The 56,810-nt window shown below is 73.6% G+C and carries 50 protein-coding genes and 1 pseudogene (1 of these 51 running past the window's edge); 21 read left to right on the top strand and 30 right to left on the bottom strand.

What is annotated here, in order from left to right:
• From ACZ5NJ_RS36290 to ACZ5NJ_RS36280, 3 genes are all read right to left on the bottom strand, one after another.
• A protein-coding gene (locus ACZ5NJ_RS36290) for a TetR/AcrR family transcriptional regulator (RefSeq protein WP_468770836.1) crosses the window boundary here: on the bottom strand, positions 1-220 show its start. 404 nt of this gene lie to the left of the window's left edge; only the first 220 of its 624 coding nucleotides appear in the window; it begins with the start codon at positions 218-220; its stop codon lies off the left edge, out of view.
• On the bottom strand, positions 217-1,026 hold the full coding sequence (locus tag ACZ5NJ_RS36285; RefSeq protein ID WP_468770834.1) for a sugar phosphate isomerase/epimerase family protein: 810 nt from the start codon (positions 1,024-1,026) through the stop codon (positions 217-219). Before ACZ5NJ_RS36285 ends, ACZ5NJ_RS36290 begins: the two co-directional genes overlap by 4 nt.
• A gap of 1,129 nt (positions 1,027-2,155) precedes the next feature.
• Positions 2,156-3,082, bottom strand: coding sequence for a Ppx/GppA family phosphatase (locus ACZ5NJ_RS36280; RefSeq protein ID WP_468770832.1), 927 nt, complete (start codon positions 3,080-3,082; stop codon positions 2,156-2,158).
• Positions 3,083-3,144: 62 nt separating this feature from the next.
• Between ACZ5NJ_RS36280 and ACZ5NJ_RS36275 the strand changes: the two genes are divergently transcribed.
• The gene (locus ACZ5NJ_RS36275; protein ID WP_468770830.1) at positions 3,145-3,945 is read left to right on the top strand and encodes a DUF3109 family protein; all 801 of its coding nucleotides are present in this window, start codon (positions 3,145-3,147) and stop codon (positions 3,943-3,945) included.
• A gap of 28 nt (positions 3,946-3,973) precedes the next feature.
• On the opposite strand, the gene ACZ5NJ_RS36270 is transcribed toward ACZ5NJ_RS36275, so the two are convergent.
• Positions 3,974-5,845 (bottom strand): BACON domain-containing protein, encoded by a 1,872-nt coding sequence (locus ACZ5NJ_RS36270; RefSeq protein WP_468770829.1) that lies wholly within the window; start codon positions 5,843-5,845, stop codon positions 3,974-3,976.
• Positions 5,846-6,013: 168 nt separating this feature from the next.
• Between ACZ5NJ_RS36270 and radA the strand changes: the two genes are divergently transcribed.
• Positions 6,014-7,438, top strand: a complete 1,425-nt coding sequence (gene radA / locus ACZ5NJ_RS36265; RefSeq protein ID WP_468770827.1) for a DNA repair protein RadA — start codon at positions 6,014-6,016, stop codon at positions 7,436-7,438.
• A 210-nt stretch (positions 7,439-7,648) separates the two neighbouring features.
• Positions 7,649-8,773, top strand: coding sequence for a DNA integrity scanning diadenylate cyclase DisA (gene disA, locus ACZ5NJ_RS36260; protein WP_351890220.1), 1,125 nt, complete (start codon positions 7,649-7,651; stop codon positions 8,771-8,773).
• Between the two features lie 30 nt (positions 8,774-8,803).
• On the opposite strand, the gene ACZ5NJ_RS36255 is transcribed toward disA, so the two are convergent.
• A complete protein-coding gene (locus ACZ5NJ_RS36255) occupies positions 8,804-9,592 on the bottom strand; it encodes a hypothetical protein (RefSeq protein ID WP_468770825.1) in 789 nt (262 codons plus the stop codon).
• Positions 9,593-9,751: 159 nt separating this feature from the next.
• On the opposite strand from ACZ5NJ_RS36255, the gene ACZ5NJ_RS36250 reads away from it, so the two are divergent.
• From ACZ5NJ_RS36250 to ACZ5NJ_RS36220, 7 genes are all read left to right on the top strand, one after another.
• On the top strand, positions 9,752-10,366 hold the full coding sequence (locus ACZ5NJ_RS36250; protein ID WP_468770823.1) for a phosphatase PAP2 family protein: 615 nt from the start codon (positions 9,752-9,754) through the stop codon (positions 10,364-10,366).
• Between the two features lie 22 nt (positions 10,367-10,388).
• Positions 10,389-11,357, top strand: coding sequence for an HhH-GPD family protein (locus ACZ5NJ_RS36245; protein WP_468770822.1), 969 nt, complete (start codon positions 10,389-10,391; stop codon positions 11,355-11,357).
• 230 nt (positions 11,358-11,587) lie between these two features.
• Complete coding sequence (locus ACZ5NJ_RS36240; protein ID WP_468770821.1) at positions 11,588-12,148, top strand: SigE family RNA polymerase sigma factor; 561 nt, start codon at positions 11,588-11,590, stop codon at positions 12,146-12,148.
• Positions 12,149-12,183: 35 nt separating this feature from the next.
• The gene (locus ACZ5NJ_RS36235) at positions 12,184-12,849 is read left to right on the top strand and encodes a hypothetical protein (RefSeq protein WP_468770852.1); all 666 of its coding nucleotides are present in this window, start codon (positions 12,184-12,186) and stop codon (positions 12,847-12,849) included.
• A gap of 39 nt (positions 12,850-12,888) precedes the next feature.
• The gene (cseB, locus tag ACZ5NJ_RS36230) at positions 12,889-13,602 is read left to right on the top strand and encodes a two-component system response regulator CseB (protein WP_468770819.1); all 714 of its coding nucleotides are present in this window, start codon (positions 12,889-12,891) and stop codon (positions 13,600-13,602) included.
• 10 nt (positions 13,603-13,612) lie between these two features.
• Complete coding sequence (gene cseC / locus ACZ5NJ_RS36225; RefSeq protein ID WP_468770818.1) at positions 13,613-14,926, top strand: two-component system sensor histidine kinase CseC; 1,314 nt, start codon at positions 13,613-13,615, stop codon at positions 14,924-14,926.
• 61 nt (positions 14,927-14,987) lie between these two features.
• Positions 14,988-16,082, top strand: coding sequence for a LamG-like jellyroll fold domain-containing protein (locus ACZ5NJ_RS36220; protein ID WP_468770816.1), 1,095 nt, complete (start codon positions 14,988-14,990; stop codon positions 16,080-16,082).
• Positions 16,083-16,092: 10 nt separating this feature from the next.
• Here ACZ5NJ_RS36220 and ACZ5NJ_RS36215 read toward each other — a convergent pair whose 3' ends face one another.
• Both ACZ5NJ_RS36215 and ACZ5NJ_RS36210 read right to left on the bottom strand, forming a co-directional pair.
• A complete protein-coding gene (locus ACZ5NJ_RS36215) occupies positions 16,093-16,719 on the bottom strand; it encodes a M23 family metallopeptidase (protein WP_468770815.1) in 627 nt (208 codons plus the stop codon).
• A 345-nt stretch (positions 16,720-17,064) separates the two neighbouring features.
• On the bottom strand, positions 17,065-19,590 hold the full coding sequence (locus ACZ5NJ_RS36210; protein ID WP_468770813.1) for an ATP-dependent Clp protease ATP-binding subunit: 2,526 nt from the start codon (positions 19,588-19,590) through the stop codon (positions 17,065-17,067).
• Positions 19,591-20,041: 451 nt separating this feature from the next.
• Here ACZ5NJ_RS36210 and ACZ5NJ_RS36205 point away from each other — a divergent pair, with 451 nt between their 5' ends.
• On the top strand, positions 20,042-20,620 hold the full coding sequence (locus ACZ5NJ_RS36205) for an SCO3374 family protein (RefSeq protein WP_468770811.1): 579 nt from the start codon (positions 20,042-20,044) through the stop codon (positions 20,618-20,620).
• On the opposite strand, the gene ACZ5NJ_RS36200 is transcribed toward ACZ5NJ_RS36205, so the two are convergent.
• The 12 genes from ACZ5NJ_RS36200 to ACZ5NJ_RS36145 all read right to left on the bottom strand — a co-directional run bounded on the left by ACZ5NJ_RS36200 (position 20,599) and on the right by ACZ5NJ_RS36145 (position 29,929).
• Entirely contained in the window at positions 20,599-20,937 is a 339-nt protein-coding gene (locus ACZ5NJ_RS36200) for a histone-like nucleoid-structuring protein Lsr2 (protein WP_468770809.1), read from the bottom strand. The genes ACZ5NJ_RS36205 and ACZ5NJ_RS36200 overlap by 22 nt on opposite strands.
• A gap of 164 nt (positions 20,938-21,101) precedes the next feature.
• Positions 21,102-21,629 (bottom strand): amino-acid N-acetyltransferase, encoded by a 528-nt coding sequence (locus ACZ5NJ_RS36195; RefSeq protein WP_468770807.1) that lies wholly within the window; start codon positions 21,627-21,629, stop codon positions 21,102-21,104.
• A 10-nt stretch (positions 21,630-21,639) separates the two neighbouring features.
• Positions 21,640-22,113, bottom strand: a complete 474-nt coding sequence (locus ACZ5NJ_RS36190) for a BlaI/MecI/CopY family transcriptional regulator (RefSeq protein WP_468770806.1) — start codon at positions 22,111-22,113, stop codon at positions 21,640-21,642.
• Positions 22,114-22,228: 115 nt separating this feature from the next.
• The gene (locus ACZ5NJ_RS36185) at positions 22,229-22,393 is read right to left on the bottom strand and encodes a hypothetical protein (RefSeq protein ID WP_167747589.1); all 165 of its coding nucleotides are present in this window, start codon (positions 22,391-22,393) and stop codon (positions 22,229-22,231) included.
• 14 nt (positions 22,394-22,407) lie between these two features.
• Positions 22,408-23,052 (bottom strand): hypothetical protein, encoded by a 645-nt coding sequence (locus tag ACZ5NJ_RS36180; RefSeq protein ID WP_468770804.1) that lies wholly within the window; start codon positions 23,050-23,052, stop codon positions 22,408-22,410.
• Positions 23,053-23,139: 87 nt separating this feature from the next.
• Positions 23,140-23,328: a DUF397 domain-containing protein gene (locus ACZ5NJ_RS36175; protein ID WP_388943344.1), complete on the bottom strand. Its 189-nt coding sequence runs from the start codon at positions 23,326-23,328 to the stop codon at positions 23,140-23,142.
• A gap of 140 nt (positions 23,329-23,468) precedes the next feature.
• Positions 23,469-24,221 (bottom strand): GntR family transcriptional regulator, encoded by a 753-nt coding sequence (locus tag ACZ5NJ_RS36170; protein WP_468770802.1) that lies wholly within the window; start codon positions 24,219-24,221, stop codon positions 23,469-23,471.
• Positions 24,222-24,435: 214 nt separating this feature from the next.
• A complete protein-coding gene (locus ACZ5NJ_RS36165) occupies positions 24,436-25,245 on the bottom strand; it encodes a type III pantothenate kinase (protein WP_468770800.1) in 810 nt (269 codons plus the stop codon).
• A gap of 3 nt (positions 25,246-25,248) precedes the next feature.
• Positions 25,249-26,217, bottom strand: coding sequence for a carboxylating nicotinate-nucleotide diphosphorylase (gene nadC, locus ACZ5NJ_RS36160; RefSeq protein WP_468770798.1), 969 nt, complete (start codon positions 26,215-26,217; stop codon positions 25,249-25,251).
• A 36-nt stretch (positions 26,218-26,253) separates the two neighbouring features.
• Positions 26,254-28,008, bottom strand: coding sequence for an L-aspartate oxidase (locus tag ACZ5NJ_RS36155; protein WP_468770796.1), 1,755 nt, complete (start codon positions 28,006-28,008; stop codon positions 26,254-26,256).
• Positions 28,005-29,012, bottom strand: coding sequence for a pantoate--beta-alanine ligase (panC, locus tag ACZ5NJ_RS36150; protein WP_468770794.1), 1,008 nt, complete (start codon positions 29,010-29,012; stop codon positions 28,005-28,007). Before panC ends, ACZ5NJ_RS36155 begins: the two co-directional genes overlap by 4 nt.
• Positions 29,009-29,929 carry a Rossmann-like and DUF2520 domain-containing protein gene (locus ACZ5NJ_RS36145; RefSeq protein WP_468770792.1) on the bottom strand — a complete coding sequence of 307 codons (921 nt, stop codon included), beginning with the start codon at positions 29,927-29,929 and terminating at the stop codon, positions 29,009-29,011. Before ACZ5NJ_RS36145 ends, panC begins: the two co-directional genes overlap by 4 nt.
• A gap of 189 nt (positions 29,930-30,118) precedes the next feature.
• On the opposite strand from ACZ5NJ_RS36145, the gene ACZ5NJ_RS36140 reads away from it, so the two are divergent.
• Complete coding sequence (locus ACZ5NJ_RS36140) at positions 30,119-31,378, top strand: threonine aldolase family protein (RefSeq protein ID WP_468770790.1); 1,260 nt, start codon at positions 30,119-30,121, stop codon at positions 31,376-31,378.
• Between the two features lie 45 nt (positions 31,379-31,423).
• Here ACZ5NJ_RS36140 and ACZ5NJ_RS36135 read toward each other — a convergent pair whose 3' ends face one another.
• Positions 31,424-31,633 (bottom strand): hypothetical protein, encoded by a 210-nt coding sequence (locus tag ACZ5NJ_RS36135; protein ID WP_468770786.1) that lies wholly within the window; start codon positions 31,631-31,633, stop codon positions 31,424-31,426.
• A gap of 177 nt (positions 31,634-31,810) precedes the next feature.
• On the opposite strand from ACZ5NJ_RS36135, the gene ACZ5NJ_RS36130 reads away from it, so the two are divergent.
• Positions 31,811-32,935, top strand: a complete 1,125-nt coding sequence (locus tag ACZ5NJ_RS36130; protein WP_468770785.1) for a DUF5937 family protein — start codon at positions 31,811-31,813, stop codon at positions 32,933-32,935.
• A gap of 204 nt (positions 32,936-33,139) precedes the next feature.
• Positions 33,140-34,690, top strand: coding sequence for a M28 family metallopeptidase (locus ACZ5NJ_RS36125; RefSeq protein WP_468770783.1), 1,551 nt, complete (start codon positions 33,140-33,142; stop codon positions 34,688-34,690).
• Positions 34,691-34,769: 79 nt separating this feature from the next.
• Here ACZ5NJ_RS36125 and ACZ5NJ_RS36120 read toward each other — a convergent pair whose 3' ends face one another.
• Complete coding sequence (locus ACZ5NJ_RS36120; protein ID WP_468770782.1) at positions 34,770-35,675, bottom strand: hypothetical protein; 906 nt, start codon at positions 35,673-35,675, stop codon at positions 34,770-34,772.
• A gap of 182 nt (positions 35,676-35,857) precedes the next feature.
• Here ACZ5NJ_RS36120 and ACZ5NJ_RS36115 point away from each other — a divergent pair, with 182 nt between their 5' ends.
• From ACZ5NJ_RS36115 to ACZ5NJ_RS36095, 5 genes are all read left to right on the top strand, one after another.
• Positions 35,858-37,114, top strand: a complete 1,257-nt coding sequence (locus ACZ5NJ_RS36115; RefSeq protein WP_468770780.1) for a CapA family protein — start codon at positions 35,858-35,860, stop codon at positions 37,112-37,114.
• 157 nt (positions 37,115-37,271) lie between these two features.
• Positions 37,272-39,560, top strand: coding sequence for a HAMP domain-containing protein (locus ACZ5NJ_RS36110; protein WP_468770851.1), 2,289 nt, complete (start codon positions 37,272-37,274; stop codon positions 39,558-39,560).
• Positions 39,561-39,566: 6 nt separating this feature from the next.
• Complete coding sequence (pgsB, locus tag ACZ5NJ_RS36105; protein ID WP_468770778.1) at positions 39,567-41,156, top strand: poly-gamma-glutamate synthase PgsB; 1,590 nt, start codon at positions 39,567-39,569, stop codon at positions 41,154-41,156.
• Entirely contained in the window at positions 41,153-41,635 is a 483-nt protein-coding gene (locus ACZ5NJ_RS36100; protein ID WP_468770777.1) for a poly-gamma-glutamate biosynthesis protein PgsC/CapC, read from the top strand. The genes pgsB and ACZ5NJ_RS36100 overlap by 4 nt, the downstream gene beginning before the upstream one ends.
• A 32-nt stretch (positions 41,636-41,667) precedes the next feature.
• Positions 41,668-42,765 carry an NlpC/P60 family protein gene (locus tag ACZ5NJ_RS36095; RefSeq protein ID WP_468770775.1) on the top strand — a complete coding sequence of 366 codons (1,098 nt, stop codon included), beginning with the start codon at positions 41,668-41,670 and terminating at the stop codon, positions 42,763-42,765.
• Here the strand turns inward: ACZ5NJ_RS36095 and ACZ5NJ_RS36090 are convergent.
• Positions 42,762-43,754, bottom strand: a complete 993-nt coding sequence (locus ACZ5NJ_RS36090) for an SAM-dependent methyltransferase (protein WP_468770774.1) — start codon at positions 43,752-43,754, stop codon at positions 42,762-42,764. The genes ACZ5NJ_RS36095 and ACZ5NJ_RS36090 overlap by 4 nt on opposite strands.
• Before the next feature lie 107 nt (positions 43,755-43,861).
• On the opposite strand from ACZ5NJ_RS36090, the gene ACZ5NJ_RS36085 reads away from it, so the two are divergent.
• Positions 43,862-45,070, top strand: coding sequence for a sensor histidine kinase (locus ACZ5NJ_RS36085; RefSeq protein WP_468770772.1), 1,209 nt, complete (start codon positions 43,862-43,864; stop codon positions 45,068-45,070).
• Positions 45,070-45,747 carry a response regulator transcription factor gene (locus ACZ5NJ_RS36080; protein ID WP_395510419.1) on the top strand — a complete coding sequence of 226 codons (678 nt, stop codon included), beginning with the start codon at positions 45,070-45,072 and terminating at the stop codon, positions 45,745-45,747. The genes ACZ5NJ_RS36085 and ACZ5NJ_RS36080 overlap by 1 nt, the downstream gene beginning before the upstream one ends.
• A gap of 20 nt (positions 45,748-45,767) precedes the next feature.
• On the opposite strand, the gene ACZ5NJ_RS36075 is transcribed toward ACZ5NJ_RS36080, so the two are convergent.
• From ACZ5NJ_RS36075 to ACZ5NJ_RS36040, 8 genes and pseudogenes are all read right to left on the bottom strand, one after another.
• Positions 45,768-46,382: a hypothetical protein gene (locus ACZ5NJ_RS36075; RefSeq protein WP_468770769.1), complete on the bottom strand. Its 615-nt coding sequence runs from the start codon at positions 46,380-46,382 to the stop codon at positions 45,768-45,770.
• 112 nt (positions 46,383-46,494) lie between these two features.
• A complete protein-coding gene (locus ACZ5NJ_RS36070) occupies positions 46,495-47,910 on the bottom strand; it encodes a DUF6177 family protein (RefSeq protein ID WP_468770768.1) in 1,416 nt (471 codons plus the stop codon).
• A gap of 4 nt (positions 47,911-47,914) precedes the next feature.
• A complete protein-coding gene (eccCb, locus tag ACZ5NJ_RS36065; RefSeq protein WP_468770767.1) occupies positions 47,915-51,976 on the bottom strand; it encodes a type VII secretion protein EccCb in 4,062 nt (1,353 codons plus the stop codon).
• Positions 51,973-53,160 carry a MinD/ParA family ATP-binding protein gene (locus ACZ5NJ_RS36060; RefSeq protein WP_468770765.1) on the bottom strand — a complete coding sequence of 396 codons (1,188 nt, stop codon included), beginning with the start codon at positions 53,158-53,160 and terminating at the stop codon, positions 51,973-51,975. The genes eccCb and ACZ5NJ_RS36060 overlap by 4 nt, the downstream gene beginning before the upstream one ends.
• A 16-nt stretch (positions 53,161-53,176) precedes the next feature.
• Positions 53,177-54,517, bottom strand: coding sequence for a type VII secretion integral membrane protein EccD (gene eccD / locus ACZ5NJ_RS36055; RefSeq protein WP_468770850.1), 1,341 nt, complete (start codon positions 54,515-54,517; stop codon positions 53,177-53,179).
• Between the two features lie 22 nt (positions 54,518-54,539).
• Positions 54,540-54,782, bottom strand: coding sequence for a hypothetical protein (locus ACZ5NJ_RS36050; RefSeq protein WP_468770763.1), 243 nt, complete (start codon positions 54,780-54,782; stop codon positions 54,540-54,542).
• Positions 54,782-55,642 (bottom strand): immunity 49 family protein, encoded by an 861-nt coding sequence (locus ACZ5NJ_RS36045; RefSeq protein ID WP_468770761.1) that lies wholly within the window; start codon positions 55,640-55,642, stop codon positions 54,782-54,784. Before ACZ5NJ_RS36045 ends, ACZ5NJ_RS36050 begins: the two co-directional genes overlap by 1 nt.
• A gap of 11 nt (positions 55,643-55,653) precedes the next feature.
• Positions 55,654-56,810, bottom strand: a pseudogene (locus ACZ5NJ_RS36040) (hypothetical protein); the annotation flags it as partial.

Genomic DNA, 56,810 nt, shown 5'->3' with positions numbered 1-56,810 from the left:
ACAGGTCGTCCTTGCTGCCGAAGTAGTGGTGCACCAGCGCCGGGTCCACCCCGGCCACCTTCGCGACGCCGCGCACGGACGTCTTGTCGTACCCGCGCTCCGCGAACACCTCGCGGGCGGCGAGGCGGATCCGCTCCTGCGTGCCCGGGCCCTCCTCGGCCTCGTCCTGCCGGGGCCGCCCGGGGCCGCGCCGCCGCCGGACCGGCTCGGCGCCGCTCACCGGGACCCGACCGCCAGGTGCCGGCGGGTGAAGGCCAGCGCCTCGGCGAGATCGGCCTCACGCTCGGCGGAGGACATGGCGCGCCGCGTGTTGACCTCGATGACGACGTGCCCGTCGAAGCCGCCGCGGGCCAGGCCGTGCAGCAGCTCGGCGCAGGGCTGCGTACCGCGCCCGGGGACGAGGTGCTCGTCCTTGGCGGAGCCGTTGCCGTCGGCGAGGTGGACGTGGGCGAGGCGGTCGCCCATCCGGTCGATCATGGCGGAGGCGTCGGTGCGGGCGGTGGCGGTGTGCGACAGGTCGACGGTGAAGTGCCGGTAGTCGTCCTTGGTCACGTCCCACTCGGGCGCGTACGCGAGCATCTCGCGGTCGCGGTAGCGCCAGGGGTACATGTTCTCCACGGCGAACCGCACGTCGGTCTCGTCCGCCATCCGCCAGATCCCGCTGACGAAGTCCCGCGCGTACTGGCGCTGCCAGCGGAACGGCGGGTGCACGACGACGGTGGACGCCCCCAGCTTCTCGGCCGCGGTCTGGGCCCGCTGGAGCTTGGTCCAGGGGTCGGTGGACCACACGCGCTGGGTGATCAGCAGGCAGGGCGCGTGCACGGCGAGGATCGGCACCTGGTGGTGGTCCGCGAGCCGGCGCAGGGCCTCGATGTCCTGACTGACCGGGTCCGTCCAGACCATGACCTCGACCCCGTCGTACCCGAGGCGGGCGGCGATCTCGAAGGCCGTCGCCGTGGACTCCGGGTAGACGGAGGCGGTGGACAGGGCGACTTTCGGGGCACTGCTGCTCGGATTACGGACCACGGAGCCAGGTTACGGTCCCCCCGCCCGCACCCCGGCACACGAACCGACTCTCGTCATACTTTTCACATCGCCGCCGAGTCGGCCCGGTCCACGGGGCACCACGCACAGCGGTACGAGCGGGATCGGAGTCTCGGCGGGGCGGTCTCAGGGAGGGGTTGGGGCTTTCCCGTCAGTCTCACCGTCCTTCCGTGTCGGGCCGGCCTGTCAAGGGCGCTCCTTCGTCGCGTCGCTGCGCGATGGCCTTCGGCCACCCTTGACAGACCGTCCCGCCACGGAAAAACGAAGACTGCCGGGAAACCCCCAAAGAAACGGGACGGATGTTCATGGCAGATGCGGCCGGATCAGGGACCCGTCGGGGTGGTCGGGGGCCGGCAGACATCCATTCGGCCCCGACAGTCGCAATCGGGGGCGGCCTACGCGTCAGATCGCTACGCGCTTCTCTTTGCTTAGCGTCCGCCGTCCGTCTGGGGCTGCTGCCCGCAGGAAACGACGACGGGATCGCCATCCGGGGCCGGCGGGCGCCCCAGATCGCTACGCGCTCCTCATGCCCCAGCGTCTGGCAGTCGTCTGGGGCTGATACCCGCACCAAAGGACGATCAGGACGACATCCGGGCCCTCCGGCGCGCCAGATCGCTACGCGCTTCGCTCATCTCGGCGTCCGGCGGCCGTCTTGGCTCTCTGACCGCACCAGACGACGACCGGCAGGGCATCCCAGCCCACGACCACCCCTGGACGCCGAGAAAAGAGGAGCGCGTAGCGATCTGACGCGTAGGTCGTCCCCGATTGCCCTCGCGAGGGGGCCGAATGGGTGGCTGCCGGCCCCCGACCACCCCGAAGGGTCCCTGACACGGCCGGATGTCTCAGGTACATCCGTCCCGTTTCTTCTGGGGGCTTCCCGGCAGTCCTTGTCTTTCCGGGGCGGGTCGGGCTGTCAAGGGTGGCCGAAGGCCATCGCGTAGCGACGCGACGAAGGAGCGCCCTTGACAGGGCGGCCCGAACCGGAAGGACAGTGGGACTGACGGGAAACCCCCAGACCGGCTCTGAGACCGCCCAGGTCACACCCCGCCGGCCCCCACCACCGCCCCGCCCTTCGGCGCCGCTCGGCGGGGTCCGGCACTCCCCCCGCCCCCTACGGCAGGTGGTCCAGGCGGCGGAGGATGACGCCCTCGCGCAAGGCCCAGGGGCAGATTTCCAGGGTGTCCACGCCGAAGAGGTCCATCGCCGCCTCCGCCACCAGGGCGCCCGCCAGGAGCTGGGCGGCGCGGCCCTCCGAGACGCCGGGGAGGGTGGAGCGTTGCGCCGTGGTCATCGCCGTCAGGCGGGGGACCCACTCCTCCAGGGACTTCCGCGTCAGGTCGCGCTGGACGTACAGGCCGTCCGCCTCGCGGGCCGCGCCGGCGATGCGGGCCAGCTGCTTGAAGGTCTTCGACGTGGCCACCACGTGGTCCGGGGCCCCGAAGCGGCTGAACTCGCCGACCGTGCGGGCTATCTGCGCCCGGACGTGCCGCCGCAGCGCCTTCACGTCCGCCGGGTCCGGCGGGTCGGCCGGCAGCCAGGCCGAGGTGAGGCGGCCGGCGCCGAGGGGGAGGGAGACGGCGGCGTCGGGGTCCTCGTCGATGCCGTACGCGATCTCCAGCGAACCCCCGCCGATGTCGAGGACCAGCAGCTTGCCCGCCGACCAGCCGAACCACCGCCGGACGGCGAGGAAGGTCAGCCGGGCCTCGTCCTCCCCGCTGAGCACCGGCAGCTCGATGCCGGTCTCGGCCTTGACGCGGGCCAGGACCTCGTCGGCGTTGGGGGCCTCGCGGACGGCGCTGGTCGCGAAGGGCAGGACGTCCTCGCAGCCCTTGTCCTCGGCGGCCTGCACGGCCTCGCCGATGACCGAGACCAGGCGTTCGACGCCCTCCGGGGTGATCGCGCCGCGCTCGTCGAGCAGCTCGGCGAGGCGCAGCTGCTCCTTGTGGGAGTGCGCGGGCAGCGGGCGCGCGCCGGGGTGCGCGTCCACCACCAGCAGATGGATCGTGTTCGAACCCACATCCAGGACACCGAGTCTCATACGGGAAACGCTACTGGGCCGGACGCGGGGCAGTGGAGTAAGGGGCGCTTACGCTTGGCTTTGTGCCAAATACGACGAAGGCCGGCAAGAACCAGTCGAAGAAGAGCAAGGGCAAAGTGGCGGACGAGAAGGGCCTCGACTTCCCCCGGGCCTGGGTGGAGTTCCCCGATCCCGCCGACGACGAACAGGTCTTCCGCTGTGACCTGACCTGGCTGACCTCCCGCTGGACGTGCATTTTCGGCAGCGGTTGCCAGGGCATCCAGGCGGGCCGTGCCTCGGACGGCTGCTGCACGCTGGGCGCGCACTTCTCCGACGAGGAGGACGAGCAGCGGGTCGCGGAGCACGTGGCGCGGCTGACGCCGGAGCTGTGGCAGTTCCACGACGTGGGCAGCGAGAGCGGCTGGACGCAGCTCGACGACGACGGGGAGAAGCAGACCCGCCGCTGGGACGGGGCGTGCATCTTCCTGAACCGGCCCGGTTTCCCGGCCGGGGCGGGCTGCTCGCTGCACATCCTGGCGCTGAAGAGCGGGCAGGAGCCGCTGGAGACGAAGCCGGACGTGTGCTGGCAGCTGCCGATCCGGCGTACGTACGACTGGATCGACCGGCCGGACGACACCCGGGTGCTCCAGGTGTCGATCGGGGAGTACGACCGGCGGGGCTGGGGGCCGGGCGGGCACGACCTGCACTGGTGGTGCACGTCGGCGACGTCCGCGCACGGGGCCGGTGAGCCGGTGTACGTGTCGTACCGGGCGGAGCTGACGGAGCTGATGGGCACGGAGGCGTACGCGGAGCTGGTGAAGCTGTGCGAGGCGCGGCTGGCGTCCCTGCTGCCGATGGCGCCGCACCCCGCCGACCCGGCGTAGCCGCGCCCGTGCCCCTTCCGCCGCCTGCTCATGGCGCGGGGGGCGCCGGGTCCGGGGAAACCGTTCCTCCTGGGCCGGCCGGTGACGGCGCCGGGTCCGTGGGCTGCGTCGGGGTCGGCGTGGGCGTCGGGGTCGGCGTGGGGTCCGGGGTGGGTGTCGGGGTCGGGGTCGGCGTGGGGGTGGGCGTCGGCGTCGGGGTGGGGTCCGGGGCGGGCGGGGTCGGGTCGGTGGCGGGCGCGGGGCGGCCGCGGCCCTGGATGGAGACGACCGCTCCGCCCGGGTCGACGCCCACGCGCGCGGACCAGGCGCCGACGGGCTGGGCCTCGGTGTCGACGGTGATCCTCAGGGTGACCGATTCTCCGGGGGCGAGGGTGCCCGCCGTCTGGCCGGCGCGCAGCCAGGGCGCGTCGGACCAGAGCCGCCAGTCGACGGGGCTGCCGCCGGAGGCGTGGAGGGTGAGCAGGGTGGTGCCGCCGCGGGTGGTGGCGGAGACGGTGAGCCGGCCGGGGGCGCCCGGGCCGGCGGCGTCGGGGGTGGCGGGGGCGGCGCCGCTGCTGATCACCTCGACGGAGACGTCGGGGGCGGCGCTGCCGGAGGCGAAGCCGGGCTCGCCGGTGGTGCGGGCGGTGTTGCCGGTGTTCTCGTACGCGGTGAGCGGGCGGCCCTCGGCGAGCGGGGGCGGGATCCTCGCTTCGCCGGCGGAGATGCGGGTGCCGTCGCCGACGGGTTCGCCGATGGTGGGGGCGCCGCGGTAGGCGGCCCACAGGGCGATGACGGGGGCGGCGACGACGGTGGCCACGACGGTGGTGGTCACGGCCCGGGCGCGGAGCCGGTCGCGGCGGGCGGCGCGGTCCTTGGGGTCCATGGGGAAGCCGGTGCGGTCGAAGCGCGGGCCGGGGCGGCCGCCGCGGCGGCGGCCGGAGCGCAGCATGGCCGCGCGGACGGCCCCGCGGGGGGCGGGGACGAGCGGCAGCGCGGCGTGCAGGCCGCCGGAGCCGGGCCAGGGTGCGGCGGCGCCGACGCGTTCGGCGACACGCCGGCAGCGGGGGCAGTCGTCGACGTGGCGGACGAGTTCGGCGCGCAGGGTGCTCGACAGCAGGACGTCGCGGTCGCCGTCCTCGCCGGTGAGGCGGGAGACGGCCGGGCAGTTGCCGGTCTCGACGACGGCGAGGGCGGCGCGGGTGCGTTCGACCTCGCAGGCGGCGGCGGACAGGAGCTCGCGGGCGGCGGCGGGGGCGGTGCCGAGCACGGAGGCGAGTTCGGTGACGCCGAGGCGGTGGCGGACGGCGAGTTCGAGGGCCTCGCGCTGCTCGGGGGTGGTGCCGGCGGCCTCGGGCCAGGCGAGGCGGGCGAGCTCGGTGCGGCGGTAGGCGTTCACGTCGAGGGGGCGGTGCGGGCCCTGCGCCTGGGGCGCACGCTCGGGGGCGGTGTGCTCCGGCGTGCGCCGGGCGGAATGCGCCCCCAGGCGGGCGCGCCGCTGCTCGGCCAGCCGGCGCAGGCAGGCCCAGCGGGCGAGGGCGTACAGCCAGGCCCGCCGGTCGCCCTCGTCGGGACATCGGCCGGGGTGGCGGTCGGCGACCGCGAGGACGTCGCCGAGCGTGTCGGTGGCGGCGTCGTGGTCGCACAGGACGGAGAGGCAGTAGGTGAACAGCCCGTCGAGGTAGGGCTCGTACGGGGAGGGCGGCGGCTCGGCGTCGCCGGCCGGCCCGGGCCGGACCCCCGGCCCCCCGCCCGCGCCGGGCTCCGGCCGCGCGGTCCCGCCCGCACGGGGCATCCGGACCGTCGCGTCCTCCCCGGGCGTGCCCGCCCCGCCCTGCGGCGTGGCCGGTCCGGGTGTGCGCCGGTGCGCCCGGTGTGCGCCGGTGCGCGGTGCGGGGTCTCCCTGGTCGCTGCTGTTCACCTGGCGAAGGTAGGCGGCACGCCGGTGACGCTCCGGAAGCCTTCCCCGCTTTTAGCCCTTACGGGTGAACAGATCGCCGTCCCGCTGACCGCGCCCCTGACGCCTCGGGCGCCCGGGCGGGCACCGGCCCGCACCGCGTTGTCGGCGCCGCCGGTTACCGTGGGCGCCATGGCTGCCCGTACCTCTCGCTCATCCGCCAAGGACCGTCCGTCCTTCCGCTGCTCCGAATGCGGCTGGACGACCGTGAAGTGGCTCGGCCGCTGCCCGGAGTGCCAGGCGTGGGGGACGGTGGAGGAGATGGGCGCGCCCGCCGTGCGCACCACCGCGGCCGGCCGCGTCACCGCCGCCGCGCTGCCCATCGCCCAGGTCGACGGCCGGACGGCGACCGCCCGCAGCACCGGCGTCGACGAGCTGGACCGCGTCCTCGGCGGCGGCCTCGTCCCCGGCGCGGTGGTGCTCCTCGCGGGCGAGCCGGGCGTCGGCAAGTCCACGCTGCTGCTCGACGTCGCGGCGAAGGCGGCCAGCGGCGACCACCGCACCCTCTACGTCACGGGCGAGGAGTCCGCGAGCCAGGTGCGGCTGCGCGCCGACCGGATCAAGGCCCTCGACGACCACCTCTACCTCGCCGCCGAGACCGACCTGTCCGCTGTCCTCGGCCACCTCGACGCCGTCCGGCCGTCGCTGCTGGTCCTGGACTCCGTCCAGACCATCGCCTCCCCCGAGATCGACGGCGCGCCGGGCGGCATGGCCCAGGTCCGGGAGGTCGCGGGGGCGCTGATCCGCGCCTCGAAGGAGCGGGGCATGGCCACCCTCCTCGTCGGCCACGTCACCAAGGACGGCGCCATCGCCGGCCCCCGCCTGCTGGAGCACCTGGTGGACGTGGTGCTGAGCTTCGAGGGCGACCGGCACGCCCGGCTGCGTCTGGTGCGCGGCGTGAAGAACCGGTACGGGGCGACGGACGAGGTCGGCTGCTTCGAGCTGCACGACGAGGGCATCACCGGGCTCGCCGACCCCAGCGGCCTGTTCCTGACCCGGCGCGCCGAGGCGGTGCCCGGCACCTGCCTGACCGTGACGCTGGAGGGCAAGCGCCCGCTCGTCGCCGAAGTGCAGGCGCTCACCGTCGACTCGCAGATCCCCTCCCCGCGCCGCACCACCTCGGGCCTGGAGACCTCCCGGGTCTCGATGATGCTGGCGGTGCTGGAGCAGCGCGGCCGGATCACCGCGCTGGGCAAGCGGGACATCTACAGCGCGACGGTGGGCGGGGTGAAGCTGACGGAGCCGGCCGCCGACCTGGCCATCGCGCTGGCCCTGGCATCCGCCGCGAGCGACGTGCCGCTGCCGAAGAACCTGGTCGCCATCGGCGAGGTCGGGCTGGCCGGCGAGGTCCGGCGGGTGACCGGGGTGCAGCGGCGCCTCGCGGAGGCGCACCGCCTCGGGTTCACGCACGCGCTGGTGCCGGCGGACCCCGGGAAGGTGCCGCCGGGGATGAAGGTCACCGAGGTCGCGGACATGGGCGAGGCGCTGCGGGTCCTGCCGCGCGGGCGCTCCCGTACGCCGGCCAGGGAGCGGGCCGCGGCCGTCCCGGCGGAGTGAGCGGGAGCCGCCCGGTCGGAACATGTCGGACCGCTTCGGCGGAATGAGAGGCTCCGGCGAGCGGGGCGGGTAGGCAGGTCAGCGGGGCCGTACGGGCCGCCGCCCCGCCGGTGCGGCCCAAGGCCCGGCGGGCGCACAGGCGGCGCCGGTAGACTTTGTGCTGGTCCGCCCGGCCCTACAGGCGGCGCAACCCGTGACCGGAGGAGTGCAGTGGCAGCCAAGGACGGGGCAGCAGCATCCGGCAAGTCGGGCGCGAGCTCCAAGCACGAGGCGCTGATGCGCGCCTCCCTGAGCGCGGTCGCCCCCGGTCAGCCGCTGCGTGACGGTCTGGAGCGGATCGTCCGCGGCAACACGGGCGGGCTGATCGTCCTCGGCATGGACAAGGCGGTCGAGGCCATGTGTACCGGCGGCTTCGTCCTGGACGTGGAGTTCACCGCGACCCGGCTGCGGGAGCTGTGCAAGCTCGACGGCGCGCTCATCCTGGACAAGGACCTGACGAAGATCCTGCGGGCCGGCGTCCAGCTGGTGCCGGACGCGTCGATCCCGACCGAGGAGACCGGCACGCGCCACCGCACGGCCGACCGGGTGTCGAAGCAGTGCGGCTTCCCCGTGGTGTCGGTGTCGCAGTCGATGCGGCTGATCGCGCTGTACGTGGACGGGGAGCGGCGCGTCCTGGAGGAGTCCGGGGCCATCCTGTCCCGCGCGAACCAGGCCCTCGCCACGCTGGAGCGGTACAAGCTGCGGCTGGACGAGGTCGCGGGCACGCTGTCGGCGCTGGAGATCGAGGACCTGGTCACCGTGCGCGACGTCACGGCGGTCGCCCAGCGGCTGGAAATGGTCCGCCGGATCGCGACCGAGATCGCCGAGTACGTGGTCGAACTGGGCACGGACGGGCGACTGCTGTCGCTCCAGCTGGACGAGCTGACGGTGGGCATCGAGCAGGAACGGGAGCTGGTGATCCGCGACTACGTTCCGGAACCCACGGCGAAGCGTTCCCGCACGGTGGAGGAGGCGCTCCCCGCGCTGGACGCGCTGACGCATCCGGAACTGCTGGAGCTGGCGATCGTGGCGAAGGCGCTGGGGTACACGGGCTCGCCCGAGACCCTGGACTCGGCCGTGTCGCCCCGCGGCTACCGGCTGCTGGCGAAGGTGCCGCGGCTGCCGGGGGCCATCATCGAGCGGCTGGTGGAGCATTTCGGCGGGCTGCAGAAGCTGCTCGCCGCCAGCGTGGACGACCTCCAGACCGTCGACGGCGTGGGCGAGGCCCGCGCGCGGAGCGTGCGCGAGGGGCTCTCGCGGCTCGCGGAGTCCTCGATCCTCGAGCGCTACGTCTGACCGCTGCGCGGAGCCGCCGGACGCGACGGCCTAGTCCTGCTTGAGGACGAAGGACGTGCGGGCCACCCGAAGGCCCGGGGTGCGGACCTCGACCACGTAGGTGTCCGGGGCCGGCGTGCCCGCCGGAGGCGTCTGGCACTGGTCCGCGGCGCTCGGCTTGCGGTCCCACTCCAGCGACTGCTTCGCCTCCCCCTGGGCCGGCAGGCGGAAGTAGGCGTCGCCCGGGCCCGTGGGGCAGTCGGCCGAGGACCAGACCTGCTTGGCGCCGGTGGTCTGATAGATCGTCACGACGGCCTGCTTCGGGCCGAGTCCAAACTTGCAGGTGCTGCCGGAGATATTGCGGACGAGCAGTTCGAGGCGCGGCTTCTCGTTCGCCTCGTACTCGTTCTTCACGCTCTTGACCTCCCACTGCACCGCGCTGGCCGCGCAGGTGGGCAGGGGGGAGTCGGCCGGGAGGACCGCCGTGGCGCCCGCGCCGCCGGAGGCGGAGCCGGAGCCCGCGCCGCCGCCCTGGTCGGGGTTCTTGGACGTGCCGCCGCCCGCGCCGGAGGCGGAGCCCCCGCCGGTGCCCGACTCCGCGCGTCCGCCCGGGGCCTGACTGATCGCCGGGCCGGAGCCCGAGGGGCCCGGGGTGATCGTGCGGACCGGGCCGGAGCCGTTGCCGCCGCCCTTTCCATTCGTACTGGTCCCGCCCCCGCCGGAACTGACGAACCATACGGCGAGCAGCGCGGCGAGCGCCGCGACGGACGCCAGAACGGCCCTCCGCCGCCAGTAAATGGAGGAGGGAAGCGGCCCGACCGGATTGCGCAGAGATCCCACGTACCGAACCTTACGAGAACTCGCGCCGCGATCCGTGCCCCACATGCCGCGCACACGACGGGTTTTGCCGATGATCATCTTGCGGGACGACGCCGGAGCGGCAAGATCAGGCCAGGGTCTGACGTGGCCGTGACCAGGCGTTGAGTACGGTCGGTCACCATGGACACCTCCGCCCTCTACCGCGACATCACCGACTTCGCCCACGGCACGCCCCTCTGGGTGCAGTCCGCCTTCGAGGCCTGGACCGAGTTCGGGCTGCTGCTCTTCGGACTGCTCTACATATCCGTCTGGTGGCGTGCGCGCGGCCAGGGCGACCCGTCGACCGTGGCACGGGCCGTGCTCGCACCGCTCGTCACCGCGCTCGTGTACGTCGCCTCCGAGCTGGTGAAGTCGACCATCGACGAGGAGCGGCCCTGCCGGGCGGTGGCGGGGGCGGCCGCCTCGCTGGTGCCGTGCCCGCCGTACGGGGACTGGTCCTTCCCCAGCAACCACTCCGCCATCGCGGGCGCGGCCGCCGTGGCGCTGGCGCTGGCGGTGCCGCGCCTGGCGGTGCTGACGCTGCCGATGGCCGTGCTCATGGCCTTCTCGCGGGTGTTCGTGGGGGTGCACTACCCGCACGACGTGGGCATGGGGCTGCTGCTCGGCGCCTCGCTGGGCGCGCTGGCCGTGGCGCTGCTGACCGGACCGATGACCCGGGTGATCGCCGCCGTACAGGGGAGCGGGATCCGCGCGGCCGTCTGGTTCACCGGTCCGGGCCCCGCACGGCACCCGTAGAACGTGCCAGGATGCCCCTGACATGACTGCTTCCGCCGAATCCACCGCGTCCCCCGCGTCCTCCGTGTCCCCCGCTTCCGCGGCCGCCCTGCACGAGCCCGTCATCGCGTGGTTCGACGAGCACGCCCGCGACCTGCCCTGGCGCCGCCCCGAGGCCGGCCCCTGGGGGGTGATGGTCAGCGAGTTCATGCTCCAGCAGACCCCCGTCAGCCGGGTCCTGCCGGTGTACGAGCAGTGGCTCGCCCGCTGGCCCCGGCCCGCCGACCTGGCCGCCGAGGCACCGGGCGAGGCCGTACGGGCCTGGGGGCGGCTCGGCTACCCCCGGCGGGCCCTGCGCCTGCACGGCGCGGCGGCGGCGATAACGGAACGCCACGGCGGCGACGTGCCGCGCGACCACGCCCAGCTGCTCGCGCTGCCCGGGATCGGCGAGTACACGGCCGCGGCGGTGGCCTCCTTCGCCTACGGGCAGCGGCACGCGGTGCTCGACACCAACGTGCGCCGGGTCTTCGCCCGCACCTCGACCGGCGTGGAGTACCCGCCGAACGCGACCACCGCCGCCGAGCGGCGCCTGGCCCGGGCCCTGCTGCCCGAGGACGAGGCCACGGCGGCCCGCTGGGCGGCGGCCTCCATGGAGCTGGGCGCGCTGGTCTGCACGGCCAAGAGCCCGGACTGCGTGCGCTGCCCGGTGGCGGGGCTGTGCGCCTGGCGGCTGGCCGGGAAGCCCGCGCACGACGGGCCGCCGCGGCGCGGACAGACGTACGCCGGGACCGACCGGCAGGTGCGCGGCCGGCTGCTGGCCGTGCTGCGCGAGGCGTCGGGGCCAGTGTCCCAGGCGCAGCTCGACGCGGTGTGGGACGAGCCGGTGCAGCGGGCCAGGGCGCTGGACGGGCTGGTGTCCGACGGGCTGGTGGAACCGCTCGCCCGGGGGACGTACCGGCTGCCGCAGGGCCGGGCCGTGCCCTCCGGGCCGGGCCTGCCCCGGAATCCGTAGCGGCCGGCCCACGGATTCCGCAGGTCCGCCGGGGTGCGCCCCCGGCGCCCCGGAGCCGAGCGCCGTATTCCGTTCCGGGCCGGCAAACCCCGGCTCACCGGCGCTGTTACACAACCTACGGGTGTCCGTGCGCCCACCGCAGGCTGACCCGCACAGTGCCGTGACAAGCCCTCCGTACCTTCGGATCCGTAAGGCAGCGGGTGACGGGGACGGCAGCGGAGGCGGTCTGGATGGCGCACGGAGATGTACTCGAATTCGAGGAGTACGTACGCACCCGGCAGGACGCCCTGCTGCGCAGCGCCCGGCGCCTGGTCCCGGACCCCACCGACGCGCAGGACCTCCTCCAGACCGCCCTCGTGCGCACGTACGGCCGCTGGGAGGGCATCGCCGACAAGTCCCTGGCCGACGCCTACCTGCGCCGCGTCATGATCAACACGCGGACGGAGTGGTGGCGGGCCCGCAAGCTCGACGAGGTCCCCACCGAGCAGCTCCCGGACGCCTCCGTCGAGGACGGCTCCGACCAGCGCGCCGACCGCGCCCTGCTCATGGACATCCTCAAGGTGCTCGCGCCCAAGCAGCGCAGTGTCGTGGTGCTGCGACACTGGGAGCAGATGAGCACCGAGGAGACGGCCGCGGCGCTCGGAATGTCGGCGGGAACCGTGAAGAGCACACTGCACCGCGCACTGGCCCGGCTCCGCCAGGAGCTGGAGAGCCGGGACCTGGACATGCGTGCGCTCGAACGCGGTGACCACACCACGCGTCACGAGGGGCGGGAGCGGTGCGCGGCCTGAACGGCCAAACCCTGAGCGGTAGAAGCTCGCTGGTGCTGACGTCGGCGGGGACGGTCGTCCTCGTCGGCACAGTGCTGTTCGCCGCGGGCTGCTCCGCCGGCGGCACGGGCCTGCGCGACGGCGGCCCCGCCCGCACGGAGTCGGTGGCCCGTAACACCCAGCCCAACCAGCCCACCGCCGCGCCCAGCGGCCCGGCGGCCATGGGCCACTCCCCCGCCGCGGGCACGGGCACCCCCCTCAAGAAGGTCGACCCGGTGGCCCTGCTGAAGGCCGACCCCAAGGTCAGCGCCGAGGTCAAGCGGGACCTCAAGCCATGCACGGGCAAGGAGTACCCCGTCGACGTCAGCTACGGGAAGATCACCGGGAGCTCCGTCGTCGACATCGTCGTCAACGTCCTGTCCTGCGCCGACGCCCTCGGCCGCGGCTCGTACGTGTACCGGTCGGACGGCGGCAGGTACGAGAATGTCTTCGCCGACGAGCAGCCTCCCGTCTACGCCGAGATCGACCGGGGCGACCTGGTCGTCAGCAAGCCGGTCTACGGCAAGAGCGACGCGCTCTCCTACCCCTCCGGCGAGGACGTGATCACCTACCGCTGGAACGGGGAGAAGTTCGCCGAGCAGGACCGGGTCCACTCGGAGTACAGCAACGTCGGCGACGGCGGGGCCCAGCCGGCTCCGGCCGTCACGCCCCCCAAGAACTGACCGCACAAGCAGACGGAAAAGACCGGAGTGAGGCTGGGCATGGCCGAGACCCACGTGCTGTTCGTGGAGGACGACGACGTCATCCGCGAGGCCACGACCCTGGCGCTGGAACGCGACGGGTTCGTGGTCACCGCCATGCCCGACGGCCTGTCCGGCCTGGAGTCCTTCCGCGCGAACCGCCCGGACATCGCCCTGCTGGACGTGATGGTCCCCGGTATGGACGGCGTGAGCCTGTGCCGGCGCATCCGCGACGAGTCCACCGTCCCCGTCATCATGCTCTCGGCGCGCGCCGACTCCATCGACGTGGTCCTGGGCCTGGAGGCGGGCGCCGACGACTACGTCACCAAGCCCTTCGACGGCTCCGTCCTCGTCGCCCGCATCCGCGCGGTGCTGCGCCGCTTCGGACACGCCGGCGGCGCCCACAACGGCGGCAACGGCGGGGCCGACGGCGACGACTCCGACGAGCGCGGCGTGCTGTCCTTCGGCGAGCTGGAGGTCGACACCGAGGGCATGGAGGTCCGCCGGGCCGGCACCCCCGTCGCCCTGACCCCCACCGAGATGCGGCTGCTGCTGGAGTTCTCCTCCGCGCCCGGCACCGTCCTGTCCCGCGACCGGCTCCTGGAGCGGGTGTGGGACTACGACTGGGGCGGCGACACCCGCGTCGTGGACGTCCACGTCCAGCGGCTGCGCACCAAGATCGGCCAGGACCGGATCGAGACGGTCCGCGGCTTCGGATACAAGCTCAAGGCATGAGAACCACAGCATGAGGCGTTTCACCCTGCGCACGGGGATCCGCTGGAAGATCACGCTCGCCATCGCCGCCGTCGGCGCCCTCACCGCGCTCGCCCTGAGCCTGGTGGTGCACAGCGCCGCCCGCGTGTCGATGCTGGAGAGCGCCCGCGACTCGGAACTGGAGCGGGTCCAGTACATCGCCCGCACCCCCGACGCCGGCCGCAAGCCCATCTGGGGCGCCAAGGTCAACGACCCCGAGCTGCCCGCGGAACTGCGCGAGAAGGCCCGCTCGGGGCGGCGGGGCACCTACATCCAGGAGACCCCCAAGCGGGCCCCCGAGGTGTGGGCGGCCGTACCCCTCGGCAACGGGCAGGTGCTCTCCATGCACCACCAGTTCCGCGAGAGCGCCAACATGGTGCGCGACCTGGACCGGGCCCTGGTCATCGGCTCCCTCGCCGTCGTCATCGGCGGCTCCGCGCTCGGCGTGCTCATCGGCGGGCAGATCTCCAGCCGGCTCCGCAAGGCCGCGGCCGCCGCCCAGCGGGTCGCGCACGGGGACCCCGAGGTCCGCGTCCGGGACGCCGTGGGCGGCGTCGTACGCGACGAGACCGACGACCTCGCGCGGGCGGTCGACGCCATGGCCGACGCCCTCCAGCAGCGGCTGGAGGCCGAACGGCGGGTCACCGCCGACATCGCGCACGAGCTGCGCACCCCCGTGACGGGCCTGCTCACCGCCGCGGAACTGCTGCCGCCGGGCCGGCCCACGGAGCTCGTGCGCGACCGCGCGCAGGCGATGCGGGCCCTGGTCGAGGACGTCCTGGAGGTGGCCCGGCTGGACGGTGCGTCCGAGCGGGCCGAGCTCCAGGAGGTGGCACTGGGCGAGTTCGTGACCCGCAGGGTGACGGCCCTGATGCCGGAGGCCTCCGTACGGGTCGTCGCGGACGAGATCGTCAGCACCGACCCGCGCCGCCTGGAGCGGATCCTCGGCAACCTCCTGGCCAACGCCGCCCGGTACGGGCAGGCGCCGATCCAGGTGGACATCGAGGGCCGGGTCGTCCGCGTACGGGACCACGGGCCCGGCTTCCCCGAGGCCCTGCTGCGGGAGGGCCCGAGCCGGTTCCGCACCGGCTCGACGGACCGGGCGGGCGTCGGGCACGGGCTGGGCCTGACCATCGCAGAGGGCCAGGCCCGCGTCCTGGGCGCCCGTCTCACCTTCCGCAACGTCGCCGCCCCGGGCGGCGCGGAGAACGAGGGCGCGGCGGCGGGAGCGGTGGCGGTGCTGTGGCTCCCGGAGCACGCCCCGACGACGACGGGCAGCTTCCCGATCGTCCAGCTCCCCGGCTGACCCCCGGGCGGTACCGGTCCGGGGGCTCACGGCTCCACGGCGATGTTCTAGCATCCGTGCCATGACTGACGGTACGGATCGCCCTGACAACCCCCAGCCCGGCCCCGCCTCCGGCGGGTACGGCTATCCCCAGCCCGGGCAGTCCAACCCCTACCAGCCGGAGCCGGCGGCCGGGCAGCAGGGGCAGGGCTTCGGGCCCCCGCCCGTGGCGGACGAAACGTTCCCGCCGCCGATACCCGAGGCCTTCAGCGCCACCCCGACCCCCGACTGGCAGGCGATGGCCGACGCCTCCGAGGCGCAGCGGCGCAAGCGCCGGTTCCTGGCCATCGGGGGCGGGGCGCTCGCGGTCGTCCTGGTGGCGGCCGGCTCGGCGTTCTTCCTGCTGGGCGGCGACGGCGACGACCCGGACAGCAAGCCGACCACCGCCGCCTCGGGCTCCCCCAGCCCCTCGGGCTCCTCCGCGTCCCCCGACAAGAAGTCCGAGGACGACTCCCCCACCGTCCCCGGAGAGCCGAACCTGCTGCGCGACCGCAACGGCAAGATGGGCATCGCCCTGAGCCCCGGCGCCTCCCTCGGCGAGCTGGCCAACCGGACCGAGATCCGGTTCAAGGGCGCGGCGGACTCCTACGCGCAGGGCGCCGAGGCGGCCGTGGACGTGACGAAGAGCTTCTCCGTCTCCACCCGCGCCTACAACGTCTCCGAGAGCGGCCCGCGCATGGCCGTCAGCCAGGGCGACGGGGTCTCGTACTCCTTCGAGCTGGGCTTCGAGGTCGTCAACGGGAAGAAGGCCTGGGTGTTCCGGGTGCAGACCGGGGACAAGGGCCAGGCGGCGACCGCCCAGCAGATCGTGGTGGACAACGTCGACACCACCCGCCAGTGGACGTTCCTCACCGGCACCTACGACGCGGAGAAGAAGACGATCGCCCTCTGGGTCGACGACAAGCAGGCCGGCCAGGCACAGGTCTCCGGGATCTGGGCCGGCCCGGGACCGCTCCAGCTGGGGCGGGCCCGCCACCACGGGATCTGGAGCGCCTCGTGGATGGGTCCGCTGGACCACGTCCGGATCTTCGACCAGGTGCTGGGCCAGGAGCAGATCACGGGTCTGAAGAACAACAAGCTCGGCAAGACCAAGCCGACCCACTCCTGGCTCGTGTGAGCCGCCGGGCTCAGACGGTGACGCCGACGCTGCGCAGGAAGACCACCGGGTTGATCGCGGAACCGTAGTTCGGGGTGGTCCGGATCTCGAAGTGAAGGTGCGGACCGCTGGAGTTCCCGGTGTTGCCGGACAGCGCGATCTTCTCGTCCACGGCGACCTTCTGGCCGACCTTGACGAGGATCTTCGACAGGTGGGCGTACTGGGAGTACGTGTTGTTCGCGTGCTTGATCACGACGGCGTTGCCGTAGGCCGGGCCGTCGCCGCCGCCGTTGGGGCCGGCCTTGACGACGGTGCCGGCGGAGGCGGCGTGCACGGCGGTGCCGACGGGGACGGCGAAGTCCTGGCCGGAGTGCTTGTGGGACCACATGGCGCCGCCCTTGCCGAAGGTGGCGGAGAGCGTGTAGCTCGCCACGGGCTTGTCCCACAGGCCGGCCTTCGCGGCGGCGGCCTGGGCGGCCTGGGCCTGCGCCTGGGCCTGCGCCTGGACGGCGGCCAGCTCGGCGGCGGCGGGCAGGGTCGCGGGGGCCTCGTCGGCGAAGGCGGCGGTCGTCCCGGCCCCGAGGGCCAGCGTCGCACCGAGGGCGGTGGCGGCGAGGGCGGTACGGGTACGGCGGGTGCTGACGCGCTTCGCGGACATGTGGGGACCTCCGGGGCCGGGGACGGGGTGCGGGCAAGAAAGATCCCGGCACCGCGGCCTTCCGCCGCCACTGCCGGGCTTGCCCCACCTTGGTAACCCGCGCCCCCGCTCTTCCCCAAACGTCCGATTTACTACCCGGGCTCGTAGCCGCCCCGACCCGCCGGGCCCCCGTTGACGCGCCCGTCCAGCCCCAATGCGGGGACAAACCGGACACCTCACCCTACGGCGCCCCGTAGTAGGTCCGTTTTGTTCTGTGCGGCTTGTCACCGCCTCCAGGGCGCAAAAGGGGCGGCCCCCGGAACCCTCAGGTCCCGGGGGCCGCCCCTCACGCGCTACCGCTCCGCGTCACGCGCCCTTCGACAGGTCCGGGCCGGAGCCCGTGGCCTCGATCGGGGGGAGGTCCGGCAGGGTCGACTTCTCCTCGCCGCGGAAGGTGAACTTGGCTTCCTCGCCCTCACCCTCGACGCCCACCACCACGATGTGACCGGGGCGCAGCTCGCCGAAGAGGATCTTCTCCGACAGCAGGTCCTCGATCTCGCGCTGGATGGTCCGGCGCAGCGGGCGGGCACCCATGATCGGGTCGTAGCCGCGCTTGGCCAGGAGCAGCTTCGCGTCACCGCTGAGCTCGATGCCCATGTCGCGGTCCTTGAGGCGCTCGTCCACCTTGGCGATCATCAGGTCGACGATCTGGATGATGTCTTCCTGGCTGAGCTGGTGGAAGACGACCGTGTCGTCGACGCGGTTGAGGAACTCGGGCCGGAAGTGCTGCTTGAGCTCTTCGTTGACCTTCGCCTTCATCCGGTCGTAACCGGTCTTGACGTCACCCTGCGCCGCGAAGCCCAGGTTGAAGCCCTTGGAGATGTCCCGCGTACCCAGGTTGGTCGTCATGATGATGACCGTGTTCTTGAAGTCGACGACCCGGCCCTGGGAGTCGGTCAGGCGACCGTCCTCCAGGATCTGGAGCAGCGAATTGAAGATATCCGGGTGCGCCTTCTCGACCTCGTCGAAGAGGACGACGGAGAACGGCTTCCGGCGGACCTTCTCGGTCAGCTGGCCGCCCTCTTCGTAGCCCACGTAGCCGGGGGGCGAACCGAAGAGACGCGAAACCGTGTGCTTCTCGCTGAACTCCGACATGTCGAGGGAGATCAGCGCGTCCTCGTCACCGAAGAGGAATTCGGCGAGGGTCTTCGACAGCTCGGTCTTACCGACACCGGACGGGCCGGCGAAGATGAACGAGCCACCCGGGCGCTTCGGGTCCTTCAGACCCGCACGGGTACGGCGGATCGCCTGGGAGAGCGCCTTGATGGCGTCCTTCTGGCCGATGACGCGCTTGTGGAGCTCGTCTTCCATGCGGAGCAGCCGCGAGGACTCCTCCTCGGTGAGCTTGAAGACGGGAATGCCGGTCGCGGTCGCGAGGACCTCGGCGATGAGCTCGCCGTCGACCTCGGCGACGACGTCCATGTCGCCGGCCTTCCATTCCTTCTCGCGCTTGGACTTCGCGGCGAGCAGCTGCTTCTCCGAGTCACGGAGCGAAGCGGCCTTCTCGAAGTCCTGGGAGTCGATGGCCGACTCCTTGTCGCGGCGCACGGCCGCGATCTTCTCGTCGAACTCGCGGAGGTCCGGCGGCGCGGTCATCCGGCGGATGCGCATCCGGGAGCCGGCCTCGTCGATCAGGTCGATCGCCTTGTCCGGCAGGAAGCGGTCCGAGATGTACCGGTCGGCCAGGGTCGCGGCCTGCACCAGGGCCTCGTCCGTGATGGAGACGCGGTGGTGGGCCTCGTACCGGTCACGGAGACCCTTGAGGATCTCGATGGTGTGCGGCAGCGAGGGCTCGGCCACCTGGATCGGCTGGAAGCGGCGCTCCAGCGCGGCGTCCTTCTCCAGGTGCTTGCGGTACTCGTCGAGCGTCGTGGCGCCGATGGTCTGGAGCTCACCACGGGCCAGCATGGGCTTCAGGATCGAAGCGGCGTCGATCGCGCCCTCCGCGGCACCCGCACCGACCAGCGTGTGGAGCTCGTCGATGAACAGGATGATGTCGCCGCGGGTGCGGATCTCCTTGAGGACCTTCTTCAGGCGCTCCTCGAAGTCACCGCGGTAGCGGGAACCGGCGACCAGCGCACCCAGGTCCAGGGTGTACAGGTGCTTGTCCTTGAGGGTCTCGGGCACCTCGCCCTTGACGATGGCCTGGGCCAGCCCCTCGACGACGGCGGTCTTGCCGACGCCGGGCTCGCCGATGAGGACCGGGTTGTTCTTGGTCCGGCGGGACAGCACCTGCATGACCCGCTCGATCTCCTTCTCGCGCCCGATGACCGGGTCGAGCTTGGATTCGCGGGCAGCCTGGGTGAGGTTGCGGCCGAACTGGTCGAGGACCAGCGAGGTCGAGGGGGTGCCCTCGGCCGGGCCGCCTGCGGTGGCCGACTCCTTGCCGCCCCCGGTGTAGCCGGAGAGCAGCTGGATGACCTGCTGCCGGACCCTGTTCAGATCGGCGCCCAGCTTCACGAGGACCTGGGCGGCGACGCCCTCGCCCTCGCGGATCAGGCCGAGCAGGATGTGCTCGGTGCCGATGTAGTTGTGGCCGAGCTGGAGGGCCTCTCGGAGCGAAAGCTCCAGGACCTTCTTCGCCCGCGGCGTGAAGGGGATGTGGCCGGACGGGGCCTGCTGGCCCTGACCGATGATCTCCTCAACCTGCTGGCGAACAGCCTCGAGCGAAATCCCGAGGCTCTCCAGGGCCTTAGCGGCGACACCCTCACCCTCGTGGATCAAGCCCAGGAGGATGTGCTCGGTGCCGATGTAGTTGTGGTTGAGCATCCGGGCTTCTTCCTGAGCCAGGACGACAACCCGCCGCGCGCGGTCGGTGAACCTCTCGAACATCGTTTATCGCTCCTCAGAGCGGTCGGGCAGTTCGGGGTCGGTCCCCGCCCTGTCCTTCCGCATGCTAGTCCCGCGGGACGGGACAGCTCATTCCAACTGCCGACATCCGTCCACGGCTCACCCCCACGTCGGTGAGGAAAACCGGCTGTAAGAGCCGACTACTGCTCCAACCCGATGGTGCGAGACGATGTTCCCGCAGGCCAGGCAGATACCCGTCACACGTGTACGCCGATGGCGAACGGAAGCCGCTCAAATCAGCGTGTCGCCCCGATCCACTAGGAATGTCTTACCCGTAAGGACTGACACTCCATGCCGGTCAGCACGGTTCCCTCCGCTACGGGCGAACACGCTTGTGTCCCGAATGTGGGACTCCGCTCCGCGGATGTTTACGTTCCGCATTGAACCGGACGCACTGCGTAACCCGGCGGCGGCGCTCGGAGTTCATCCGTTCATGGCCGTCGTCAACGTCGTGAACGCCGTTCCCCCACCCCGTGTTCCGCCCCGCGTTCCCCCCGGGCCGGACACCCGTGCCTGGTACGAGCGGGTGCTCGGATGGACCGTGGCGGCCGGGCCGCCCGTGCGGCTGGTCACCGGGGTCGGGTTCGACGTGCTGGAGCTGCCGGCGGACGCCGGAGCCGGGCTGCTGCGCCGTCCCGGCCTCACCACCGGTCCGGTGGCGCTTGAGGGGCGCGGGATGCGCTTCCTGGTCGCCCCGGGGGCCGCCGACGAGCTGGAGGGGCTGCTCGACTGGCTGGAGTGGGGCGGAGTGGAGCTGGAGCTCGCCGCCCAGGGTGCGGGGGGCGGGATCACCGCCCCCGTGCCGCCCGGGCGCGGGCCGGGTGGAAACCCTCAGGGGGCCGCCGTCTGGCTGCGGCCCCCCGAGCCGGGGTGCGAGGCCTCGCTGCCGGCCCTGCCCGGTCCGGGGCGGGGCCGCGGGCCCGATCTCGTACGCCTGGTGGCCGCGGCGGCGACGGAGTGCCACCGCGCCCGCCTGGGGCGGCGTACGGGTCAGCCCTTGGCGTTCTCGTAGGCCTCGCGGATTTCGGCCGGGACGCGGCCGCGGTCGTTGACGCTGAGGCCCTGGGCCTTGGCCCACGCACGGATCTCGGCGGTGTCGGGGCTGCCCGTGGAAGCCGCGGCACGGCCCTTGGCGCGGCCGGTCGAGGCGCGTCCACCGGTGCGGCGGCCGCCCTTGGTGTACGGGTCGAGCAGCCCGCGGAGCTTTTCAGCGTTGGCGGTGGTGAGGTCGATCTCGTAGGTCTTGCCATCCAGAGCGAACGTCACGGTCTCGTCCGCCTCGCCACCGTCGAGGTCGTCGACAAGAAGGACCTGAACCTTCTGTGCCACCGGATTTCCTTTCATCGAAAATGCAGTACGCGGAAAGGAAACCGCTTTTGCCTGGAAAACACAAACCCCCGGGGAGAGGTTCAGGAGCTCTACAAGGCGGGAAACGTACGCGATTCGGACATAGGCCACAGGGGGCTGCGGCCTGGAATAGCCCTCGCGTCCGTTCAGAGGTGCAGCAGCATCCGGCTGTTGCCCAAGGTGTTCGGCTTCACTCGTTCGAGACCGAGGAACTCGGCGACTCCCTCGTCATAGGAACGCAGGAGCTCCATGTAGACATCGGTCTCCACCGGGGTCTCGCCGATCTCGACGAACCCGTGCTTCGCGAAGAAGTCGACTTCGAAGGTCAGGCAGAATACCCGGCTCACCCCGAGCCGGCGGGCCGTCTCCAACAACTTGGCGAGCACCAGGTGCCCGACTCCGGCGCCCTTCAGGCCGCGGTCCACCGCGAGCGTGCGCACTTCCGCGAGGTCTTCCCACATGACGTGGAGAGCCCCGCAGCCCACCACCTGGCCGTCGGAGTCGCGTTCCGCGACCCAGAACTCCTGGATGTCCTCGTAAAGGACGACCGGTGCTTTGTCGAGGAGGATCCGCTGCTGCACGTACTGGTCCAGCAGGCGGCGCAGGGCCGGAACATCTCCGGTGCGCGCGCGGCGGATGGTCACTGTTTTCGCGTCTGTGGAAAGCTCTCCCATAGGCCGGACGCTATCGCCCCGGCCCGCTCCGGCGCGCGCCGGAGCCCCCTTCCTCTCCGGGTGCGGACGCGGTCCCGCCCGGAGCGGCGCCGGGGCCGGGGCCGGGGGCCCCGGGGGCGGCGGACGCGGGGGCGTCGGCGGCGGTCTGGGGGTCGGGTTCGTCGTGCTGGACGATCCGTACGGCGTCGCGGAGGGCCTCGCGCTGTTCCGGGGACATCATGCCGAAGAAGGCGACGAGGGCGGCCGCGGGGTTGTCGCTCGTCGACCAGGCTTCGTTCATCAGTGCGGCCGAGTAGGCGGCGCGGGTGGAGACCGCCGTATATCGATAGGCGCGGCCTTCCGCTTCCCGGCGGACCCAGCCCTTCTGATGGAGATTGTCCATAACGGTCATGACCGTGGTGTACGCGATGGACCGTTCCTGCTGGAGGTCTTCCAGGACTTCCCGAACGGTGACCGGGCGGTTCCACTGCCACACCCGCGTCATGACTGCGTCTTCGAGTTCTCCCAAGGGGCGAGGCACAGCAGCACGATAGTGCGGAATGGGCGGAATTGCCCGACTATTCGTGGTGCAACGCGCGGCCAATACCCGGGCGGCGGCGCTACTTCTGCGGCTGGCCGGCTTCGGCGCGGGCGAGCACGGCGTCGACGGCCGCGTCTTCCTTGGCCTTGTTGGCGCCGCCCTGGCTCTTCACGATCGTCCTCACGAGGAAGATGAAGAACGTGGCCATCACGATGGGGGGCACGAGCGCGGAAACGTAGTCCATGCCCCCCAGCGTAGCTACACCGCCGCGCGGCCGGCCGCCGGGGGCGGGGCGGGCTTGCGCCGCGGCGGGAAGACCTCGCCGGGCGTGGGGACGGGCCGTCCGGGGCGCGGCGCCTGGGGGCGCGGGGGCTCCTTCGGGGGTGTCTCGGGACCGGGCCGCGCGGGGCGCGGTTCCTCCGGGTCGGGAGCGGCGCCGCGCGGCTCCCCGCGTCCGCCGGGCAGGGCCAGCAGGCGGGTCCGGGGTGCGGGGGCGGCGGCCGCGAGCCGGCGGCGCACGGAGCGCTCCGCGACGCCCCGGGCGCGTTCCAGTACGGCGGCGGCGACCGGGTTGGCCCGCAGGGCGCGCAGGGCGGCGAGGTCGTCCGGGTCCGGCTCGTACCCGGCGGCCAGCGCGTCCTGGAGCAGCTCCAGGTAGCCGGAGAGGCTCCCGGGGAGGGCTCTGCGGTAGCGGGCGAGGTCGTCGAGCAGGAAGGCTCTGAGCCGGCCCGCCTCCAGGACCGCTTCGTCCACCGACGCCGCGAGGCGCAGGCAGTCCTGGACCTCGGCGGGTGTCAGGGGGGCGGTGGAGGACTGGAGGGCGTGGGCGAGGCTACGCCTGAGCACGCGCAGCTCGGCGGCGCTGAAGGCCATGCCGCCGCGGGATCCGTAGGGCGTGGGCATGACCCGAAGATACGCGCTAATCGGACAAAATCCCCTGATGGCGGGGGACTGCGGCGCGGCGTGCGGGCCCGGCGGGCCCCGCCGGGCTCAGCCGGTCTCCTTCACGGCCTCGACGAAGTCGGCCCAGGCGGCGTGGGTGGTGGCCATCACGAGGTGCGCCGGGTCGGCCCGGTCGGCCACCCGTACGAGGGTGCCGGGGGCGGCCGCCACGTAGACGCAGGCCTCTCCTTCGCCGCAGTACGACGATTTGCGCCACTCGGTCGGGGCGTTCGTCATGGTGTCTCCTCCGTCGTGGACGGGTCACGTTTGCCTCTCCAGCGGGACGCTACCTCCGTGTGAGTCACCCTCCGGCCACTTCCCGTAAAAAACACGGCCGATAAATGTCACTCCCCCGTCACCCCGCCGTGACGGCCCCGTCACTCGACCGGAAAGGCGTAGGCGATCTCGTAGCGGGAATCGGGGACGACGAGGTCCGCGGTCTCCACGGGGCGGCCGTCGGAGTCGATGTAGGTCCGCTCGATCCGGGTGATCATCGAGCCGAGGCTGATCCCGAGCAGGTTGGCCTGGTCCTGGTTGGCGCGGGAGGGGCGCGGGACCTCCACCACGGAGGTGACGGTGATGCCGATGGACCGCATCCGCGCCACCACGCCCGCTCCGCGCATCTCGCCGACCTCGGGCAGGACGATCGGGGTCCCGGAGGTGAGGGCGAGGGGCTCCCAGGACTCGGAGAGCTCGGCGGGGCTGCCGTCGGCCATGAACTCGTAGCGGGTCAGCACGCAGGGGGCGCCGGGTTCGATGGCCAGCCGGGCGGCGATCCGCTCGGGGGCGGGGACCTGGGGGTGGGTGCGGGAGTCCCAGGAGGCGGCGATGCCGTGGGCGGCGGCCTCGGAGCGGAAGGTGTTGCCGGATCCGGGGACCCGGCGGCGGGTGCGGAGCATCCGCATGCGGCGGCGCGGGGTGCGCACGTACGTGCCGGAGCCGGCGCGGCCCTCCAGGAAGCCCTCGATGATCAGCTGCTCCATCGCCCGCTGGGTGACGCCCTGGCCGACCCCGTACTCCTCGGCGAAGCGGGCGCGGGAGGGGAGCCGGTCCCCGATCTTCCACTCACCCGCCTCGATCCGGGTCCGGAGGGACTCGACCACCTGCAAGTACGGTGATTCACGGGGCATTCGGGCCGTCCTCTACCGTCTCGACCGTGCCGCTCGGGAGCGCGTGCGTCCGACGCCGACAAGCTAACCGATCAGCTTGAAGCTGAGCATTCGGGGTGACGGTGGGTACGGGGGCCGGTACATGCGACTCCCGTGCGGGGAAAGGCCGTTGGGCCCGCGGAGCGCTCCGCCCGCCGCGCCCCCGGCGGGGCTGGGCGGGCGGAGTGCCGTGCGCTCACTCGAAGTTGGGCGCGTTGCGCTCGTACACCAGCCGCAGGCCGATCAGGGTCAGCCAGGGCTCGTGCTCGTCGATCACCGAGGTCTCGCCGAGGACGATCGGGGCGAGCCCGCCGGTGGCGATGACGCGGACGTCGTCCGGGTCGCCGTCCGGGCCCACCAGGTCCCGCGCCATGCGGTGGACGATCCCGTCGACCTGGCCGGCGAACCCGTAGACCACGCCCGACTGCATGGCCTCGACCGTGGACTTGCCGATCACGTTGCGCGGCCGGGCCAGCTCGATCTTGCGCAGCTGGGCGCCGCGCATCCCGAGCGCCTCCATCGAGATCTCGATGCCCGGGGAGATCACCCCGCCCACGTACTCGCCGCGCACGGAGATCGCGTCGAAGGTGGTCGCCGTCCCCATGTCGACGACGATCGCCGGGCCCCCGTACAGCTCGACGGCGGCGACCGCGTTGACGATGCGGTCCGCGCCGACCTCCTTCGGGTTGTCCATCAGGATCGGCACGCCTGTCTTGACCCCGGGCTCCACCAGCACCGACGGCACGTCGCCGTAGTAGCGGCGGGTGACCTCGCGCAGCTCGTGCAGGACGGACGGGACCGTCGCGCAGATCGCGATGCCGTGGATCCCGTCGCCCAGCTCGCTGCCGAGCATCGGGTGCATCCCCATCAGGCCCTGGAGCAGGACGGCCATCTCGTCCGCCGTGCGGCGCGGATCGGTCGAGACCCGCCAGTGTTCGACGATCTCCTCGCCGTCGAACAGGCCCATGACGGTGTGGGAGTTGCCCACGTCGATGGTGAGCAGCACGGACTACACCGCCTCACGCAGGTCGAGCCCGATGTCCAGGATCGGCGAGGAGTGCGTGAGCGCGCCCACGGCCAGGTAGTCCACGCCGGTCTCGGCGTAGGCGCGGGCGGTCTCCAGGGTGAGGCGGCCCGAGGACTCCAGGACGGCGCGGCCGGCCACGAGGGTGACGGCCTCCTCGGTCTCCGGGACGGTGAAGTTGTCCAGCAGGATCAGGTCGGCGCCCGCGTCCACGACCTCGCGGACCTGGTGCATCGTGTCGACCTCGACCTCGACCGGGACGTCCGGGAAGGCCTCGCGGACGGCCTTGAAGGCCTGGGCGACGCCGCCGGCGGCGACCACGTGGTTGTCCTTGACCAGCGCCGCGTCCGACAGGGACATGCGGTGGTTGACGCCGCCGCCGCAGCGGACCGCGTACTTCTCCAGCGAGCGCAGGCCGGGGGTGGTCTTGCGGGTGTCGCGGACCTTGGCCTTCGTGCCCTCCAGGACGTCCGCCCAGCGGCGGGTGGCCGTGGCGATGCCCGAGAGGCGGCACAGGATGTTCAGGGCGCTGCGCTCGGCCGTCAGCAGGTCGCGGGTGCGGGAGCGGACGGACAGCAGCAGCTGGCCGGCCTCCACCCGGTCGCCGTCCTCGGCGTGCCGCTCGACCTCGAAGGCCTCCGTACACACCACGGAGAACACCGCCTCGGCGATGCGCAGGCCGGCCACGACGCCGGCCTCGCGGGCGACGAAGTCGGCGACGGCCTCGGCCTCTTCGGGGACGGTGGCGACGGTGGTGACGTCGACGCCGCCGTCCAGGTCCTCGGACAGCGCCATGTGCGCGACGTCCTCGACCTCGATCGGGTCGAGGCCCGCGTCGACGAGCAGCTGGGCGAGCGCCGGGTCGAGGCCGCTCTCCTCGCCGTCGCCGCAGCCGCAGTCGTCGCCGCAGCCGCCTTCGGTCTGCTCGATCAGGGGGAGTTCGGGGGTGCTCACGGTCGGTGCTCCTGGCTTGAGGGGTGTGGGGAACGGCTACGGGCGCGGGGCGCCGGAGGAGGCGTCCGCGTCCACGGGCGGGAAGTCCGCCGAGTCGGTGGGGGTGACGACCAGCGCGCGGCGCTCGGTCGCCGAGAGCCGCACCACCAGGTGGCGGCGCCAGGCGTCGTCGCGGTCGGGGTGGTCCTCGCGCCAGTGGCAGCCGCGGGTCTCGGCGCGCCGCTGGGCGGCGGCGACCAGGACGCGGGCCACGCACAGCAGGTTGGTCGCCTCCCAGGTGTCCACGCCCGGTTCGGCCGTCTTCCCGTGGCTCTCCAGCTCGCCCAGGGCCGTCGTGTACAGGGTCTCCAGCGCCTCCGCGGCCTCGGCGAGGGACTCCGCGGAGCGCAGTACGCCGGCGCCCCGGGTCATGATCCGCTGGACCTCGTAGCGGGCCGTCGCGGGCTGGAGCGGGCCGGTGGCGGGCACGGGTATGCCCGGGCCGCTGCCCTCGGCGGCGCGGGAGGTGATGTCCTCGGCGATCCGCTCGGCGAAGACCAGGCCCTCCAGGAGGGAGTTGGAGGCCAGGCGGTTCGCGCCGTGCACACCGGTGCAGGCGACCTCGCCGCAGGCGTACAGGCCGGGCACGGTGGTGCGGCCGCGCAGGTCGGTGCGGACGCCGCCGGAGGCGTAATGCGCGGCGGGGGCGACCGGGACGGGCTCGGTCACCGGGTCGATGCCGTGGGCGCGGCAGGCGGCGAGGATCGTGGGGAAGCGGTTCTCCCACATCTCGGCCCCGAAGTGCCGGCCGTCCAGGTACATGTGGAGCGTGCCCTGCTCCTGCATGCGGCGCGTGATGGCCTTGGCGACGATGTCGCGCGGGGCGAGCTCGGCGAGCTCGTGCTGGCCGACCATGAAGCGGACCCCGTCGGCGTCGACGAGGTGCGCGCCCTCGCCCCGTACGGCCTCCGAGACCAGGGGCTGCTGGCCCTCGGCGTCCGGACCCAGGAACAGGACGGTCGGGTGGAACTGGACGAACTCCAGGTCGGAGACCTCGGCGCCGGCGCGCAGCGCGAGGGCGACGCCGTCGCCGGTGGAGACGGACGGGTTGGTGGTCGCGGAGAAGACCTGGCCCATGCCGCCGGTCGCGAGGATCACGGCGGGGGCGTGGACGGCGCCGACGCCGTCGTGCTGGCCCTCGCCCATCACGTGCAGGGTGACGCCGGCCGTGCGGCCCTCGGCGTCCTGGAGCAGGTCCAGGACCAGCGCGTTCTCGACCGTCTCGATGCCGGCGGCGTGCACGGCCTCGACGAGCGCGCGGGAGATCTCGGCGCCGGTGGCGTCGCCGCCCGCGTGCGCGATCCGGCGGCGGTGGTGGCCGCCCTCGCGGGTCAGCTCGATCTCGCCGGTCTCGGCGGAGGTGTCGAAGACGGCGCCGGCGGCGATGAGCCGGCGCACCGCGTCCGGGCCCTCGGTGACCAGCACCCGTACGGCGTTCTCGTCGCACAGCCCGGCGCCTGCGACCAGGGTGTCGTCCAGGTGCTGCTCGGGGGTGTCGCCCTCGCCGAGCGCGGCCGCGACGCCGCCCTGGGCCCAGCGGGTGGAGCCGTCGTCGAGGCGGGCCTTGGTGACCACGACCGTACGGCGGCCCGCGGCGGCGCAGCGCAGCGCGGCGGTCAGGCCCGCGACGCCGGATCCGACGACCACGACGTCCGCCTCGACGGCCCAGCCGGGGGCGGGGGCGTGCAGCCGTATACCGGTGCCTGCGGCGCCCTGGGTGGCTGGGCTGCCGGGAGTGCCTGTGGTGCTCACGCGTGTACTCCGAACTCCAATGGGATGTTGTCGATCAGCCGGGTCGTGCCGACCTTCGCCGCGACGGCCAGCACGGCCTGTCCGGTGAAGTCGGGGCCGACGTCGGTGAAGTCCTTCGGGTCCACCAGGGCCAGGTAGTCCAGGACCAGCGGCGGCTCGTGCCGGCCCGCCTCCTCCAGGACGTGCCGGGCCGCGGCCCGTACGGCGTCCGGCAGGCCGGCGGCGCCGGTGGCGGCCGCCGACACGGCGTGGGCGTCGGCGGAGGCGCGGATCTCGCCGAGCCGGGCCAGCGCGGTGGCCCGCTCGTCGCTGGCGGGCGAGGCCTCGGCGCGGGCGCGCAGCGCGGCCTGCGCGGCGAGCCGGTCGCGGCCGGCGAACAGGGCGCGGGAGAGGGCGAGGGCGGCGTGCCGCTCGGCCGGGGAGAGGTAGCGGTTGCGGGAGGACAGGGCGAGCCCGTCGTCCTCGCGGACGGTGGGGACGCCGGCCACCTCGACCGGGAAGTTGAGGTCGGTCACCATGCGCCGGATCAGCGCCAGCTGCTGGGCGTCCTTCTGGCCGAAGAGGGCCAGGTCGGGGCGGGTGAGGTGGAGCAGCTTGGCGACCACGGTGAGCATGCCGTCGAAGTGGCCGGGGCGGGTGGCACCCTCCAGCCGCTCCCCCATCGGTCCGGCGGTGATCCGCACCTGCGGATCGCCGCCCGGGTAGACCTCGTCGACGGAGGGCGCGAACACGGCGTCGGCGCCCGCCCCCTCGGCGAGGGCGAGGTCGGCGTCGAGGGTGCGGGGGTAGCGGTCGAGGTCCTCGTTGGCCCCGAACTGGAGCGGGTTGACGAAGACGGTGACGACGACCTGCCCGTCGGGGCCGGCCTGCTCGCGGGCGCTTCGCACGAGGGTGGCGTGGCCCTCGTGCAGGGCTCCCATCGTCATCACGACGGCCCGGCGGCCGGTGCGCGGCAGCTTGTGGAGCTCTTCGGCGGTGTTCAGCAGCCGGAGCGGGCCGGTCATCGTTCCCCACCCTTCGGTTCGGAGTCTGCGGTGTCGGCGAGGACGCCGAGCAGGTCCTCGGCGAGCTCGGGCTTGAGCAGGCCGTGCGCCAGGGCCCGGTCGGCGGTGGTGCGGGCCATGGCGAGGTACCCGGCGACGGTGCCGGGGGCGTGCTTGCGCAGCTCGGCGACGTGCGCGGCGACGGTGCCGGCGTCCCCGCGGGCGACGGGGCCGGTCAGGGCGGCGTCGCCGGAGCGCAGGGCGTTGTCCAGGGCCGCGCCGAGGAGCGGGCCGAGCATCCGGTCGGGGTGGCCGACGCCGGCGGTGCGCAGCAGCTCCATGGCCTGCGCGACCAGGGTGACCAGGTGGTTCGCGCCCAGGGCGAGGGCCGCGTGGTAGAGCGGACGGCTCTCCTCCGCGATCCACTCGGGCTCCCCGCCCATCTCGATGACCAGGGCCTCGGCGGCGAGCCGCAGCTCCTCGGGGGCGGTCACCCCGAAGGAGCAGCCGGCCAGGCGCTGCACGTCCACCTCGGTACCGGTGAAGGTCATCGCCGGGTGCAGGGCCAGCGGCAGGGCGCCCGCGCGGCGCGCGGGGTCCAGCACGGCGGTCCCGTACCGGCCGGAGGTGTGCACGAGGAGCTGCCCGGGGCGCACGGCCCCGGTCTCGGCGAGTCCCTCGACGAGCCCCGGCAGGGCGTCGTCCGGGACGGTCAGCAGCACCAGCTCGGCCCGCTCCAGCACCTGCGCGGGGCTGACCAGCGGGACATCCGGCAGCAACCGGTCGGCCCGGCGCCGCGAGGCGTCGGAGACTCCCGAGACGGCGACGGGGTGGTGCCCGGCCTGCTGGAGGGCGCGGGCCAGCGCGGGTCCGACCCGGCCGGCACCGACGACGCCGACGGAGAGCCGGGCCGGGCGCTCTTGCTGCGATGAGTTCACGCGGGGAATGCCTTCCGTTCCAGTCCGCGGGGGGTACCGGACGATACGTCGCCATGCTAGGCCCTCGGCCGGGGGCACCGCCGGTCAGGCCCGGGCCCCGGAGGGGCCGGGAAACCGTTCGGGGCGGCCGGGTCGGGCGGGGGATGATCGGGGGCGTGACTGGCGGCGTGAGCGACGGGTGGGACGGGCATGACTGACGCGACGGATGCGATGGATGCGGCTGACGTGACTGACGTGACGGCTGCGGGTCCGGGTCCGGGTTCCGGTTCGGCTGGCGAGGGGGACGTGGGCCCGGCCGACGGGACGGCGGAACCGGCCGACCGGGCCGTGGCGGCGTGGCGGGCGGCCTCCCGGACGCTGACCCGCAGCCACAGGACCGAGACCGTCGGGGAGCTCCTGGCGGCGCTGTCCGACGCCCCCTACGACCTGGACGCGCCCGCCGACCTCTACGGCGACGGGGTCGTCGCCGAGCTGGAGCGACGGGTCGCCGACCTGCTGGGCACCGAGGACGCCGCCTTCTTCCCCAGCGGGACGATGGCCCAGCAGATCGCCCTGCGCTGCTGGGCGGGCCGCACCGGCAACCGCGTGGTGGCCGTGCACCCCATGGGCCACCCCGAGCGGTGGGAGGGCGGCGCCCTGTCGGCCGTGTCGGGGCTGCGCACCGTCCACCCGGTGCGGGAGCCGCGCCAGCCGACGCCGGAGGAGGTCCGCGACCACCCCGAGCCGTTCGGCACTCTGATGCTGGAGCTGCCGCTGCGCGACGCGGGCTTCCTGCTGCCCTCGTGGGAGGAGCTGACGGGGCTCGTGGACGCCGCCCGGGAGCGGGACGCGGTGGTCCACTTCGACGGGGCCCGGCTGTGGGAGTCCACCGTCCACTTCGGCCGCCCCCTGGCGGAGATCGCCGGGCTGGCCGACTCGGTCTACGTGTCCTTCTACAAGTCCCTGGGCGGGCTGAGCGGGGCCTGCCTGGCGGGGGCCCGCGGCTTCGTGGAGGAGACCCGCGTCTGGCGCCACCGGTACGGGGGCCAGGTCTTCCGCCAGTTCCCCCAGGCCCTGTCGGCCCTGGCCGGGCTGGAGCGGGAGCTGCCCCGGCTCCCGGCGTACGTCGGGCAGGCCCGGAGGGTCGCGGGGGCGCTGCGGGAGGGCTTCGAGGCCGCCGGGGTGCCGTGGTTCCGGATCAACCCGGAGGTCCCGCACACGCACCAGTTCCAGGTGTGGCTCCCGTACGGGCCGGACCTGCTGACCGAAGCGGGCACACGGCTGGCGGAGGAGGAGGGCACGGTCCTGTTCGGCCGCTGGTCGGCGGAGGGCGTCGCGCCGGGCCTGTCGATGACGGAGGTCACGGTGACGCAGCCGGGCCTGGCCTGGACCGCGGAGGAGGTCCGGGCGGCGGTGACGGGGTTCATGGAGCGGGTGCGGGAGCCCGGGGGCGGGGAGCGGCGGGGCTGAGCGGGGGTCCCGGTCCTCCCCCGGCACCGGCCCGCGCCCGGTGTCTCAGCATGCTCGGGTGCGGTGGACGAAGCGGCTCAGGGCGTGGCGCCAGGGGTGGGTGGTGGGGGCGCCCGAGACGGCGGCTTCGAACTGGGCCGCCGTGCGCAGCGAGCGCAGGGTGGCCAGGTCGTCGCGGCCCGGGGGCGGTGGCGGAGGGGTGCCGTGCTGGGACGCGCGGTAGGTGTCGATGAGGTACTGCTCCAGGGCGGTCATGCCTCCACCCTCACCCCGTCGGCCGCAGTCCGCCCGTCGATTGACGGGAGCCGTCAATCGACGCCTCCCACCTGCGGCGGAGCGCGCGCCGGGCCCCTCGGACGGCGGTGCGCGGGCCCGTCAGCCGGCGCCCGCCCCGGGGGTCCCCTCGGGGGCCGCGGCGGACAGAATGGGGCGATGAGCGTGACCATCGACATCGCCGGGCTCCCCGCGGAGCGGATCTCCTTCGCGTCCTCCCCGCTCGCCGAGCTCTGCATGACCCTGCACGCGCTCTCGCAGCCCGCCCACCACCCCGCGCTGCACTCCTGGACGAGGAGCACTACGGCCTCGCTCGACCCCTGCTTGGCCGAGCGCCTCCTGGAGGCCGACTTCATGTGGCGCAGTTCTTTCTCCGACGTCTTCATGGCCTTCGCCGGCGTCCCCGGCGGCAGCGGCCGCCCCGGGGCGACGCTGGCCGAGGAGCTGGACGTCCTCGACCGGATGGACGACGAGCGGTTCGTGCTGGCGGCGCTGGAGCACTGCTGGCTGGCCCTCTACAACGAGGGTGGCGCGCCGTCCCCGCTCACCGACGCGACCGCGCGGGCGAAGGCACTGGAGACGGCGGCGGCGCGCGGTCCGGCGCGGCTGGAGTTCACCCGGCGGCTGCTGGACGACCCCTCGGCCGTGCGCGTCTGGCTGCGCCGGCTGCTGGAGGACTGCGACGAGGCCTTCTTCGCCGAGACCTGGCGGCGGATCGAGCCGCGGCAGACCGCGGACGTCCGGCACAAGACGGAGGTGCTGCGCCACCGGGGGCTGGCGGCGGTGCTGAAGGAGGTGTCGTCGGCGCTGAGCGTGGACGAGGCGCACACGGTGATCACGGCCGACAAGATGGTCAACGGGCAGGCCACCGCCACCGATCCGGCGGTGGGGCCGGGGCTGCTGTTCATCCCGACGAACTTCGGCTGGCCGCACCTGCTCGTCCTGCACGCGCCCGGCTGGATGCCGGTGGTCCACTACCCGCTGGGGTCGCCGGAGCTGGCCTCCGAGCCGCCGTCGGTGGAGCAGGTGCAGCGCCGGATGGAGGCGTTGGCGCACCCCATGCGGATGATGCTGTGCCGCAGCCTGGCCCGGGCCCCGTACACGACCAGCGAACTGGCGCGGGTGTACCGGATATCCGCGCCGGAGGTGTCCCGTCACCTGGCCGTCCTGAAGCGGGCGGGGCTGGTCCACACACACCGTCAGGGGCGGTACGTGCAGCACCAGCTGGACCTGTCCGTGGTCGCCCGCATAGGACCCGATCTCATCGAGGGCATCCTCCGCTGAACCACCGTCGGTCCGGCCTCCGGACGGTGGCCGGATTTCGCCGTTTCCCGTCGGCGCGGATGTACCGATATCCGGATTTCACAAACCGGAAGCAGTGAAAACCCTGGCGACGGTGGTCGATTGCTGCCTAACGTGCCCCCACCGCTCGCCCCGCAGTCGTCCCACAGTGGTCCCGTCGTCGCTCCGTGCTGGGAAAGGATCTCCATGCCCTCTCGCCGTATAGCCGCAGCCACCGCCGCCATGGCGGCCGCGGCCCTCGTCTCCCCGCTGCTCCTCGCCGGCCCCGCCGGCGCGTCGAGCCCGCAGAGCGACGCCGCCCGGGGGGACGCCCTGGCCAGGAAGCTGGTCAAGGAGGCGACCGGCAAGGGCGCCACCAACCATCTGAAGGTCTTCCAGTCGATCGCCGACTACAACAAGGGAACCCGCGTGGCGGGTTCGAAGGGGCACGAGCAGTCCGCCAAGTACGTCGAGGGCGTCCTGAAGGCCGCCGGGTACGAGGTCTCGCGGAACGAGTTCGACTTCGTGTACGTCGAGACGATCGCCGAGACGCTGAAGGTGAACGGCGCCGGCGGACGCGACGTCCCGCTCAAGCTCATGACGTACACGGCGAGCGGGCCGGAGGGCGGGATCACCGCCCCGGTCGCGGTCGTACCGGTCGACGCGGACGGCTCCAACGGCTGTGACGCCGCCGACTTCGCGCCCGGCGCCTTCACCGGGAGGATCGCCCTGGTCAAGCGCGGCGGCTGCACCTTCGCCACGAAGCAGGCGAACGCGGCGGCGGCCGGCGCGGTCGGCGCCGTCATCTACAACAACACCGCGGGCGCCCTGAACGGCACCCTCGGCGACCCGAACGCGGGCAAGGTCCCGACCGGCGGCATCAGCCAGGCCGACGGCGAGAAGCTGGCCGCGGAGGCCGCCGCCGGGCCGGTGGACGTCACCCTGGACGTCCGCCAGTTCCGCGAGACCCGCAAGACCTGGAACGTCATCGCCGAGACCAAGGGCGGCGACGCGGACAACACGGTCTTCCTCGGCGCCCACCTGGACTCGGTCGCCGCCGGCCCGGGCATCAACGACAACGGCTCGGGCTCGGCCGGCATCCTCCAGGTCGCGCAGCGGCTCGCGAGCGAGCAGAAGAAGATCAAGAACAAGGTCAAGTTCGCCTGGTGGTCGGCGGAGGAGTTCGGCCTGCTCGGCTCGGAGGCGTACGTGGCCTCGCTGACGCCGGAGCAGAAGAAGCAGATCAAGCTGTACCTGAACTTCGACATGATCGCCTCGCCCAACGCCGCCTACTTCGTCTACGACGGCGACGACTCCGACAAGGTCGGCTCGGGCCCCGGCCCGGAGGGTTCGGCGCAGCTGGAGAAGCAGATCACCGACTTCCTCGACGCGCAGAAGATCCCGCACGAGGGCAGCGACTTCACCGGCCGCTCCGACTACGGCCCCTTCATCGAGGCGGGCATCCCGTCCGGCGGTACGGACACCGGCGCCGAGGGCATCAAGACCGCGGCGCAGGCCGCGAAGTTCGGCGGTCAGGCGGGCGTCGCCTACGACGTGAACTACCACGGCAAGGGTGACGACATCACCAACATCGACCAGAAGGCGCTCGACATCAACGTCGACGTGATCGCCAACGCGGTGGGCCACTACGCCTACGACCTGGCCCCGCTGTCGCAGCCGGTCGTCTCGAAGCCGACCACCGGCTCCGGCAACGGCGGCGGCCTGCGTCCGGGCCACGACCACGAGGCCGCCGAGTAGGGGACCGCGGGGCGGGGGACCGCGGAGGGGCCGGCTTTCCGGGGGGATGCCGGCCCCTCCGCCCTGCCCCCGCCCGGCACTACGCCCCCGGAGCCCCAGGAGCCCCAGGAGCCGGAGCCCCCGCCCACCCGGCCGTGACCTCCGTGATCGCGCGCGCCACCTCGTCGCGCCGGCCGGGGTCCGCCCGGACGGCGCGGGCGAGTTCCAGGTGCAGGAAGCGGGTGCCGAGCTCGGCGGCCAGCCGGCCCTGGACGTTGCCCCGGCCCGACATCCGGCAGCCACCGCTCCAGGCCCGGCAGGGGCGCACGCCCCGGGCGGCCAGGCCGGCGGCGAGCCGTGCGGCGTCGGCGGTGGCGGCGTCGCCCGCGCCGGTGGAGACGACGGCCCCGGTGCCGGGGACGGTGGAGTCGGCGAAGCCGTGCAGCTGGATGCCGGGCAGGCCCCGCCGGGTCAGCTCGGCGATGACGGCGTGGAAGACGGAGTCGGTGCGGTGCGCCACGTCCGCCTCCCCGGTACCGCCGCCGGATCCGGAGCCGTCCCCGGCCGCGTCGCCCTCCTCGGAGTCCGCCTCGCCGCCGCCCGGGCCGCCGGCCGCCTTGCGGTGGGCGCCCGCCAGGACCATCACCCCGCCCGGGGCCGCGCGCAGGACCGCGACCCCGAGCCGCTCCGTGTCCTGGTCGGCGATCGGGTGCGGGACCTGGACCGACCAGCGCACCGGGGCGCCGAGGTCGACGTAGACCCGGCCCCAGCCCCGGGCGGCGGAGCCGGAGTCGGGCGCGGCGTCCGCGACCTCCGCGTAGCGGCGTCCGCCGGGGCCGTCGGTGAAGGTGTCGACGCGGTAGTCCACCGCGGTGAGCCGGGTCCGGGCCTTTTCGATGTTCCCGTCGAAAAGGTCGGAAACCCCCTCCACCAGCACATCCCTTTCGGCCCGCGCCGGGGTGCGGTAGCCGCCCCGCACCCCGAACGCGGAGGTGAATCGGGTCACCCGGTCCAGGAGATCCGTGGCCTGCGCCACAGGCTGCGGAGCGGACGGCTCCACCCTTTTGCCTGAATTGCCCGGAAGAAAAGCGACATAGCCGACGACCGCGATGATCATTACGCAAATAATCACGGCGATCGTTATATTTCTGGTCAGCTTCGGCCTCGTCACTGGCCGAAAATATCCGAATGCCTCCCCGCCCCGTCCGACCGGTCTCCCCCAGGGCCCTCACCGCGCTCCTGTGCGCGCCGCTGAGTCTCGCCCTCGCGGGATGCGGCCTGCTCGGCGGGACCGGCGGCGGTGCCGGCGGTGCGGCGTCCGGCGGCGGGAGCGGCCGGTCCTTCTCCGTCGCCGCGGCCGGAGACATCCTGGTCCACCCCCAGCTCACCGACCAGGCCGCCCGGGACGCGCGCGCGGCCGGGCACACGGGATACGACTTCGACCGGATCATGGCGGGCGTCAAGCCGGTCATCAGCAAGGCCGACCTCGGGATCTGCCACATGGAGCCGGTCCTCGGCGAGCCCGCCGGCCCCTTCCAGACCTACCCCGACTTCCTCGTCCCGCCGCAGATCGCCAAGACGGTCAAGAACATCGGCTACGACACCTGCTCCACGGCCTCCAACCACACCCTCGACCACGGTCCCGAGGGCGTCCAGCGCACCCTCGACACCCTCGACCGCGAGGGCCTCAAGCACACCGGTTCCGCCCGCAGCCAGCAGGAGGCGGACCGGCCGAACATCCTGGACGTCAAGGGCGTCAAGGTCGCCCAGCTCTCCTTCGCCTCCGGCTTCAACGGCCGCGAGGTCCCCGGGGACAAGCCCTGGCTGGCCAACCTCGTCAGCGTCAAGGCCGTCGCCGCCGCCGAGAAGCGGGCCCGCGCGGCCGGCGCCGAGGTGGTGATCCTCTCCGTCCACTGGGGTCGCGAGCACCAGCCCGACCCCAGCGGGCCGCAGCGGGAACTCGCCCGCGCCATCGCCCGGGACACCGGGGTCGACCTGGTCATCGGCCACCACGCGCACGTGGTCCAGCCGATGGAGAAGATCGACGGCACCTGGGTCGCGTACGGGCTCGGCAACCAGCTCGCCCGCCACGACGTGCCCAGCGGCCTCACCGAAGAGGGCGCCATCGGCTGGTTCGACTTCACCGAGAAGAACGGGAAGTGGGAGGTGGCGGCCCGCTTCGTGCCGACCTACACCGACATCCCGCCCGACCCCGAGGGCACCCCCGGCACCGACCTGCCCGGCACCAGGCCCGCCCCCGTACGCGACCACCGGCTGGTCGACGTGGCCGCCGCCCTCGCCTCCGGGACGACGCCCGACGGCAAGAAGCTGCTGCCCGAGCAGCGCGCCCGCTACCGCCTGGCCTTCGAACGCACCCGGGGCACCCTGCTCAACCGCGGCGCCGCCAAGGACGGCCTGCGCCCGCTCCGGGAACTCCCCGACTGACCCGGCACCCCCGTACGCCTCCTCCCCCTCACCCGCACCACCCGAGCCCGCCGGAACCACCCGCCCCGGCGCTCACGACCTCCCCCGCCAGGAAGGACCCCCCGCTGTGGCCGCTTCGCCCGCCAAGCGACGGCGCAAGGCCCGCCGCAGGGCCGACATGTCCCTGCTCGGCGGCATCAGGCCCCCGATCACCGTCCTGTCGGTCCTGCTGCTCGCCCTGGCGGGGTTCACCGCGATGAGCCTGGGCAGCGTCCGCGAGGACCGGCTGCCGAAGGCCGTCCTCACCTCCCAGCAGCACTTCGCCGAGGACGGCGCCATCGCCCTGCGCGCCTCCCTGGACGAGAGCGTCACCGACCTCGACCGGGCCGCGGCCCTGTTCTCCGCCGGCAAGCCCGTCGCCCCCGACGCCGTGCTCGACCGGATCGGCAGCGTCTACCAGAAGTGGCGCGGCACCGCCGTCGTCGAGATCGGCTCGGGCCGGCTGCTCGCCGCCCGCGGCGAGAACCTGCCGCTGACCGCCGTCGACCGCACCAAGCTCTCCGGCGAGGGCGGCCTCGCCCCCCGCATGGTCACCCTCGCCAACGGCGAGACCCGCCTGCTCACCCTGGCCCTGCTCACCTGGAAGGACCAGCCGCAGCAGCTGCTGGTCGCCTCCAGCAGCCTGCGCTTCCCGGGCATCAGCCTCGGCAACCTCCGCAGCATCGCCGTCGTCGGCGCCGACGGCACCGTCCTGAGCACCGACGGCATACCCGAGCCCGAGATGCTCCTCAGCGACAACCGGCGCGCCGACGTCAAACGGGACACCAAGCAGCTCGCCTCCTTCGCCAAGACCGCCGCCAAGAAGACCCGGGCCAACCCGCTCACCGTCAAGGAACCCGGCTCCGGCGGCTTCCCCGGCGTCAGCGGCAGCCTGACGGGCGGGGTGACCAGCGGTGAACGCGCCGCCGCCGGGTACGCCCGCCTCTCCGGACCCGAACCCGGCGTCGGCACCAGCGCCACCAGCCTGGACCTGACCGTCGTCGCGATGACCGACATCGCCCAGAACCCGTCCCGCGCGACCGACGCCTTCGCCGGACTGGTCCTGGCCGGGGCGCTGCTCCTGGTCGGCGCGCTCGTCATCGCCCTGCTCCTCGCCACCGTGCAGCGGCCGCTGATCACCCTGTTCCTGGAGAGCCGCCGGCTCACCCGCGGCGACCTCACCCGCCCCGTGACCATCCCCCGCGGCGGCGAGGCCGCCCGGATCGCCCTCGCGCTGGACCGGCTGCGCGGCCAGCTCCGCGACCTCGACCTCGACGGCGGCGGCGCCCCCGCCGCGCCCGGGGCCCGCGGCAGGGACAAGAGGCGTACGGGCGCCCGTACGCTCGTCGCGGTCTGCGCGGTGCTGCTCCTGGCCTGGTGCCTGCCGCTGGGCCTGCTCGTCAACCGGGCCGGGGACTCCGTCGTCGTACCGCAGCAGCTCGTCAACGACCAGCGCGAGCGCACCGACACCCTCAACGACCGGGTGCGGCGCGCCCTCAACGAGGGCCAGGCCGACCTGGCGTCCGTGGGCGCGCTGATGGGCTCCGACGCCGATCCCGACCGGATGTCCGACGTCCTGGAGCACACCCTGCGCGAGCACACGCGCTACGCCTCCCTGTACGTCCTCGACGGCTCCGGCAAGGCCCTCGCCCAGGCCGGCGGCCACCCCCGGGCCCCCCTCGGCAAGGGCCCCCGCAAGGAGCCGGTCGCCCTCTACGAGGGCGCCAAGGAACCCGTCATCATCGCCACGGCCGAGATCCCCGGGCGGACCGGCACGGCCGTCGTCGGCGAGTTCCGCATCGACTTCCTCAACGCCCTCCTCAAGCGGCCCGGCCTCGGCGAGATCCGGGTCGTGGACGCCAAGCACCGCGTCATCGGCTCCAACAGCGGCTACCGGGCCTTCCAGGGCCTGGGCGACGACCGCCTCGACGCCCTCGTCCAGGGCTCCTCCCTCAAGGTCGGCGCGGCCCCCAAGCCCGGCGGCGTCCTCTACCGCAGCGGCGGCGACCACGTCATCGCGGCGGCCGCGCCCTTCTCGGGCGGCGGCGCGGCCGGCGACCTGAAGTGGAGCGTGGTCAGCTGGCAGTCCGCCAAGGGCCTGGCCATCAGCGAGTACAGCCTCCAGAACCGCACCGTCCTCGCCGGGCTCCTCGGCTTCGCCGTCGGCGCGGCCTGCCTGGGCTGGCTCCAGATCATCGTGGTCGCCCCGCTGCGCGAACTCGCCCGCCGCGCCGAGGCCCTCGCCGACGGCGACCGCCGCACCGTGCTCTACCCGCGCCACCACGACGAGGTCGGCGCCGTGACCCGCAGCCTGGAGATCATCCGCCAGCAGCTCCAGCAGGGCGGCCGGCGGCGCGGACGGCAGCGGACGACGACCGACACCGGGGGAGCGGCCGCCCCCTCCGCCCGCCCGGCCGGAAGGAACTGATCCCCCGTGCTCTTCCTCTACTGCGTGCTGCTCGTCAGCTGCCTGATCATGCTGGTCGCCGGCATCGTCGAGCAGCGGCGCCACTTCGCCAACCTGGAGCGGATACCGAACCGGGTGCTGGTCAACGGCATCCGCGGCAAGAGCTCCATCACCCGGCTGTGCGCGGGGGCCCTGCGCGGCGGCGGTCTGACGACGGTCGCCAAGACCACCGGCACCGCGGCCCGGTTCATCCACCCGGACGCCACCGAGGAGCCGGTCTACCGCAAGTTCGGCATCGCGAACGTCGTCGAGCAGATCGGCATCGTGCGGCGCGCGGCCGCGTACCGGCCGGACGCGCTGGTCATGGAGTGCATGGCGGTCATGCCGGCGCTCCAGGAGATCAACCAGTCCAAGCTGATCCAGTCGACCATCGGCGTCCTGTGCAACGTCCGCGAGGACCACGTCGCCGAGATGGGCCCCACCCTGGACGACATCGCGCGCTCGCTGTCGCGGTCGATGCCGTACGGGGGGATCTGCGTGACCGCCGAGAAGGAGCGCTTCGACGTGCTCCAGGAGGAGGCGGACGCGCGGGACTGCCGGCTCGTCTACGCCGACCCGGAGACGGTCTCGGACGAGGAGCTGCGCGGATTCGGCTGGTTCACGTTCAAGGAGAACGTGGCCATCGCGCTGACCGTCGCCGAACTGCTGGGCGTGGACCGGGCCACCGCCCTGAAGGGCATGTACGAGGCCCCGCCGGACCCGGGCGTGCTGTCGGTGGAACGGTACCTGGCGCCGGGCGGCAAGCGGCTGCGGTTCGCGAACGTCTTCGCGGCGAACGACCCGGAGTCCACGCTGATGAACATCAACCAGCTGCTGGACCTGGGCGCGGTGGACCGCCCCCTGAACGTGGTGATCAACTGCCGGCCCGACCGGGTCGAGCGCAACGGGCAGATGGGCGCGATCGTTCCCGACCTGCGGCCCGACAAGGTGTTCGTGATCGGGCACCCGTCGAAGAGCGCCATCGACGCGATCCCGGCCGAGTGGCGCGACCGCGCGGTGGACCTCGGCGGCGAGCAGCGCGACGGCGAGGAGTTCGTGCACGAGCTGCTCGCGCACCTGGGCGAGCACTCCTCCCTGGTGGCCATCGGCAACATCCACGGGCAGGGCGAGGTCCTGCTGGAGCACCTCGCGGAGCTGCCGCCGGACGAGACGGAGGACGCCCCGTCGCCGGCCGAGGCGGAACCCCCGGCCCCGTCCTTCGCCCGCCCCTTCGACCCCTACGCGGACACCCCCGACCCGTACGCGGATACGCCCGACCCGTACGCGGCCCACCCGGCGGGGACCGCCGACCCGTACGCGCACCCGGCGCACGCGCAGGACCCGTACTGGCAACCCGTCCAGGGGCAGCAGCCGTACGGGGGCCCGCCCGCGCAGGACCCGTACGCGTACGGGCATCCGCAGCCGCTGCCGCACCCCCACCCCCACCCGCAGCCCGCGCAGCCGCAGCCTGCGGCCGACCCGTACGGGATCGCCGCCGCCACCCCCGTTCCGGCCTGGCCGCAGCCGCAGCCGCAGTCACCGCCGCAGTACCCGTACATCCCAGGAGAGCCCCGTTGATCCCCGCCGTCCTCACCCCGGAGATCGCCGCGATCGGCATCGCCCTGGGCCTGCTGTTCTCCCTGCTCTGCTACCTCACCACCAACCTCTCCCCCGGCGGCATGATCACCCCCGGCTGGCTGGCGCTCACCCTCGTCGAGGACCTCCAGCGCGCGGCCCTGGTCCTGGGCATCACCGTGCTGACGTACCTGCTGACCCTGCTCACCCAGCGGTTCGTGATCCTCTACGGCAAGCGCCTGTTCGCCGCCGTCGTCCTGATCGGCGTCCTGCTCCAGGCCACCGTGGTGATCGTGCTCCAGCTGGAGTTCCCGCTCCTCTACGCCAACCAGACCCTCGGCTTCATCGTCCCCGGCCTGATCGCCTACCAGCTGGTCCGCCAGCCCAAGGGCGCCACCCTCCTCGCCACCGGCAGCGCCACGCTCATGACGTACGTCGTCCTGACCGCCGGGATCCTGCTCGGCGTCATGCCCACCGCCTGACCCCGCACCGCCCCCACCCCCGGAGCCCCCGTATGACCGCCAAGCCGACCGCCAAGCCGAAGAGCCGCCGCCGCACCCGCCCGGTGCTGCACGCGCTCACCGTGCTCGCGCTGCTGGCCGCCAGCGCGTACTTCACCTACGCGCTGCGCGCGCAGGAGCAGGCCAAGGCGCCCTCCGTGCAGATGGTGCAGGACAAGAACGTCACCGCGGCCCTCAAGGGCGGCGACGCCGGAGGCCAGAAGTGGGAGCGGGTCCAGAGCCCGAACCGGTCGGTGCTGCGCGACGCCTCCGGGCAGGTGCTGGCCACCTTCACCGACGGCGCCCGCACCGCCACCCTCACCGGCCCGAGCCGCACCTTCACCGAGCCCGCCAACACCACCACCAAGGTCGTCACCGAGAACTGGGTGCGGCTGATGCCCGAGCCGTGGAAGCAGGGCGCGGAGAGCGCGCCGTGGTTCAAGGAGTGGTTCAAGAAGTACTTCGGGAGCCAGGAGGACGACATCTTCGCCTTCGCCTTCCAGTACGGCGACCAGGCACCGGTGAAGAAGGACGCGCAGGGCGTCTCGTACGCGGGCGACGCCGCCTTCGGCCCGCTCAACCCCACCGGCTCCGAGGGCAACGACCTGCGCCTGGAGCAGTCGGACTTCTTCGACTACCTCGGCACCCCGTACACCTTCCGCAACGGGGTGAAGAAGCAGCCGCAGAGCGCCCGCTACCGGTCGATGGACTGCTCCGGCTTCGTCCGCACGGTCTTCGGCTACCGGGCCCGCTACCCGCTCATGCCCGACGACACCCCCGGCCCCGGCCTGCCGCGCACCGCGAACGGCATCGCCCGCTCGGCGCTGGGCACGGACGTCATCCCGCTCAAGGGGGTGGCGGCGCAGTTCCGGCCCGCGTCGATCGACCTGATCCAGCCGGGCGACCTGGTGTTCTTCAAGCTCGACGCCCGGACGAAGGACCGCCTGGACCACACGGGCATCTACCTGGGCACCGACACCGACGGCCACCGGATCTTCATCTCCAGCCGCGAGGAGGCCAACGGCCCCACCATCGGCGACAAGGGCGGCACCTCCCGCCTCGACGGCAACGGCTACTACGCGGCCACCCTGCGCAGCGTGAAGCGGCTCTAGGCCTCGCCCAGCAGGGTCCCGCCGGGGATTCCCACCGGCTGGAGCAGCCAGCCGAAGTCGCCCAGGCCGCCGCGGGCGGTGAGCTCCGCCGCCTCGCCCGCCGAGGCCAGGGCGCGGACGTAGGCCGCCGGGTCGGTGGAGGCCAGCGCCAGCGGGGGGCGGCCGCCGGACACGCCGAGGGCGGCCAGGGCCGCGCGCTGGGTGAGCAGGGCCGCGCCGGGTCCCGCGCAGGAGTCGAGGGCGACGTGCGCGGTGACGTCGCAGCCGCCGTCCGGGACGGGCGCGACCTCGCGGCCGCCGCGGAAGCCGGTGAGGGTGCCGTACGGGGGGCGGGCCCCGCGGGTGTGGGCGTAGTCCACGGCCACCGCCAGGCCCCGGTCCACGGTGGCGACGGCCGCCGCCCAGGCCTCGTCGCGGGCCCGGCCGATCTCCGCCCGTCCCTCCCGCTCCCCGCCGGGCCACCACCGCTCCAGCCAGGCCCGGTCGGCGTCCTCCAGCGGGCCGCCCGGGGTCTCCGTACCGTCGGGGGCGACCAGGACGTACCGGCCGTCCTCGGCGATCTCCAGCGGGACGTTGTCCAGCCACTCGTTCGCGAACAGCAGGCCCGTCGTCCCCGCGGGCGGGGCGTCCACCCAGCGGATCCGGGGGTCCAGCCCCTCGGGGGCGGCCGCGCGCTCGACGGCGTACGGGACGACCCGCTCCGCCGTCGCCGCCGGCAGGGCGGCGAGGACGCCGGCCAGCAGTTCGCCCCGCCCGGCGCCCACGTCCACCAGGTCCAGCCGCTCCGGATGCCCGAGCCGCGCGTCCACCGAGGCCAGCAGGCGGGCCACCGCCCCCGCGTACAGCGGCGAGGCGTGCACGGAGGTGCGGAAGTGACCGGCGGGCCCGGGACCCCCGGACCGTACGTAGAAACCGCCGGGCCCGTAGAGCGCGGCCTCCATCGCCGCCCGCCAACGGACCGGCTCCCCGACACCACCCTGAGCGTTCATCCCGCTCAGGTTAAGGTCACCCTCCACCTTGGGGAGTACTCCCCCGTCACAGGGATCGCACCTGTGGTTGACTCCAGCACCTATCGCCTTTCCCTACTCTGGGTTACGTGCAGCGCCTCTACGACTTCATCCGCAGACACCCGACGGGCGTCGACGGCTTCTGGGCTGTCCTCTTCTTCGGGTTCTCGATGCTGAACGTCGCCGACCTCGGCGGGGCGAGCACGCTGCTGCGGGTGGCGACCGTGCCCGTCGTGGCCGCGCTGACCGCCGTCATCGCGCTGCGCCGCAAGTGGACGCAGCAGATGTTCTGGCTGACCGTGGGAGCGGGCCTCTACCAGCTGGTGATCGGATCGCAGGCGCAGTTCTGCGACATCGCCATGCTGGTGATCCTCTTCACCGTCGCGGCCTCCGGCGACGTCCCGCGCTGGGTCTCGCGCGCCGCGCTGGTCTCCGGGCTGCTGGCCTCCCCGCTCTACTCCCTGCGCTTCGGCGTCGACAAGAGCGCGAGCGCCCCGCAGGAGGTCCTGTTCGTCGTCTTCATGGTGGTGCCCTTCGCCCTGGCCTGGGTGATGGGCGACTCGCTGCGCACCCGCCGCGCCTATTACGCCCAGCTCGTGGAGCGCAACCAGCGGCTGGAGAAGGAGCGCGAGGCACAGGCCAAGGTGGCGGTGGCCGCCGAGCGGGCCCGGATCGCACGCGAGCTGCACGACGTCGTCGCGCACAACGTGTCGGTGATGGTGGTCCAGGCCGACGGGGCGGCGTACGTCATGGACGTGGCGCCCGAGCAGGCCAAGGAGGCCCTCCAGACCATCTCCGGGACGGGCCGCCAAGCCCTCGCGGAGATGCGCCGGCTGCTGGGCGTGCTGCGCACGGGCGAGCCCCAGGAGTCCGAGGACTACGTGCCGCAGCCGGACGTCGAGCAGATCGAGGTGCTGGTCGAGCAGGTGCGGGCGGCCGGGCTGACGGTGGACTTCGAGGTGGAGGGCGCCCCCCGCAGACTGCCCAGCGGGGTGGAGTTGACCGCGTACCGGATCGTGCAGGAGGCGCTGACGAACACGCGCAAGCACGGCGGCCCGGACGCGAGGGCGAGCGTACGGCTGGTCTACTTCGACGACGGGCTGGGCCTGCTCGTCGAGGACGACGGTCGGGGCGCCGCACACGAGTTGTACGAGGACGGCGGCGCGGACGGCGCCGGCCACGGTCTGATCGGCATGCGGGAACGCATCGGTATGGTCGGAGGCACCCTGGACGCGGGCCCGCGTCCCGGCGGCGGCTTCCGGATCAGTGCGCTGCTCCCGCTCAAGAAAGGCAATTGATGTCCATCCGAGTGATGCTGGTCGACGATCAGGTGCTGCTGCGCACGGGCTTCCGGATGGTGCTCGCCGCCCAGCCGGACATGGAGGTCGTCGCGGAGGCCGGGGACGGCCTGGAGGCGCTGGAGGTGCTGCGGGCCACGAAGGTGGACGTGGTGCTGATGGACGTGCGCATGCCCCGGTTGGACGGGGTGGAGGCGACCCGGCGGATCTGTGAGCCGGCGGAGCACCCGAAGGTCATCATCCTGACCACCTTCGACCTGGACGAGTACGCCTTCTCGGGGCTGAAGGCGGGCGCGAGCGGCTTCATGCTGAAGGACGTCCCCCCGGCGGAGCTGCTGGCGGCGATCCGGTCGGTGCACAGCGGGGACGCGGTGGTGGCCCCGTCGACGACGCGACGGCTGCTGGACCGGTTCGCGCCGATGCTGCCGACGACCGCGCAGGAGCCGGAGAACAAGGAGATCGAGCGGCTGACCGAGCGGGAGCGGGAGGTCATGCTGCTGGTGGCGCAGGGCCTGTCGAACGGGGAGATCGCGGGGCGGCTGGTGCTGTCGGAGGCGACGGTCAAGACGCACGTCGGCCGGATCCTGACGAAGCTGGGGCTGCGCGACCGGGTGCAGGTGGTGGTGCTCGCGTACGAGACGGGGCTGGTGCGGGCCGGGGGCGGCCCGCAGCTGTAGCCCGGCGGGGCGGCACGGCCTCAGCCGCGCTGGACGTACTCGCAGGTGTGCGGGACGAGGTGGTCCAGGGTGGCCGCGTCGGCCAGGAGGATGTCGAGGTCGGCGAGGCTCTCCCCGCAGTCGATCCGGTCGTAGCCGCCGTTGCGGCTGACGATCGTGTCGTTGCCGCCCCGCCCCTCGAAGGTGTCGGAGCCGGGTGCGGCGTTCCGGCCGTCGGAGTCGATGAGCCGGTCGGGGCCGCTGCCGCCGATGAGGACGTCGTCGCCCGACCCGCCGGTGAGGTCGCTCGGGATGGACGTCTCGTTGCGGACCACGTCGTCCCGGTCGCCCAGGGAGGCCTGGAGGCGGGTCACGGCCGCCGAGTGGCCGCAGCGGATGATGTGCGGGTCGTCGTTGAACCGGGAGCAGCCCGAGCCGGGGACCATCCTGCTGGTGGTGTCCACGACTTGGAGCCAGCCGCCGGGCGTGCTGAAGGTGACGGTGTTCGTCTCCCCGGGCTGCGCGGTGAAGACCACCTGGTTGTTGTCGCGCGAGACGATCGCGGGGGCGGCGGAGGCCGGTGCGGCGAGGGCCGTGGTGAGGGCGAGCGCGGCCAGGGCGGGGGCGGCGAGGCGGGCCGTGCGGGAGAGGTGCATCGGTGCTGTCCTTCGGTTGCGGGGGCGGACCGGATCGAGGGTCCGTCCCGTCCGGCCCTACCCGGAGCAACCGTCGGATTCGTTGGTTTATCGCAGAGTTGACCCGTCCGGCCTACGGCAGCGGGGGCACGGCCGTGCGCAGGTGCGTCAGCAGGGTGGAGAGGGTCTCCCACGCGGCCGGGTCGACGCCGTCGCCCAGCGGGTAGTGCAGGCCGGGCCGGCGCTCCGGGCCCACCTGGACGGGCTTCAGCGCCAGCGGGGGCCGGCGGGCCTGCGTCAGGGTGACCTCGGTGACGCCGGGGGCGCCAAGGGTGAAGGACACCGGTACGGCGGGGGCCGCGAAGCGGGGGGCCAGGCTCAGGTCGCGCCGCCCGGGACCCAGCGAGACCAGCATGCTGACCAGGCCGTGCCCGGAGACGAGGGCCTGCGCGAGCTCCTCCAGTGCGGCGAGCGGCACTTCCTCGGACGGCCCGTAGCCGAGGGAGAGGGTGGCGTCCTCCTCGACCCCGGTCGCCGTGCGGGTGACGCGGACGGTGGCCAGCGCGGGCCGGTCCGGGTGTCCGACGGCGGTGACCAGGGTGGGCTCGGGCATCCGGCTCCGCGCGAGGTCGGTGAACTGGCGCGGGGACCAGGGCAGGTTGACGGGCTCGGCGGTGCCCCAGCCGGCGGGGCCGGCGCCGGTGAGGACGTGCCAGGCGGTCTCCAGCGCGCCGCCGAGCAGGGTGTCCGCCTCGGCGGGGTGCTCCGTGCGCAGCTGTACGGTCAGCCGCCGCTCCCCGGCCCCGGCGGCGGGCCGCCGGAACGCGTCGGCGGGCCGCGCATGGCCGTGGGCGTCGCGGGCGGGGGCGAAGGTGCCGTCCTGCCACGCGAGTACGGCGCCGGAGAGGCCGTCGTAGTAGCCGCAGGAGGGGTCCTGGACCACCCACCGGTTCGGGGCCCCGGTGAGCACGGTGCGCAACGGCAGGCTGAGCCGGCAGTGGGCGGGGGTGACGATGTGCAGGGCCGCGCCGAAGGCGGCGGTGGTGCGCAGGACGTCCGACAGCCAGGCCGTGAGCGGGACCACCGGCCGGTCGGCGAGGACGACGGCGGTGGACTCGGTGACCACGTCGACGGTGGGCAGGGCTCCGACGGGCGCGGGCGCCGCCGAGGCCTCGGAGCCGACGGGCACGGTGGTGACCCGGCCGGCGCCCTCGGGCCAGACGGCCCCGCCGAGGACCTCGGCGAGCCGCCCGGCGACGGCCCCGGCCAGGTCCGCCGCCTCGGGCACGGCGGTGGAGGCGCGGGTCTCCGTCCACCAGACGGGGGTGGCGGCCGGGGTGCCGAGGAGCCGCTGCACCTCCCCCGGCACCTGGACGAGCACGGGTGCCTCCACCGAGACCAGGGGCCGGCCGCCCGCACCCAGCAGCTGGACGACGGCCCCGTCGCCGGCGCTCGCGGCGTCCAGGTCGGCGCCGCCCGCCGCGAGGGCCACCAGCAGGGCGGCGGCGTCGGGCATCTTCGGGGTGAGGGCGATGACGTCCTTGGTCACGGTGTCAGGCGCTTCCTGGGTCGGCGGGGGCGGCGGGAGCGGCGAGGGCGGTCTGGACGACCTGGTGCGGACGGCCGCGCCGGACGAACGTGCCCCGGCCGGGCGGCTGGGCGCTCGCGTACAGCTGCGGGAACAGCTGGCCCTCGGAGCGCTCGCCGTTCATGACGAGCGCGGTGGTGCCCGATTCGCGCAGGGTGGTCAGCAGCGGCTCGTAGAGGGCGCGGGAGGAGCCGGCGACGCGGCGGGCGATGACGAAGTGCAGCCCGATGTCCTGGGCGGACGGCAGGTAGGGCACGAACGCCTGGAGCGGCTGCTGGCCGGCGGTGGTGAGGATGTCGTAGTCGTCGACGAGGACCACGATGCGCGGTCCGGTGAAGCCGGGGCCCTCGCCGGGTTCGGCGTCGGGGTCGATGCCGTCCTCGGGGAGCCGCTTGTCGAGTTCCTTGGCGATCCCGGCCGACAGCGCGGCGGCGATCTTCGCGTTGTGCGCGTAGCCGCCCCGGTAGGGCTCGGGGACCACGCCGCGCAGGCCGCGCCGGGGGTCGTAGACGGCGAAGACCAGCTCGTCCTCGCCGTAGCGGGCGATGAGCTGGCGGGCGACGAGGGCGAGGAGGTTGGTCTTGCCGCACTCGCTGTCGCCGAGGATCAGCAGGTGCTGGTCCTGGCCGAACAGATCGAGGAGGACGGGTGCGAGGACGTCCTGGTCCACGCCGACGGGAACGCGGTGCGGTTCCTCGTCGGCGGTGGGCAGCCGGTCGGCGGGCAGCCGGGAGGGCAGGACCCGGACGGGCGAGGCGAGTTCGCCGTGCCAGGTGGCGCCGACGGTGCCGGCGGCCTCCTCCAGGGCGGCGGCCAGGTCGGTGGTGCCCTCCCGGGAGTCGATGCGCGGCAGCGCGGTCTGCGCGAAGAGCTTGCCGTCGGTGAGGACCCGGCCCGGGGTGTCCGGGGAGATGGTCTCGGACAGCTTGCGGTCGATGGCCGAGTCGGAGGGGTCGCCCAGGCGCAGTTCGACGCGGCCGCCGAACAGGGACTGGTTGGCGATGCGGACGTCGTTCCAGCGCAGCATGCCGGCGACGACGTGGATGCCGTAGCCGCCGCCGCGCTTGAGCAGGTCGGTGACGGCGTCGTCGAGGGCGTCGAACTCCTCGCGCAGGGCCCCGTACCCGTCGACGAGCAGGACGATGTCGGTGGAGCGGAGCTCGGGGAGCAGCCCCTTGGCGCGCATCGCCCGCAGCTGGTCGACGGAGTCGATGGAGTGCTCGCGGAACAGCTGCTCGCGGACGGCGAGCATGGCCCGGACCTCGGCGACGGTGCGGGCGGCCCGCTCGCGGTCGGCGCGGCCGGCGATGCCGCCGACGTGCGGGAGCCCGGCGAGGGCGGCGAGACCGCCGCCGGCCAGGTCCAGGCCGTACACCGCCACTTCCTGCGGGGTGTGGGTGAGGGCCAGGGAGAGGGCGAGGGTGCGCAGCAGGGTGGTCTTGCCGGACTGGGGGCCGCCGGTGACGGCGGTGTGCCCGCCGGCGACGGTCAGGTCGAGCTCCCAGGGGCCGCGCCACTGCCGGGCCGGGTCGTCGAGGACGCCGAGCGGTACCCGCAGCGGGGCGCGGCGCGGCTTGGCGAGGGGGCCGGTGCCTCCGGTGCCGAGCCGGAGCCCGTGTTCGGTGACGGACAGGGGTCCGGCGGCGACGTCGAGGGGGACGGCGTCGGGCAGCGGCGGCAGCCAGATGCGGCGGACGGGCGGGGCCGCGTCGGCGAGCTGGTCGACGATGACGGAGAGCACGGTGGGCCCGGTCTCGCGGGCGGTGGCGGTGGGCTTCTCCTCGGCGGGCTCGGCCGGGCCGGTCTCGTCCTGGAGGGTGTTGAAGGTCGGGTAGGCCAGGGCCAGGGGCCCCTCCTCGGCGGCGCCGGGCCCGGCGGCGGGGCCCCGGTAGCGCCCGGAGACGTAGCCGGCCTTGAAGCGGGTGTAGGTGGAGGTGTCCACCTTGAGGTAGCCGAAGCCGGGCAGCGGCGGCAGCAGGAAGGCGTCGGTGGTGTCGAGGACGGTGCGGGACTCGTCGGCGGAGAAGGTGCGCAGGCCGAGCCGGTAGGAGAGGTAGGTGTCCAGGCCCTTGAGCTGGCCGCCCTCGATGCGCTGGCTGGAGAGCAGCAGGTGCACGCCGATGGAGCGGCCGATGCGGCCGATGGACAGGAACAGGTCGATGAAGTCGGGTTTGGCGGTGAGGAGTTCGCCGAACTCGTCGATGACGACGAACAGGTGCGGCAGCGGTTCCAGTTCGGGCTTCTCGGCGCGCAGGACGGCGTAGTGGCCGATGTCGGCGACGTTCCCGGCGTCCTTGAGGACCTGCTGGCGGCGCTTGACCTCGCCGGCGAGGCTGGTGTGGACGCGTTCGACGAGCCCGGCCTGGTTCTCCAGGTTGGTGATGACGCCGGCGACGTGCGGGAGCTTCTCGAAGGGGGCGAAGGTCGCGCCGCCCTTGTAGTCGACGAGGACCATGGCGAGGTCCTCGGGGGCGTGGGTGGTGACCAGGGCGAGGACGAGCGTGCGCAGCAGCTCGCTCTTGCCGGAGCCGGTCGCGCCGACGCACAGCCCGTGGGGGCCCATGCCGAGCTGCGAGGACTCCTTCAGGTCGAGGAGGACGGGGCCGTGGCGGTCGTCGATGCCGATGGGGACGCGCAGGAAGTCGCGCTCGCCGCGGGGCGCCCACAGCCGGTCCACGTCGAGGCGGGCCGGGTCGGTGATGCCGAGCAGGCCCATGAAGTCGACCGGTCCGGAGACGGGGGTGCCCTCGGCGACGGACTCGGCGGACAGCCGCAGCGGGGCGAGCATCCGGGCCAGGCCCTCGGCGGTGGCGGGGCCGAGGGCGTCGGTGAGGCCCTCGGCGGCGGGGGCCTGCGGGGTGCGCAGGTCCTGGACGGTGACGTGGCAGCCGTCGGGGCCGCCGGAGCCGGTGACGGTGATCCGTATCGCCACCTCGTCGGGTTCGTGGACCTGTTCGGCGAGGAGGTGCAGGACGGTGGTGTTCATGTCGGCCAGGCCCACCGCGGTGTCGGGGCGGGGCAGTTCGACGGCGTTCTCCCCGTACTCGTCGCTGACGACGAGCAGCCGGCCGGCGAGCCGCAGCGCACCCCGGTCGGACAGGCCGCGGCGCACCTCGGCCGCGTACGAGGCCCGGCGGCGCAGGTCGGGGGCGAGGACCCCGGCGGCGAGCTGGGGCAGGCTGGGGGCGATCCGGCGGGCGGCGACGGGCCCGTCCTGCTCCTGCGCGTCGAGGACGTGGGGCAGCCACTTGGCCCACTCCCAGTCGTCGAGCCGCTCCCCGGGCACGCCGAGGGCGATGGCCACGTCGTCGGGGGCGTGCAGGACGGCGGTGTGCGCGAGGAGGGCGCGGGCGACGCCGAGGACGCCCTCGCGGTCGCCGATGATGCTGACGTTCCCGGCCCGGTCGAGGGGGACGGTCAGCGGGAAGTCGCTGGCGCGGGCGAAGCGGGCCATGAGGGCGCCGGCCTCGTTCAGCATGAACCGGTCGGGCGGGGTGAGGACGTTCCCCGCGCCGGCGGCGAGGGCCATCTCCTGGACGGCGACCGCTCCGGTGCCCAGGCGGGGGCGCAGGAAGTCGGGGTCGGTGCGGCGGCGTTCCCACAGCCGGGCGGGGTCCCGTACGAGGTCGTAGAGGGCCTCCGGCGGCGGGTTGAGGCGGCGGGCCTCGTCGCGCAGCGCCTTCTCCCGGGCGCCGAGCTCCTCGCGCTGCTCCTCCAGGTACTCCAGGTAGCGCTCGCGCTGGGCGCGGCGGGTGCGCTGGGCCTTGCCGCGCTGGGACCAGAACAGGGCGATGGCGCCGATCAGCGCGAAGACCAGCACGATCGCGCCTACGGCGGCGAACTGGCTGTTGCGGATGACGGTCATCATCACGACCGAGCCCATGACACCGGCCATCGGCAGCAGGGCGGTGGCCGGGCTGCCGATCTTCCCCTCGGGGAGGTTCGGCGGCGCTTCGACGGTGCGGGGCTCGGCGGGGGCGGGGGGCAGGGTGCCGCGGGCCGGGCGGTGGACGAGCTGCTGGGTCACCGGGCGCCGCCGGCCGCCGGGAGGGCCACGGCCCGCTGGAGGACCTCGGCGGCCAGCCGGACGGCGGCCTCCCGGGTGCCTTCGCCGAGCAGGTCGGTGCGGACGGCGCCGCCGGAGGCGAGGTGGCGGTCGTAGGGCAGGACGACCACCCCGGCGCCGGTCGCGGCCAGCTTCTCGGCGGCCTTGCCGAGGTCGATGGCCGGGTGCGGGGACTGCACGGTGAGCACGACGACCGTGCGCGGCAGGACGGGCACGGGCAGGGAGGCGAGCCAGTCGAGGACGGCGTGGGTGGAGACCAGGCCCTCGGCGGTGGCGGGGGCGGTGAGCACGCGGGCGTGCGCGGTGTCGAGGGCGGTACGGGCGACCTCGCCGGGGAGGGTCTCGCAGTCGACGACGGTGACCCCGAAGTAGCGGCGCAGCGCGACCATGACGGTCCGGTAGGTGGCGACGTCGACCTGGGCGCCGATCCGGCCCTGGCTGCCGGGCAGCAGCCAGCCGCCGTCCTGGAGCGGGACGAGGTAGCCGGTGATGTCGGTGAGCTGCATGGAGGGGCGGACGATCTGGGCGAGGTCGCCGCAGGTCCAGCGCAGGGACTCGACGCCGAGCCGGACGGGCAGCGTGCCGAGGGCGGCGTCGGCCTCCAGGGTGAGCACCGGGTCGTGGCGGAAGTGGTTGTAGGTGCGGCTGAGGAGGGCGGTGACGGTGGTCTTGCCGGAGCCGCCTCGGATGCTGGTGACGACGATGTGCCGCCCCGTGGTCACGGGCTGCTGCACCTGCGCGGCGAGCCCGGTCTCGGCGGCGACGGCCTTCGCGGCGGAGGCCCCGAGGGCCCCGCGCAGGGTGCGCAGGGTGCGCCGCAGCAGCGGGTCGCCGTGCCGGGGCCGCCCGCCGGGCACCTCGGCCCCGCGCACGGGCACGGTCTCGGGAGCGGCCCGCCGCGCGGGCGGGGTCTGGGCGTAGCCCTGCTGCGGCGGCGCGTACCCGGGCCGGCCCTGCGCGGCCGCGGCCCGGGCGAGGTCGGCCGGCCACCGGCCCTGGTCCGGGCCGACGTGCGGGAGCTGCCCGCCGGGTGCCTGGGAGGGGGCGTCGCCCGCCCGGGGGGCCGGGGTGGCGGCCGAGGGCGTGCCGGTCAGTTCGCCGAGGACCCCGGCCTGCCAGTCGTCCTGGCGGTTCGTGTCTGACATGTCTGAGTCGCAACCCCTACGCGAAGGTGCCGAGCAGCCGCCCGTACACGCCGAACACCCCGATGAGCAGCGGGAACAGCACGATGACGCCGAAGGACTCGGCGGCGTCCCCGAACCGGCGCAGCCGGACCCGTACGTGCTCGGGCGGCTGGACGGCCAGCACTCCGAGCGCCGCCAGGGCCAGCGCCAGCAGGACCGCCAGCGGCCCGGCCGCACCGGCCCGGCCGGCCCACACCAGCAGGGCGGCCACGGTCACGGCGGCCCCGGCCAGCAGCAGCGCGACCACCTCCGCGACCAGCGGGAAGGCCCGCGCGCGCAGCCCCAGCACGACGGCGACCGCCGAGGCGAGGCAGACCGTCCAGACGTCCGGCTCCCTCAGCGCGACCACCCCGGCCGCGCCCGCCGAGACGGCGGTGGCGAGGGTGGCCAGGACCATGCCCCGGTGGGTGGCGCCGAGGGCGGTGGCGACCTTGTACCGGCTGACCGAAGCACCCCGCGCCCGCTGGTCGTCGAGCCCGGTGAGCCCGGCCGCGGCCAGCGCGAGCCGCGGCAGCAGCCCGAGCAGGACGACGGAGACCACGGCGAGGACGGCCCCGGTCCGGGCGCCCGCGTGCCCCTGGGCGAGGGCCACGCCCTCCCAGATCGCGGTCAGTCCGGCCACGGCGGTGGCCCCGACGAACCCGCCCCGCCCGAGCGGCGTGAACCACCCCAGCAGCGCGAGCGCCACGGCCAGCGCGCCCGCCACGGCGGCGAGCCGGCCCATCGCGTGCCAGTGCTGCGCGTCGCCCAGGGTCCACGCCCCGAGCACCCCGACCGCACCGGCGGTCGCGAGCAGCGCGGCCGCGAGCCCGGAAGCCTTCATCCGGCCCGCGACGGCCCCGACGGCCCCGCACACGGCGGCGGCCGCCAGCAGCACCCCGGCGACGGCCCCCGGCGCGAACGCGGCCCGGGCGAACCATCCGGCCACCAGCGCCCACAGCACCAGCCCGGCCCCGGCGGTGACCCGCCGCGCGGCCGGCCGCCAGCGCCAGGCCCGTACGTCCAGGTCCTCGGCGGCCTCGTCGGTGACGTCGTGCACCACGGGCGCGGACGGCACGTCCTGCACCCGCACGAGCCGCAGCACGGCCCCGTCGGCGACGCCCGCTTCCTCCAGCGAGACCCCGTGCTCCAGCACGGACCCGTCCGCCGTGACCAGATGCCGCAGCATCGGCTGCGCGGCCACCCGGTCGTCCAGCATCCGTATGACGTCGGGCAGCAGCCGCCCGACGGGCTCCCGGGAAGGGAGGACGAGGTCCATCCGCCGCCGCTGACCGACCAGGGTCACCCGGCTCAGCGCCGTCCCGCTTCCCGCCCCCATGTTCACCACGCGTTCGAACCTATCACCGAGTTCTGACCTGACCTGGCGTCCCGACCTTGCCGATCACCCGGTGCGAGATGAACGACCAGCCGACGCATCCGGCGCACAGCACGGCCGCGATGACCAGCCCGGCGACGGCCTTCCCGATCCGCTCGTCGGCGACCCGCCGGCCCCGCTGCGCCCCGAACAGCACGGCGTCGCGCAGCCGGCGCCGCCGCACCGCGACGGACTCCAGGAGCTGGCTGTCGTAGTCCTCGGCGGTCATCAGACCTCGAACTCGCCGACCCAGGAGCGCTTCAGCAGGTGCTCGGGCAGGTAGGGGGATTCGACGCCGACCGGGATGCCGCCGTCGTAGGCGAGGCAGGTGACGGCGAGGACGCCGATCGGTACGAGGCCGTCGATGTCGTCGGCGCGTTCGGGAGTGGCGGTCCAGTACCGCTTGTGGAGTTCGAGTGCTTCGAGGAGGGCCGCGTGGAAACCCTCCTCGTCCTTCTGGAGGAACTTGTAGAAGAGGTTGATCGGCGGATAGGCGACCTGCTGGATGTACTCCCGGCCCGCGATCACCGCCACGTCCGGATGCGACCGCTGGAACGTCAGCGTCAACTCCGGGACCAGCTCGGGACGCTTGAGCCAGTACGCCTGGAGGGTGGCGACCCAGTGGTAGAGGTAGTCGTCGTGGTCGGCGCCCGAGGCACGCAGGACGTCGATCGGGAGCTCGCACAGCTCGGTCATCCTCGGCTGGTCGCGCGTGATGACCGCGAACCAGAACGCCTCGATCCACGCCTCCGCGTTCGCGTCCCACGAGGGACCCGCCGCCGGCAGGGTCCGCACCGCGTGGTGGATGCGCACCTCGGTGGTTCCCTCGGACATCCCCGCCGTGCGGAACAGCGCGGATCCCAGCTGCGCCGCCGTGACCACGGCCTCCCAGGTGCCCAGCTCGGCGGCCTGCGGGTCCACCCCGAACCGGGCGTTGACGTTGAAGGTGCCGTCCTTCCACGCCGACCTGAGCCTGCGGGGCGACGAGGAGAGCGCGTCGAGGTCCTCGACCAGATCCTCGGTGAGCCCCTCGACCCAGGCCGCGCTGCTCGGCCGCGGCTCCGCATGGCCGGGCACGAAGACGGTCATCGCTTCTCCTGTCATTTGGTGAGGTCGAAACGGCGAAGAGTGTATCCGGCATAAGTTCCGGTGTTGTCGGCTCCCTTGACGACGACGTAATCGATCCGCGGGGGATTCGCGTCCAGCGCTTCCTTGAGGGCTTCGTACAGGCGCTTTTCGCTGTCGATGTCCCGTCCGCGCTTCTTCATTTGCTTGAGGATGTCCTCGAAGTACTCGCGGGTTCCCTGGGATACGCGCTTACCGCCGATGCGGCGTTCGCCCAGGTCCGTGGTGACGTTGCTCTTCGCCTCGACCACGACGTACCGGTCGCCGTGCTTGTACACCTGGTCGAACTGGTCGTTCCCGTTGTCGGGGCCGTGCAGCTTCTCTTCCTTGGCCCCGGGGAACTCGTTCGGTATCGCGTGCTGCCTGGCTATGGCCTCGCCGTACGCCTCGCTCTTCTTGGAAAGGGCCTCGTGGAGCGGTGCGTGCTCCGCCCTTGCCGCGTCGAGCGCCGCCTGGGTTTCCGGTGTGCCGAGGAGCTTGTGCGCCTTCTTGGCCTCGCCGTAGGCGTCGTGCGGACCCTTGTCGGCGGCGATGGCGTCGTGACGTTCCTTCGCGGCCTGGTCGAGGGAGTCCCGCATCTCCTGGGTGACGGAGGGGTGCGCGTGGTCGATCGAGGTCGCCTTGCCGAGGTAGTCCGGCGGGACCGGCGGCGGGATGTCCGACTTGGGCACCCAGACGTCGGGGGCGGTCTCCACGAGCTGCGGCGGGACCAGGCCGGTGTGGTCGGGCACGTCGGCCCGCAGGCGGTAGCCGAGCTTGTTGTAGTACTGCTTGAAGTAGGGGTCCGTCGGGTCGTTCGCCCGGTGGACCTGGTACTCCATGATCTGGCGCTTCTCGGCGTCCGTGTACTGGTGCGCGTTCTCCCGGTGGGGCGGCAGCTCGGGCCGCTCACCGTGACCGGGCACCGCCGGGTCGGGGCCGCCGCCGTGCCCGGGACCGTGGCCCAGGTTGTCGGGGATGCCGCCGCCGCCCTGGTGCGGGATGCCTCCGCCGCCGTGGCCGCCGCCGCCCGTGGACGGGGTGTCCGGGTGGTGGGCGCCGCCGGTGGTGGGGGTGGTGTCGGTGCCGCCGTGGCCGGGGGTGGTGGGGTTGCCGCCGGGTTCGGTGTGGCTGTTGTGCGGGGTGTGGTCCG

Source organism: Streptomyces sp. NPDC032091, from assembly GCF_055580265.1.
Note: the sequence above shows the minus strand (reverse complement) of the source record. Positions and strands in the feature narration are given on the sequence as shown.

Bases quoted from the DNA above. Each gene is read 5' to 3' on its own strand.
- radA (WP_468770827.1), top strand. From the start codon at position 6,014: ATGGCTGCCCGTACCTCTCGCTCATCCGCCAAGGACCGTCCGTCCTTC.
- ACZ5NJ_RS36190 (WP_468770806.1), bottom strand. From the start codon at position 22,113: ATGACGCGGGTGTGGCAGTGGAACCGCCCGGTCACCGTTCGGGAAGTC.
- ACZ5NJ_RS36210 (WP_468770813.1), bottom strand. From the start codon at position 19,590: ATGTTCGAGAGGTTCACCGACCGCGCGCGGCGGGTTGTCGTCCTGGCT.
- ACZ5NJ_RS36175 (WP_388943344.1), bottom strand. From the start codon at position 23,328: ATGACGAACGCCCCGACCGAGTGGCGCAAATCGTCGTACTGCGGCGAA.
- ACZ5NJ_RS36060 (WP_468770765.1), bottom strand. From the start codon at position 53,160: ATGTCAGACACGAACCGCCAGGACGACTGGCAGGCCGGGGTCCTCGGC.
- ACZ5NJ_RS36050 (WP_468770763.1), bottom strand. From the start codon at position 54,782: ATGACCGCCGAGGACTACGACAGCCAGCTCCTGGAGTCCGTCGCGGTG.
- cseC (WP_468770818.1), top strand. From the start codon at position 13,613: ATGAGGCGTTTCACCCTGCGCACGGGGATCCGCTGGAAGATCACGCTC.
- ACZ5NJ_RS36220 (WP_468770816.1), top strand. From the start codon at position 14,988: ATGACTGACGGTACGGATCGCCCTGACAACCCCCAGCCCGGCCCCGCC.
- ACZ5NJ_RS36140 (WP_468770790.1), top strand. From the start codon at position 30,119: ATGACTGACGCGACGGATGCGATGGATGCGGCTGACGTGACTGACGTG.
- ACZ5NJ_RS36195 (WP_468770807.1), bottom strand. From the start codon at position 21,629: ATGGGAGAGCTTTCCACAGACGCGAAAACAGTGACCATCCGCCGCGCG.
- ACZ5NJ_RS36215 (WP_468770815.1), bottom strand. From the start codon at position 16,719: ATGTCCGCGAAGCGCGTCAGCACCCGCCGTACCCGTACCGCCCTCGCC.
- ACZ5NJ_RS36115 (WP_468770780.1), top strand. From the start codon at position 35,858: ATGCCTCCCCGCCCCGTCCGACCGGTCTCCCCCAGGGCCCTCACCGCG.
- ACZ5NJ_RS36180 (WP_468770804.1), bottom strand. From the start codon at position 23,052: ATGCCCACGCCCTACGGATCCCGCGGCGGCATGGCCTTCAGCGCCGCC.
- ACZ5NJ_RS36080 (WP_395510419.1), top strand. From the start codon at position 45,070: ATGTCCATCCGAGTGATGCTGGTCGACGATCAGGTGCTGCTGCGCACG.
- ACZ5NJ_RS36110 (WP_468770851.1), top strand. From the start codon at position 37,272: ATGTCCCTGCTCGGCGGCATCAGGCCCCCGATCACCGTCCTGTCGGTC.
- ACZ5NJ_RS36240 (WP_468770821.1), top strand. From the start codon at position 11,588: ATGGCGCACGGAGATGTACTCGAATTCGAGGAGTACGTACGCACCCGG.
- ACZ5NJ_RS36185 (WP_167747589.1), bottom strand. From the start codon at position 22,393: ATGGACTACGTTTCCGCGCTCGTGCCCCCCATCGTGATGGCCACGTTC.
- ACZ5NJ_RS36170 (WP_468770802.1), bottom strand. From the start codon at position 24,221: ATGCCCCGTGAATCACCGTACTTGCAGGTGGTCGAGTCCCTCCGGACC.
- ACZ5NJ_RS36045 (WP_468770761.1), bottom strand. From the start codon at position 55,642: ATGACCGTCTTCGTGCCCGGCCATGCGGAGCCGCGGCCGAGCAGCGCG.
- ACZ5NJ_RS36250 (WP_468770823.1), top strand. From the start codon at position 9,752: ATGGACACCTCCGCCCTCTACCGCGACATCACCGACTTCGCCCACGGC.
- cseB (WP_468770819.1), top strand. From the start codon at position 12,889: ATGGCCGAGACCCACGTGCTGTTCGTGGAGGACGACGACGTCATCCGC.
- panC (WP_468770794.1), bottom strand. From the start codon at position 29,012: ATGACCGGCCCGCTCCGGCTGCTGAACACCGCCGAAGAGCTCCACAAG.
- ACZ5NJ_RS36245 (WP_468770822.1), top strand. From the start codon at position 10,389: ATGACTGCTTCCGCCGAATCCACCGCGTCCCCCGCGTCCTCCGTGTCC.
- ACZ5NJ_RS36125 (WP_468770783.1), top strand. From the start codon at position 33,140: ATGCCCTCTCGCCGTATAGCCGCAGCCACCGCCGCCATGGCGGCCGCG.
- ACZ5NJ_RS36095 (WP_468770775.1), top strand. From the start codon at position 41,668: ATGACCGCCAAGCCGACCGCCAAGCCGAAGAGCCGCCGCCGCACCCGC.
- eccD (WP_468770850.1), bottom strand. From the start codon at position 54,517: ATGGGGGCGGGAAGCGGGACGGCGCTGAGCCGGGTGACCCTGGTCGGT.
- ACZ5NJ_RS36130 (WP_468770785.1), top strand. From the start codon at position 31,811: ATGAGCGTGACCATCGACATCGCCGGGCTCCCCGCGGAGCGGATCTCC.
- ACZ5NJ_RS36205 (WP_468770811.1), top strand. From the start codon at position 20,042: ATGGCCGTCGTCAACGTCGTGAACGCCGTTCCCCCACCCCGTGTTCCG.
- ACZ5NJ_RS36090 (WP_468770774.1), bottom strand. From the start codon at position 43,754: ATGAACGCTCAGGGTGGTGTCGGGGAGCCGGTCCGTTGGCGGGCGGCG.
- ACZ5NJ_RS36135 (WP_468770786.1), bottom strand. From the start codon at position 31,633: ATGACCGCCCTGGAGCAGTACCTCATCGACACCTACCGCGCGTCCCAG.
- ACZ5NJ_RS36075 (WP_468770769.1), bottom strand. From the start codon at position 46,382: ATGCACCTCTCCCGCACGGCCCGCCTCGCCGCCCCCGCCCTGGCCGCG.
- ACZ5NJ_RS36280 (WP_468770832.1), bottom strand. From the start codon at position 3,082: ATGAGACTCGGTGTCCTGGATGTGGGTTCGAACACGATCCATCTGCTG.